At 67.1% G+C, this 56,972-nt stretch carries 52 protein-coding genes and 1 other RNA gene (1 of these 53 running past the window's edge); 12 read left to right on the forward strand and 41 right to left on the reverse strand.

Features of this window, described 5'->3' with window-relative positions:
• Positions 1-189: 189 nt before the first annotated feature.
• The 4 genes from phaC to U4Z31_RS00020 all read right to left on the reverse strand — a co-directional run bounded on the left by phaC (position 190) and on the right by U4Z31_RS00020 (position 4,508).
• A complete protein-coding gene (gene phaC / locus U4Z31_RS00005) occupies positions 190-2,064 on the reverse strand; it encodes a class I poly(R)-hydroxyalkanoic acid synthase (protein ID WP_044848892.1) in 1,875 nt (624 codons plus the stop codon).
• A gap of 132 nt (positions 2,065-2,196) precedes the next feature.
• Complete coding sequence (locus tag U4Z31_RS00010; RefSeq protein WP_321809138.1) at positions 2,197-2,445, reverse strand: hypothetical protein; 249 nt, start codon at positions 2,443-2,445, stop codon at positions 2,197-2,199.
• Positions 2,442-3,281 (reverse strand): peptidoglycan editing factor PgeF, encoded by an 840-nt coding sequence (pgeF, locus tag U4Z31_RS00015; protein WP_321809139.1) that lies wholly within the window; start codon positions 3,279-3,281, stop codon positions 2,442-2,444. Before pgeF ends, U4Z31_RS00010 begins: the two co-directional genes overlap by 4 nt.
• 6 nt (positions 3,282-3,287) lie before the next feature.
• Positions 3,288-4,508, reverse strand: coding sequence for an RluA family pseudouridine synthase (locus U4Z31_RS00020; RefSeq protein WP_321809140.1), 1,221 nt, complete (start codon positions 4,506-4,508; stop codon positions 3,288-3,290).
• A 41-nt stretch (positions 4,509-4,549) separates the two neighbouring features.
• Between U4Z31_RS00020 and U4Z31_RS00025 the strand changes: the two genes are divergently transcribed.
• Positions 4,550-5,374, forward strand: a complete 825-nt coding sequence (locus U4Z31_RS00025; RefSeq protein WP_044848889.1) for an outer membrane protein assembly factor BamD — start codon at positions 4,550-4,552, stop codon at positions 5,372-5,374.
• A gap of 82 nt (positions 5,375-5,456) precedes the next feature.
• On the opposite strand, the gene U4Z31_RS00030 is transcribed toward U4Z31_RS00025, so the two are convergent.
• From U4Z31_RS00030 to U4Z31_RS00040, 3 genes are all read right to left on the reverse strand, one after another.
• On the reverse strand, positions 5,457-7,694 hold the full coding sequence (locus tag U4Z31_RS00030; RefSeq protein ID WP_321809141.1) for an ATP-dependent DNA helicase: 2,238 nt from the start codon (positions 7,692-7,694) through the stop codon (positions 5,457-5,459).
• Positions 7,695-7,749: 55 nt separating this feature from the next.
• The gene (locus tag U4Z31_RS00035; RefSeq protein WP_006755091.1) at positions 7,750-7,965 is read right to left on the reverse strand and encodes a YdcH family protein; all 216 of its coding nucleotides are present in this window, start codon (positions 7,963-7,965) and stop codon (positions 7,750-7,752) included.
• A 77-nt stretch (positions 7,966-8,042) separates the two neighbouring features.
• Positions 8,043-8,795, reverse strand: coding sequence for a hypothetical protein (locus U4Z31_RS00040; protein WP_044848887.1), 753 nt, complete (start codon positions 8,793-8,795; stop codon positions 8,043-8,045).
• A 158-nt stretch (positions 8,796-8,953) separates the two neighbouring features.
• Here U4Z31_RS00040 and U4Z31_RS00045 point away from each other — a divergent pair, with 158 nt between their 5' ends.
• Positions 8,954-11,281, forward strand: a complete 2,328-nt coding sequence (locus U4Z31_RS00045) for a Tex family protein (protein ID WP_321809142.1) — start codon at positions 8,954-8,956, stop codon at positions 11,279-11,281.
• Between the two features lie 116 nt (positions 11,282-11,397).
• Here U4Z31_RS00045 and U4Z31_RS00050 read toward each other — a convergent pair whose 3' ends face one another.
• The 17 genes from U4Z31_RS00050 to ndk form a co-directional block, all read right to left on the reverse strand.
• Positions 11,398-13,311: a potassium transporter Kup gene (locus U4Z31_RS00050; protein ID WP_321809143.1), complete on the reverse strand. Its 1,914-nt coding sequence runs from the start codon at positions 13,309-13,311 to the stop codon at positions 11,398-11,400.
• Positions 13,312-13,584: 273 nt separating this feature from the next.
• On the reverse strand, positions 13,585-14,181 hold the full coding sequence (locus tag U4Z31_RS00055; RefSeq protein ID WP_044848884.1) for a phosphoribosyltransferase: 597 nt from the start codon (positions 14,179-14,181) through the stop codon (positions 13,585-13,587).
• Between the two features lie 8 nt (positions 14,182-14,189).
• Positions 14,190-15,536: an adenylosuccinate synthase gene (locus U4Z31_RS00060; protein ID WP_044848883.1), complete on the reverse strand. Its 1,347-nt coding sequence runs from the start codon at positions 15,534-15,536 to the stop codon at positions 14,190-14,192.
• A gap of 113 nt (positions 15,537-15,649) precedes the next feature.
• On the reverse strand, positions 15,650-16,798 hold the full coding sequence (locus tag U4Z31_RS00065) for an ATP phosphoribosyltransferase regulatory subunit (RefSeq protein ID WP_044848882.1): 1,149 nt from the start codon (positions 16,796-16,798) through the stop codon (positions 15,650-15,652).
• 101 nt (positions 16,799-16,899) lie between these two features.
• The gene (locus U4Z31_RS00070; protein ID WP_009687995.1) at positions 16,900-17,091 is read right to left on the reverse strand and encodes a DUF2065 domain-containing protein; all 192 of its coding nucleotides are present in this window, start codon (positions 17,089-17,091) and stop codon (positions 16,900-16,902) included.
• Positions 17,092-17,127: 36 nt separating this feature from the next.
• Entirely contained in the window at positions 17,128-18,027 is a 900-nt protein-coding gene (locus U4Z31_RS00075) for a protease modulator HflC (RefSeq protein ID WP_321809144.1), read from the reverse strand.
• Between the two features lie 15 nt (positions 18,028-18,042).
• Complete coding sequence (hflK, locus tag U4Z31_RS00080) at positions 18,043-19,410, reverse strand: FtsH protease activity modulator HflK (protein ID WP_321809145.1); 1,368 nt, start codon at positions 19,408-19,410, stop codon at positions 18,043-18,045.
• Positions 19,411-19,457: 47 nt separating this feature from the next.
• On the reverse strand, positions 19,458-20,633 hold the full coding sequence (gene hflX / locus U4Z31_RS00085) for a GTPase HflX (protein WP_321809290.1): 1,176 nt from the start codon (positions 20,631-20,633) through the stop codon (positions 19,458-19,460).
• A gap of 72 nt (positions 20,634-20,705) precedes the next feature.
• Positions 20,706-20,945: an RNA chaperone Hfq gene (gene hfq / locus U4Z31_RS00090; RefSeq protein WP_006399927.1), complete on the reverse strand. Its 240-nt coding sequence runs from the start codon at positions 20,943-20,945 to the stop codon at positions 20,706-20,708.
• Between the two features lie 141 nt (positions 20,946-21,086).
• Positions 21,087-22,424, reverse strand: coding sequence for a ribosome biogenesis GTPase Der (gene der, locus U4Z31_RS00095; protein ID WP_044848985.1), 1,338 nt, complete (start codon positions 22,422-22,424; stop codon positions 21,087-21,089).
• 247 nt (positions 22,425-22,671) lie between these two features.
• On the reverse strand, positions 22,672-23,817 hold the full coding sequence (gene bamB, locus U4Z31_RS00100) for an outer membrane protein assembly factor BamB (RefSeq protein ID WP_044848984.1): 1,146 nt from the start codon (positions 23,815-23,817) through the stop codon (positions 22,672-22,674).
• A gap of 40 nt (positions 23,818-23,857) precedes the next feature.
• Positions 23,858-24,487: a tetratricopeptide repeat protein gene (locus U4Z31_RS00105; RefSeq protein WP_044848983.1), complete on the reverse strand. Its 630-nt coding sequence runs from the start codon at positions 24,485-24,487 to the stop codon at positions 23,858-23,860.
• A 55-nt stretch (positions 24,488-24,542) separates the two neighbouring features.
• Positions 24,543-25,883 (reverse strand): histidine--tRNA ligase, encoded by a 1,341-nt coding sequence (hisS, locus tag U4Z31_RS00110; RefSeq protein WP_044848982.1) that lies wholly within the window; start codon positions 25,881-25,883, stop codon positions 24,543-24,545.
• Between the two features lie 21 nt (positions 25,884-25,904).
• Entirely contained in the window at positions 25,905-27,209 is a 1,305-nt protein-coding gene (ispG, locus tag U4Z31_RS00115) for a flavodoxin-dependent (E)-4-hydroxy-3-methylbut-2-enyl-diphosphate synthase (protein ID WP_006483314.1), read from the reverse strand.
• 106 nt (positions 27,210-27,315) lie between these two features.
• Complete coding sequence (locus tag U4Z31_RS00120; protein WP_321809146.1) at positions 27,316-28,341, reverse strand: helix-turn-helix domain-containing protein; 1,026 nt, start codon at positions 28,339-28,341, stop codon at positions 27,316-27,318.
• A gap of 163 nt (positions 28,342-28,504) precedes the next feature.
• Positions 28,505-29,644: a 23S rRNA (adenine(2503)-C(2))-methyltransferase RlmN gene (gene rlmN, locus U4Z31_RS00125; protein ID WP_044848980.1), complete on the reverse strand. Its 1,140-nt coding sequence runs from the start codon at positions 29,642-29,644 to the stop codon at positions 28,505-28,507.
• A gap of 55 nt (positions 29,645-29,699) precedes the next feature.
• Positions 29,700-30,125 carry a nucleoside-diphosphate kinase gene (gene ndk / locus U4Z31_RS00130; RefSeq protein WP_006478674.1) on the reverse strand — a complete coding sequence of 142 codons (426 nt, stop codon included), beginning with the start codon at positions 30,123-30,125 and terminating at the stop codon, positions 29,700-29,702.
• Between the two features lie 251 nt (positions 30,126-30,376).
• Here ndk and U4Z31_RS00135 point away from each other — a divergent pair, with 251 nt between their 5' ends.
• A complete protein-coding gene (locus U4Z31_RS00135; protein ID WP_006761414.1) occupies positions 30,377-31,075 on the forward strand; it encodes a Bax inhibitor-1/YccA family protein in 699 nt (232 codons plus the stop codon).
• A gap of 62 nt (positions 31,076-31,137) precedes the next feature.
• Here U4Z31_RS00135 and rlmD read toward each other — a convergent pair whose 3' ends face one another.
• Positions 31,138-32,535 carry a 23S rRNA (uracil(1939)-C(5))-methyltransferase RlmD gene (gene rlmD / locus U4Z31_RS00140; RefSeq protein ID WP_321809147.1) on the reverse strand — a complete coding sequence of 466 codons (1,398 nt, stop codon included), beginning with the start codon at positions 32,533-32,535 and terminating at the stop codon, positions 31,138-31,140.
• Positions 32,536-32,763: 228 nt separating this feature from the next.
• Here rlmD and U4Z31_RS00145 point away from each other — a divergent pair, with 228 nt between their 5' ends.
• On the forward strand, positions 32,764-33,624 hold the full coding sequence (locus U4Z31_RS00145; RefSeq protein WP_321809148.1) for an endonuclease/exonuclease/phosphatase family protein: 861 nt from the start codon (positions 32,764-32,766) through the stop codon (positions 33,622-33,624).
• A gap of 27 nt (positions 33,625-33,651) precedes the next feature.
• Here the strand turns inward: U4Z31_RS00145 and U4Z31_RS00150 are convergent, their stop codons facing one another.
• The 10 genes from U4Z31_RS00150 to ffs form a co-directional block, all read right to left on the reverse strand.
• Positions 33,652-34,428, reverse strand: coding sequence for a 3'-5' exonuclease (locus U4Z31_RS00150; protein ID WP_044848977.1), 777 nt, complete (start codon positions 34,426-34,428; stop codon positions 33,652-33,654).
• 3 nt (positions 34,429-34,431) lie between these two features.
• Positions 34,432-35,517: an RNA polymerase sigma factor RpoS gene (gene rpoS / locus U4Z31_RS00155; protein WP_040144287.1), complete on the reverse strand. Its 1,086-nt coding sequence runs from the start codon at positions 35,515-35,517 to the stop codon at positions 34,432-34,434.
• Positions 35,518-35,528: 11 nt separating this feature from the next.
• Positions 35,529-36,410: a peptidoglycan DD-metalloendopeptidase family protein gene (locus tag U4Z31_RS00160; protein WP_044848976.1), complete on the reverse strand. Its 882-nt coding sequence runs from the start codon at positions 36,408-36,410 to the stop codon at positions 35,529-35,531.
• Positions 36,411-36,415: 5 nt separating this feature from the next.
• A complete protein-coding gene (locus U4Z31_RS00165; protein ID WP_321809149.1) occupies positions 36,416-37,345 on the reverse strand; it encodes a protein-L-isoaspartate(D-aspartate) O-methyltransferase in 930 nt (309 codons plus the stop codon).
• Complete coding sequence (surE, locus tag U4Z31_RS00170) at positions 37,342-38,103, reverse strand: 5'/3'-nucleotidase SurE (RefSeq protein ID WP_321809150.1); 762 nt, start codon at positions 38,101-38,103, stop codon at positions 37,342-37,344. The genes U4Z31_RS00165 and surE overlap by 4 nt, the downstream gene beginning before the upstream one ends.
• A 217-nt stretch (positions 38,104-38,320) precedes the next feature.
• A complete protein-coding gene (locus tag U4Z31_RS00175; protein WP_044847272.1) occupies positions 38,321-39,526 on the reverse strand; it encodes a CaiB/BaiF CoA transferase family protein in 1,206 nt (401 codons plus the stop codon).
• A 48-nt stretch (positions 39,527-39,574) separates the two neighbouring features.
• Complete coding sequence (gene recR, locus U4Z31_RS00180) at positions 39,575-40,171, reverse strand: recombination mediator RecR (RefSeq protein ID WP_044847271.1); 597 nt, start codon at positions 40,169-40,171, stop codon at positions 39,575-39,577.
• A 31-nt stretch (positions 40,172-40,202) separates the two neighbouring features.
• Positions 40,203-40,529 (reverse strand): YbaB/EbfC family nucleoid-associated protein, encoded by a 327-nt coding sequence (locus U4Z31_RS00185; protein ID WP_006755698.1) that lies wholly within the window; start codon positions 40,527-40,529, stop codon positions 40,203-40,205.
• Between the two features lie 94 nt (positions 40,530-40,623).
• A complete protein-coding gene (locus U4Z31_RS00190) occupies positions 40,624-42,999 on the reverse strand; it encodes a DNA polymerase III subunit gamma/tau (RefSeq protein WP_321809151.1) in 2,376 nt (791 codons plus the stop codon).
• Between the two features lie 127 nt (positions 43,000-43,126).
• Positions 43,127-43,225: signal recognition particle sRNA small type (gene ffs / locus U4Z31_RS00195), an RNA gene on the reverse strand.
• 425 nt (positions 43,226-43,650) lie between these two features.
• Here ffs and trxA point away from each other — a divergent pair.
• The 8 genes from trxA to U4Z31_RS00235 all read left to right on the forward strand — a co-directional run bounded on the left by trxA (position 43,651) and on the right by U4Z31_RS00235 (position 52,274).
• Positions 43,651-43,977: a thioredoxin TrxA gene (trxA, locus tag U4Z31_RS00200; RefSeq protein WP_006402348.1), complete on the forward strand. Its 327-nt coding sequence runs from the start codon at positions 43,651-43,653 to the stop codon at positions 43,975-43,977.
• A 195-nt stretch (positions 43,978-44,172) separates the two neighbouring features.
• On the forward strand, positions 44,173-45,435 hold the full coding sequence (gene rho, locus U4Z31_RS00205) for a transcription termination factor Rho (RefSeq protein WP_006478662.1): 1,263 nt from the start codon (positions 44,173-44,175) through the stop codon (positions 45,433-45,435).
• A gap of 133 nt (positions 45,436-45,568) precedes the next feature.
• Positions 45,569-46,069 (forward strand): MerR family transcriptional regulator, encoded by a 501-nt coding sequence (locus U4Z31_RS00210; protein ID WP_044847269.1) that lies wholly within the window; start codon positions 45,569-45,571, stop codon positions 46,067-46,069.
• Entirely contained in the window at positions 46,066-47,622 is a 1,557-nt protein-coding gene (locus U4Z31_RS00215) for an MFS transporter (RefSeq protein ID WP_321809152.1), read from the forward strand. Before U4Z31_RS00210 ends, U4Z31_RS00215 begins: the two co-directional genes overlap by 4 nt.
• A gap of 38 nt (positions 47,623-47,660) precedes the next feature.
• On the forward strand, positions 47,661-48,491 hold the full coding sequence (locus U4Z31_RS00220; protein WP_321809153.1) for a M90 family metallopeptidase: 831 nt from the start codon (positions 47,661-47,663) through the stop codon (positions 48,489-48,491).
• Between the two features lie 161 nt (positions 48,492-48,652).
• Positions 48,653-48,913, forward strand: a complete 261-nt coding sequence (locus tag U4Z31_RS00225; RefSeq protein WP_044847266.1) for a type B 50S ribosomal protein L31 — start codon at positions 48,653-48,655, stop codon at positions 48,911-48,913.
• Between the two features lie 236 nt (positions 48,914-49,149).
• Positions 49,150-50,907, forward strand: coding sequence for a glycosyltransferase family 39 protein (locus U4Z31_RS00230; RefSeq protein ID WP_321809154.1), 1,758 nt, complete (start codon positions 49,150-49,152; stop codon positions 50,905-50,907).
• Between the two features lie 2 nt (positions 50,908-50,909).
• A complete protein-coding gene (locus tag U4Z31_RS00235) occupies positions 50,910-52,274 on the forward strand; it encodes an MATE family efflux transporter (RefSeq protein WP_321809155.1) in 1,365 nt (454 codons plus the stop codon).
• A 15-nt stretch (positions 52,275-52,289) separates the two neighbouring features.
• Here the strand turns inward: U4Z31_RS00235 and lipA are convergent, their stop codons facing one another.
• The 6 genes from lipA to U4Z31_RS00265 all read right to left on the reverse strand — a co-directional run.
• A complete protein-coding gene (gene lipA / locus U4Z31_RS00240; protein WP_321809156.1) occupies positions 52,290-53,255 on the reverse strand; it encodes a lipoyl synthase in 966 nt (321 codons plus the stop codon).
• A 2-nt stretch (positions 53,256-53,257) separates the two neighbouring features.
• Positions 53,258-54,373 carry an acetoin dehydrogenase dihydrolipoyllysine-residue acetyltransferase subunit gene (locus tag U4Z31_RS00245; RefSeq protein WP_044847262.1) on the reverse strand — a complete coding sequence of 372 codons (1,116 nt, stop codon included), beginning with the start codon at positions 54,371-54,373 and terminating at the stop codon, positions 53,258-53,260.
• 4 nt (positions 54,374-54,377) lie between these two features.
• Positions 54,378-55,382 (reverse strand): alpha-ketoacid dehydrogenase subunit beta, encoded by a 1,005-nt coding sequence (locus U4Z31_RS00250; protein WP_044847261.1) that lies wholly within the window; start codon positions 55,380-55,382, stop codon positions 54,378-54,380.
• Positions 55,383-55,452: 70 nt separating this feature from the next.
• Positions 55,453-56,436 (reverse strand): thiamine pyrophosphate-dependent dehydrogenase E1 component subunit alpha, encoded by a 984-nt coding sequence (locus tag U4Z31_RS00255; protein ID WP_044847260.1) that lies wholly within the window; start codon positions 56,434-56,436, stop codon positions 55,453-55,455.
• A gap of 81 nt (positions 56,437-56,517) precedes the next feature.
• On the reverse strand, positions 56,518-56,670 hold the full coding sequence (locus tag U4Z31_RS00260) for a hypothetical protein (protein WP_321809157.1): 153 nt from the start codon (positions 56,668-56,670) through the stop codon (positions 56,518-56,520).
• Positions 56,658-56,972: the final stretch of an ATP-NAD kinase family protein gene (locus tag U4Z31_RS00265; protein ID WP_257771347.1), read on the reverse strand. The gene runs 744 nt beyond the window's last position; the window shows 315 of its 1,059 coding nt (coding positions 745-1,059); its start codon lies off the right edge, out of view; its stop codon occupies positions 56,658-56,660. The genes U4Z31_RS00260 and U4Z31_RS00265 overlap by 13 nt, the downstream gene beginning before the upstream one ends.

Raw genomic sequence — 56,972 nt, forward strand, 5'->3', positions numbered from 1 at the left:
ACCCAGCTCCGGTGCCGCGATCTTCGCGAGCGAGCCGCCGAATTTGCCGACCGCGGTCCGCGCGGCCGATACGATCACTACGTCCGTCATTTCCGTTTCCTCCGGGCCCGCACGACACGGCGCATCGCTACCGGCCCTGTTAAAAAAACTGCGGTGCATCGGACAGCGTGCGCCGCTGTCCGGTTTTCGTCAATCGCGCTGCAATACGTAGCGACCCGGCGCCGGCTCGATCACCGGGAACTGCTCGCTCCCGGGCTTGGCGGGCGGCGCGACCTTGCGGCCGCCGTACTGGTCGAGCCACTCGACCCAGGTCGTCCACCAGCTGCCGGGCTGCTCGGTCGCACCGGCAAACCAGTCGTCCGCCGATGCGGGCAGGTCGCTGTCGTTGACCCAGTAGCTGCGCTTCTTCTTCGCCGGCGGATTGATCACGCCCGCGATGTGACCCGACGCGCCGAGCACGAACTTCAGCGGGCCCGTCAGGATCGACGTCGATGCGTAGGCCGTCTGCCACGGCACGATGTGATCCTCGCGCGACCCGTAGATGAAAGTCGGCACGTCGATGCGCGACAGGTCGACGGATTCGCCGCACACCGTCAGCGCGCCCGGCACGCGGAGCTTGTTCTCGAGGTAGGTATTGCGCAGGTACCACGCGTACATCGGCCCCGGCAGACTCGTCGAGTCGCTGTTCCAGTACAGCAAGTCGAACGCGGCGGGCGTGCGGCCCTTCAGGTAGTTGTCGACGACGTAGTTCCACACGAGGTCGTTCGGCCGCAGGAACGAGAACGTGTTCGCGAACTCGACGCCGCGCATCAGCCCCGGCGCGGCGCCGTTCTTGCCGCCGATGGTCTGCTCGCGCATCTGCACGTGCGCCTCGTCGACGAACACGTCGAGGATGCCGGTGTCGGTGAAGTCGAGCATCGCGGTCAGCAGCGTCATCGACGCGGCCGGATGTTCGCCGCGCGCGGCGAGCACCGACAGCGCGGTCGCGAGCATCGTGCCGCCGACGCAGAAGCCGAGCGTGTTGATCTGCTCGCGGCCGCTGACCTGCTGCACGGCGTCGATCGCCGCGAGCAGCCCTTCGTTCATGTAGTCGTCCCACGTCTTGTGCGCGACCGACGCATCGGCGTTGCGCCACGACACGAGGAACACCTGATGACCGCTCGACAGCGCATGCGCGACGAGCGAATTCTCGGGCTGCAGGTCGAGGATGTAGAACTTGTTGATGCACGGCGGCACGATCAGGAGCGGTCGTTCGAACACCTTGTCCGTCTTCGGCGCGTACTGGATCAGCTGGATCAGGTCGTTCTCGTAGACGACCGCGCCTTCGGTACACCCGAGGTTTTTGCCGACCACGAACTGCGATTCGTCGGTCTGCGAAATTTTGCCGCGCTGCAGGTCGCCGAGCAGGTTCATCATCCCCTGTCGCAGGCTTTCGCCCTGCGTCTCGAGGATTGATTTCTGTGCATCGGGATTGAGCGCGAGGAAGTTGCTCGGCGCCGCGGCGGCCGTCCATTGCTGAACGGAGAAACGGATGCGTTCGCGCGTCTTCGGGTCGGTCTCGAGCGCGTCGGCCAGCTCCTGCAGGTAGCGCGCGTTGAGCAGGTACCACGCGGCCGCGAATGCATGCGCGGGCGACGCCTTCCAGGCATCCCCGCTGAAGCGGCGGTCCTTCAGTTCAGGCGACTCGAGCTTCGCGGCGGCGGCCTGCTGCATCAGCGTCATGCAGTCGCGCGCATAGTCGGCCTGCAACTTCTGGAGCCGTTCGGGCGGGATCGCGGCTACCGGCAGCTTCAGCCCCGCGAACGGCGACGCCAGGCCGCCGAAGGCGCCCAGATCGGGCATCGACGGCATCTGGAACGGAACCGATGTCGGGAACTGGAATGCAGCGAATGGATTCGCGCTGGTCGACGCCGTTGCGGCGCGCGCCGGATCAGCGAAACCGCGCCACGCGTTCAGCCATGCCTCGAACATCTGCTGCATCGGCTGGGCAGCCTGGCCGAATCCGGTGCTGCCCGTGGAAGTGCCCGCCTGAGCGGACGTCGACGAATTTTTCGATGCTGTCATTACCTGCCTTACCGGTGATTCGTGAGCGTCAATCGTGAAATCCTGCTCGCGCGCGGCGTGCCGGTTGCGAGCCGGGCCGTCATGCTCTGGAGAGGCGTCTCCAGATTCTGCCGCAGTGCGGTATTTTTATCATTATCGTTTTCCCCATGTGAAGCGCTGCATCAAACCGCTGAACATTTCTGCTCGAAGATAATCCGCGCGCAACAGGCGGGACAAGGCTTCCGGCGAAACATAAAACATTTTGATTGACTTGACTTCGCGATTATTCATTCGGTTGTCCATGCAACGCTGCATTGCCACGCCAATATCAAGATAACCCGATTTTGCAACGCAGCAAACCGCGGACGCAAGCACGCGCGGCGGGCCGCGGTCAATCGTCAATCGGCCAGCCAGATCGCCGCCGCCATGCGGCCCGTCACGCGATCGCGCCGGTACGAATAGAAGCGCGCGGGTTCAGTGACCGTGCACGCGCGCCGGCCGCTCACGTGCGCCACGCCTGCGCGCGCGAGGCGCAGGCGCGCGAGCGCATGGAGATCGGCGAGGTACTTGCCGGGCACACCGTCGATCGCGACGAACGCTCGCCGCGTCTCATCATGCTCCGACTGCGGAGCGGTGTCGAGAAACGCCTCGCGCACGTCGGCGCCGACTTCGAACGCCTGCGGGCCGATCGCGGGCCCGAGGTACGCATGCAGCGCATCCGTCGCGCCGCCGGCGAGCGCCGCGACGCGCGCCGCGGTCTGCTCGACGATGCCGGCCGCGAGCCCGCGCCAGCCTGCGTGCGCGGCGCCCACCGCCCGGCCCTGCGCATCGCACAGCAGCACCGGCAGGCAATCCGCGACCATCACGACGCAGACCGCCCCCGTGCGGTCGGTCACGCTCGCGTCGGCCTGCACGGGCGCCGAGGCAGCCGGCGCGGCCTCGATCACTTCGTCCGCACGCACGACCTGCGCGCCGTGAACCTGCTCGAGCCATGCCGCGCGCGACTGCCCCGCCAGCGCGAGCAGGCGCGCGCGATTCGCCGCGACATGGGCCGGATCGTCGCCGGTATGCAGGCCGAGGTTCATCCCGCCCGGCAACGCGGCGCCGTCCTGCCAGCGCCCGTACGGGCCTTCGCTCACGCCGCCGTCGCGCGTCGTGATCAGCGCACGCACGCGCGGCGCCACCTGCCAGTCGGGCTGCACGCAGTCCTGCCACGTCAACGGCGCCAGGTTCGTCATCGACACTCACTCCTCCTCATCGTCGTAATCGTCGTCGTGATCCTCGTCGTGATCCCGATAATCGCCGGCGAAATCGTCATCGTCGTAGACACCGTCTTCATCGTCGAATTCCTCGTCGCCCTGCCCGAAGCCCAGCGCCGCGACGAGCGCGTTCATGTCGTCCGGCAACGGACAACGCCACTGCATCGTCTTGCCCGTGACCGGATGCACGAGGCCGAGCCGCCATGCGTGCAGCGCCTGCCGCGCGAACCCGTCCGGCAGCGGCGCGACCGAGCGCTTGCCGCGCGCGCGCCCGTACACCGGATCGCCGAGCAGCGGATGCCCGACATGCGAGCAGTGCACGCGGATCTGGTGCGTGCGGCCGGTTTCGAGGTCGCACTGGATCGCGGACACCGGCTGACGTTGCCACATGCATGTGTCAACCGTGCGGAAATGCGTGCGCGCGGGCTTGCCCGACGCGCCGGTGACGACGGCCATGCGCGTGCGCTCGCGCGGATCGCGGCCGATCGGCGCGTCGATCGTGCCGTCCTCGGGCATCGTGCCCCACACGAGCGCGAAATAGCGGCGCTTCACCGTGCGCGCCTGCAGCTGGCGCACGAGGTCGGTCTGCGCGGCGAGTGTGCGCGCAACCACCATCAGGCCGGACGTCTCCTTGTCGAGCCGGTGCACGATGCCCGCGCGCGGCAGGCCGGCCGCCGCGTCGCCGTAGCGGTGCAGCAGGCCGTTGAGGATCGTGCCGCTCCAGTTGCCGGCGGCCGGGTGGACGACGAGGCCCGCCGGCTTGTTGATGACGACGAGCGCGTCGTCCTCGTAGATCACGTCGAGCGGCACCGGCTCCGGCGTGAACGCCAGCTGCTCCGGCAGCAGGTCGGGCACGAGCTCGATCCTGGCGCCGAGCGGCACCGGCTGGCGGATCTTCGCCGGCGCGCCGTCGACCAGCACGCGTTGCGCCTCGATCCAGCTCTGCAGGCGGCTGCGGGAGAATTCGGGGAACAGTTGGGCGAGCGCCTTGTCGAGACGTTCACCCGCCAGCGACAGCGGCACTTCGACGACGCGCGGCGCCTCGTCGGCCGCCGCGGACGGCACCACAGGCGGCTGCATCGCGCCTGCAGCCAGATCGTCATCGGGGGAATCCCCCGAGGCAGCGTCGGCGGGCCGATCGCTTGGGCTATAATCTTCGCGATTTGGCTTGCCCCGCGGGGCATTCTGCGAACTTGAACGGGTCATTTAGACTGGGTCACCGAGACTTGAAGCTAGGACATGCGAGCATGATGAATTCGACCAAACGTACGGCCAAAACCGTCGCCGCCCGAGCTGCGGTGGTAGCGGCCGCGGCCCTCATCGCCGGCTGCCACGGCTTGCCGCAGAAGCAGGACGAGACGGCTACCTGGTCGAACAACAAATTATACTCAGAGGCCCAGGACGCACTGTCCGGCGGCGACTGGGGCAAGTGCGCGAAATATTTCGAATCGCTGCAAGGCCGCGATCCGTTCGGCCATTTCGCGCAACAGGCGCAGATCAACGTCGCGTACTGCAACTGGAAGGACAACGAAGCGGCAGCCGCCGACCAGGCCGTCGACCGCTTCATCCAGCTGCACCCGGATCACCCGGATATCCCGTACGCGTACTACCTGAAGGGGATGATCCACTTCAACGACGATCTCGGCCTGTTCGGCCGCTTCTCCGGCCAGGACATGAGCGAGCGCGATCCGCAGGCACTGCGCGAATCGTACGACGCGTTCAAGGTCGTCGTCGACCGCTACCCGAAGAGCAAGTACGCGCCGGACGCCGCCGCCCGGATGCGCTACATCGTCAACGCGCTCGCGTCGCACGAAGTGCACGCGGCCGACTACTACTATCGGCGCGGCGCCTATGTCGCGGCGATCAACCGCGCGCAGCTCGCGATCAAGGACTACAAGGGCGCGCCGGCGATCGAGGACGCGCTGCACATCATGATCCTGTCGTACGGCAAGCTGAACCAGCCGGAGCTCGCGGAAGACACGAAGCGCGTGCTCGCGGGGACTTTCCCGGACAGCCCGTACATCACCGGCCACTCGCGCCCCGGCACGAAGAAGTCGTGGTGGCAGTTCTGAGCGACGCCCGTGCATCAACAAAAAAACCCGGCCATCGAGCCGGGTTTTTTATTGGTGCCGCCCGTAGCAGGCGGCGGTGCGGTCATGCGCGTTTTTCCGCGCGGTGCTCGTCGAAAAAGTCCTGCACGACCGCGATCTCGCGGGTGCGCTTGAACGGCGGCAGGCTCTGCCAGATCCGGCGGCCGTAAGGCTTGTCGACGAGCCGCGTGTCGCAGATCATCAGCACGCCGCGATCGGTCTCCGCGCGAATCAGGCGCCCCGCGCCCTGCTTCAGCGTGATCACGGCCTGCGGCAGCTGGTGAACCGCGAACGGGCTCAAGCCTTTCTTGGTCAGCGCGTCGAGCCGCGCGGCCAGCACCGGATCGTCGGGCGGCGCGAACGGCAGCTTGTCGATCACGACGAGCGACAGCGCGTCGCCGCGCACGTCCACGCCTTCCCAGAAGCTCTGGCTGCCGACGAGGATCGCATTGCCGTACGAACGGAAGCGGTCGAGCAGCTCGGTGCGGCTGGCGTCGCCCTGCACCAGCAGCGGCATGTTCCAGCCACGCGACTCGATCACGTCGCGCAGCTTCGACGCGATCCGGTCGACCGCGCGCAGTGTCGTGCACAGCATGAAGACGCCACCGCCCGACGCCTCGATCGCCGGCAGCGCGGCGTCGAACACGGCGTCGGTAAACGCCGGCGACGACGGCTGCGGCAGGTTGCGCGGCACGTACAGCAGGCCCTGCGTCTGATAGTCGAACGGGCTCGCGAGCGTCATCGAGCGCCGCGAGCTGAGCCCCATCTGGGCCGCGTAGTGCGTGAAGTCGCCGCGCACCGACAACGTCGCCGACGTAAAGACCCACGCGCGCGGCACGCCGGCGCGCTGCTTCGCGAAAATCGGCGCGACCGACAGCGGCGTTTCGTGCAGCTGGACGGTATGCGCGAACACCTCGACCCAGCGCACCTTCTCGTTCGGGTCGTCGGCGCCCGCCTTGTCGCCTGCTGCGGCGGCGTCGGCCTTCGCGGCCGCTTCCGCCGCACCGGGCGCGACCCAACCCGCGAGCAGGTCCTGCAGCTCGCGGGCGCGCCGCAGGCACGCGCCGAGCGATTCCGCCCGTTCGGCCTGGCTCGCGAGCGCCGAGGCAAGCGCATCGAGCGCCACGTCGAGCGCATCGAGCGCGCCGAACATCGGATGATCGTCGCCCAGTTGCGCGAGCGACATGCGCACGATCTGGTCGTTCGCGAACGCGAGGCGCAGGTCGCGCGCCGCACGTTCGAGATCGCCGCCGAGCTTCACCCACTCGACCGCATCGCGCGCATGGCTCAGGCCCTCGGCGACCGTGTCGCGCGCGAGTTCGAGGATTTGCGTGGTCGACAGCGTCTCGCCGAAGAACAGCGTGGCCGTTTCCGGCAGCTGGTGCGCTTCGTCGAAGATCACCGTGTTCGCGTTCGGCAGCAGTTCGGCCATCCCGGTGTCGCGCAGCATGATGTCCGCGAAGAACAGGTGATGGTTGACGACGACGACGTCGGCCTGCTGCGCCTCGCGCCGCGCCTGCATCACGAAGCATTCCTTGTAATGCGGGCACTCCTGGCCGAGGCAGTTGTCGCGCGTCGACGTAACCATCGACCACACGGGCGCAGTCTCCGGCACGCTCGCGAGCTCGGCCTTGTCGCCGCTCTTCGTGATCTTCGCGAAGCGGACGATTTCCTGCAGGTACGCGGTGTCCTGCCGCGACGGCAGGCGGCCGTTGTCGGCCGTGCGCTGCAGGTAGTAATGGCACAGATAGTTCGAGCGGCCCTTGAGCATCGCGACCGTCACCGGCACCGCGAGCGCGTTGCGCACCGTCGGGATGTCGCGCTGGAACAGCTGGTCCTGCAGGTGCTTCGTGCCGGTCGACACGATCACCTTGCCGCCCCACAGCATCGCGGGCACCAGGTATGCATAGGTCTTGCCGGTACCGGTGCCGGCCTCGACGATCAGCGTGTTGTCGCCGGCGTCGGTGTCGGCGGCTGCGCGGTCCGCGGCGGACTCGGCCGCCTGGTCGCCTTCGCCGAGGCAGCGCGCCGGCCGCTTGCGGGTCTCGAAGATTTCCGGCTCGGGCATCCGGCGCGCGGACGCCTCCATCGCGGACGCGACCGCGCGCGCCATTTCGATCTGCGACTGGCGCGGGTGATAGCCGTCCAGCGCGCGCGCAAGCAGTCCGCCTTCGCCGAAAATCGTGTCGAGTTCGTCGACGCGCTTGCGGCTCAGCTCGAAGGTGCCTTCGGGCGCACGAACGCGCCCGGCGGACGACGCGTCACGCCGGGCATCTGGGTTGGCTTCAAGCGGTGAATTCAAGGCAAGCGTTCCTGTGTCCAGCGCCCAGGCGGCGCCGGCGCTTGCCAGGCCGCGCTCAGGCGCGCTTATCCGGTTCCAGCTGCGATTGCAGCAAAATGATTTTGTCCTTGGCCGCCAGCTTTTCCTTCTTCAGCCGGTGCAGCGTGATGTCGTCGATGTCGGAGTGTCCTTCCTTCAGCTCGATCTCCCGAGCGAGCTGCTGGTGCTGCTCCTGCAATGCTGCCAAACGGTTGTGCAATTCCTGCTGCTGTTCCGTGGGACGGTTTTGCATATGCGCCTCCTCATCGAAGCAGCGCGCCGACTGGCGTGCCGGCACGCACGAGACTGACTCCGGATCAATCCAACACGTTACTGCCCCTGCTGTTGCTGCTGCTTGGCCTTGTCGGCCGCTTCCTGCTGACGCCGTTCGACATCGGCCTTGTGCTGGGCGGCTTCCTTCTGCTTCTGCTCGTAGCGCGCGGCGTTGTCCGCCCGCTCCTGCGCCTTCTGCGCGCCCTGCTGGCGCGCCTGGTCGAGCTTGTGCTGGAAATCCGCCTGCTTCTGGTCGTATGCCTGCTTGTTCGCGGCGCGCTGCGGCCCTTCCGCGCCACGCTGCGCCCGCTTCAGTGCATTCTGCTCCTGCTTGTCGCGGAACGCAGCCGCGTTCGCCGCATCGTTCGCCGCGCGCTGCGGCGCTTCCGCCGCATTCTGCGCCTGCTTCAACGCCTGCTGCTGGTCGCGTTGCTGCGCCCGCACCGCGCGCTGCTCGTCGTCGAGCGCGAGCTGCTCCTGACGGATGCTCGCCCGCTCCTCGCGCATCCGGTCGCGCGCCACGCCGAGACAGTGATTGACGAAGAACTTGCTGTAGCAATCGTGCTCCGCCACGGCATAACGATAATCGTTTTCCGCGGAACGTTGATTGAGCACTTTTTGACGGGCGTCGAAATCCTGCGTGGCGGAGGCTGCAACGGGCGCGGCGACAGCGGCGTCCGGCGCGGTTGCGCCCGATGCCTGTGCGTACGCGACGGTGGACCCGGCGGACAAAGCCGCGGCAAGCGCTGCGCCGAGCGCGACGAGAGAAATGCGGGAAGTTGGCAACGTCGTAGGAAAGCTGCGGGACATGTGTCAAATTCTATCACCCCCGGCTGGACGCTCCGCCATTTATGGCAAAATGCCCCGCTTCACTCACCCGCGGCATCTGGTCCGGCGGGCCCGTCTCGCAGCCCGCCGCGCGGTCTGCCGGCCCGCGCCGCGATTTCAGCAGGCAGATCATCCACGACATGACGGAAACCGTAGCACTCAAGATCGTACAGCGCATCGCCACCGAACTGTCCGTCCAGCCGCGCCAGGTCGCGGCGGCAGTGCAACTCCTCGACGAAGGCTCGACCGTTCCGTTCATTGCCCGGTACCGCAAGGAAGTGACCGGCAACCTGGACGACACGCAGCTGCGCCAGCTCGAGGAACGGCTCCTGTATCTGCGCGAGCTCGAGGATCGCCGCGCGGCGATCCTGTCGAGCATCGACGAACAGGGCAAGCTGACCGACGAACTGCGCGCCGCGATCGACGCGGCCGACAGCAAGCAGGTGCTCGAAGACCTTTATCTGCCGTACAAGCCGAAGCGCCGCACGCGCGCGCAGATCGCCCGCGAAGCCGGCCTCGAGCCGCTCGCGCAGGCGCTGCTCGCGAATCCGCTGCTCGACCCGCAGACGGAAGCCGCCGCCTACGTCGATGCCGACAAGGGCGTCGCCGACGTGAAGGCCGCGCTCGACGGCGCGCGCGACATCCTGTCGGAACAATTCGGCGAAACCGCCGAACTGCTCGGCAAGCTGCGCGACTACCTGCACAGCCAGGGCGTCGTGTCGTCGGCGGTCGTCGAAGGCAAGGAAAACGAGGAAGGCGAGAAGTTCCGCGACTACTACGACTATGCGGAAACGATCCGGACCGTGCCGTCGCACCGCGCGCTCGCGCTGTTCCGCGGCCGCAACGCCGGCGTGCTGACCGTCAAGCTCGGCCTCGGCGAGGAACTCGACGCGCAGGTCCCGCATCCCGGCGAAGCGATGATCGCGCGCCATTTCGGGATCGCGAACCAGGGCCGCCCGGCCGACAAGTGGCTGTCCGACGTGTGCCGCTGGTGCTGGCGCGTGAAGGTGCAGCCGCACATCGAGAACGAACTGCTCACGCAACTGCGCGAAACGGCGGAAGCCGAAGCGATCCGCGTGTTCGCCCGCAACCTGAAGGACCTGCTGCTGGCCGCGCCGGCCGGCCCGAAGGCCGTGATCGGTCTCGACCCCGGCCTGCGCACGGGCGTGAAGGTCGCCGTGGTCGACCGCACCGGCAAGCTGCTCGCGACCGATACGATCTACCCGCACGAGCCGCGCCGTGACTGGGACGGCTCGCTCGCGAAGCTCGCGCGCATCGCCGCGCAGACGCAGGCCGAGCTGATCAGCATCGGCAACGGCACCGCATCGCGCGAAACCGACAAGCTCGCGAGCGAGCTGATCTCGAAGCATCCCGAACTGCGGCTGCAGAAGATCGTCGTGTCGGAGGCCGGCGCGTCGGTCTACTCGGCGTCCGAGCTGGCCGCGAAGGAATTCCCGGAACTCGACGTGTCGCTGCGCGGCGCCGTGTCGATCGCCCGCCGCCTGCAGGATCCGCTCGCCGAGCTCGTGAAGATCGAGCCGAAAGCGATCGGCGTCGGCCAGTACCAGCACGACGTGAACCAGCGCGAACTCGCCCGCTCGCTCGACGCGGTGGTCGAGGATTGCGTGAACGCGGTCGGCGTCGACGCGAACACCGCGTCGGTCGCGCTGCTCGCGCGCGTCTCGGGCCTGAACGCCACGCTCGCACGCAACATCGTCGACTATCGCGACGCGAACGGGCCGTTCCCGTCGCGCGACCACCTGCGCAAGGTCCCGCGCCTCGGCGACAAGACCTTCGAACAGGCAGCCGGCTTCCTGCGCATCAACGGCGGCGAGAATCCGCTCGATCGCTCGTCGGTCCACCCGGAAGCCTACCCGGTCGTCGAACGCATCCTCGCGAAGATCAGCAAGCGGATCGACGACGTGCTCGGCAGCCGCGACGCGCTGGCCGGCCTGTCGCCGGCCGAATTTGTTGACGAACGTTTCGGCCTGCCGACCGTGCGCGACATCCTGTCCGAACTCGAAAAACCGGGTCGTGACCCGCGCCCCGAATTCAAGACGGCAACGTTCCGCGACGGCGTCGAGAAGGTGTCCGACCTGATGCCCGGCATGCTGCTCGAAGGGGTCGTGACGAATGTCGCGGCATTCGGCGCGTTCGTGGATGTCGGCGTGCATCAGGACGGCCTCGTCCATGTGTCCGCGATGTCGACGAAGTTCATCAAGGATCCGCACGAAGTCGTGAAGGCCGGCCAGGTCGTCAAGGTCAAGGTGCTCGACGTCGACGTGAAGCGTCAGCGCATTGCGCTGACGATGCGCCTCGACGACGAAGCGGCCGCGCCCGGCATGGCGCCGCGCGGCGGCCAGGATCGCGGCAACGCCGGCCGCGGCGGCAGCGCCCGTCCGCAGCGTTCGCGCGAACCGGAACCGGCCGGCGCGATGGCCGCGGCGTTCGCGAAGCTGAAGCGCTGAGCACGCAAAGGCTGTTGACGTATAAAAAAACCCGCCGAAAGGCGGGTTTTTTATTGCTTCAGCGAGCGCGCAGCCAGATCGGCATGGGCCGCATGCGCGGCCACTGCGCGCACCGGTCAGATCTCGATCTTGGTACCGAGCTCGACGACGCGGTTCGCCGGGATCGAGAAGAAGTCGGTCGGCTTCGCCGCGTTCTGGTGCATCCATGCGAACACGCGTTCGCGCCAGATCGACATGCCGGGCAGATGCGTCGGCACGACCGTTTCGCGCGCGAGGAAGAACGACGTGTCCATTAGCTCGAACGTCATGTCGTGCGTGCGGCCGAATTCCTCGAGCACGGCCTTCACGTCCGGCGTCTCGTTGAAGCCGTACTGGGCCTTGACGATGTACAGGCCGCCGCCCGCGTCGCGCGAGCTCAGGCGCTTGTCGTCGCGCACGTACGGAATGTCGCGTGTGACGAACGTCAGGAAAATGGTCCGCTCGTGCAGCACCTTGTTGTGCTTCAGGTTGTGCAGCAGGCTGACGGGCACGAGCCTGTCGTTGCCGGTCAGGTAGATCGCGGTACCCGACACGCGGTGCGGCGGATGCGCGAGCAGCCCCTGCAGGAACGGCTCGAGCGGGATACCGTCGGCGGCCGTGCGCTCCTTGACGATATGGCGGCCCTTGTACCAGGTCATCAGCAGGAAGAACAGCAGCGCGCCGATGCCGAGCGGCAGCCAGCCGCCCTGCGCGACCTTCAGCAGGTTCGCGCCGAAAAAGCCCAGGTCGACCGCGAGGAACACGGCGATGATCGCGCCGACGAGCAGCCGGTTCCAGTTCCACACCTTCACCATCACGACGGCAGCGAGCACGGTCGTGATCACCATCGTCGCCGTCACCGCGATGCCGTACGCGGCGGCGAGGTTGTCGGAACTCTTGAAGCCGATCACGATGCAGAGGATCACGAACAGCAGCAGCCAGTTCACGACCGGCACGTAGATCTGGCCGATCGCCAGCTCGGACGTATGCAGCACCTTCATGCGCGGCACGTAGCCGAGCTGGATCGCCTGCGACGTCAGCGAATACGCGCCGGAAATCACGGCCTGCGAAGCGATCACGGTCGCGACCGTCGACAGCACGACGAGCGGCAGCAGCGCCCACTCCGGCGCCAGCAGGAAGAACGGGTTCTCGATCGCCTTCGGATTCTGGATCAGCAGCGCGCCCTGGCCGAAATAGTTCAGCACGAGCGACGGCATCACGAGCCCGTACGCGGCGAGGCGGATCGGCTTCGCGCCGAAATGGCCCATGTCCGCGTAGAGCGCTTCCGCACCGGTCAGCACCAGCACGACCGAACCCAGCACGACGTAGGCCTGCAGCAGGTGCTCCGACATGAACGACGCAGCGTAATACGGGTTGATCGCCGCGATGATGCCCGGCACGCGCACGATGTGATACACGCCGAGTGCCGCGATCACGACGAACCACAGCACCATGATCGGCCCGAACAGCTTGCCGACCAGCGCGGTGCCGTGACGCTGGATCCAGAACAGCGCGATCAGGATCACGATCGTGATCGGCATCACGAGATGGGACAGGTGCGGCGTCGCGATCTCGAGGCCTTCCACCGCCGACATCACGGAAATCGCCGGCGTGATCACGGCGTCGCCATAGAACATGCAGGCGCCGAAGATCCCGAGCGCCATCAGCGCGCCCGCGACGCGGGTTTTCGAGTCGAGCGGCCGCAGCGACAGCGCCATCAGCGCGAGCACGCCACCCTCGCCGTTGTTGTCGGCCCGCATCACGAACAGCAGGTACTTGATGCCGACCACCAGGATGATCGCCCAGAACAGCAGCGAGATCACACCGAGAATCGAGCCTTCCGTGAGCGGAATGCCGTGTGCGGGGCTGAACGCCTCCTTCAGCGAATACAGCGGGCTCGTGCCGATGTCGCCGAACACGACGCCGATGGCCGCTATCGCAAGCGCCCGCATCGAGTGTTGGTGCGTCGAATGCGCATGGGCTGCGTCGGTCGCCTGGATCGTGTCGTTCATATGAAGCGTAATAATCGGGTCCGGTCGGACAAAACGAGCGCTATTCTACTCGCGCCCCCCTGAAAAACCGTCCTGCCTTGTTGCCCTTAAACCACGTGATCCACGCTGCGCATGCAATCCTGCGCAAGCTGTGGCAGGGCTGCCATCATAGCCGGGGCCGCGCCATCTGCCTACCATGCCCGCCGATCGCCGTGCCCGCCGGCCACGGCGCGCCAATAAAAAACGGCGCCGCAAGCGGCGCCGTACAAGGCTTTCCTTCGATCGGCCGGCCGCTTACGCGCCCGAGCCGTCGCGCTGCGCGCGACCGCGCTTGATCCATGCCTCGAGGTTGTGCGGACGAACCGTGTCCCACTCTTCGAACGGCTGATGAATCCACGGATTCGTCGGCAGATACTGTGCGTGATAGTCCGGCTTGACCTTCGAGCAGCCCTTGTACCAGAGCACGGCCGAACGCACGGCCGTGACCGACGGATAACGCTCCTTCAGGTGCTCCTGCACGCGTGCGAGCGTGACGCCCGAATCGACGAGATCGTCGACCAGCAGCACGTTGCCCGCGAGACTGCCGCGCGTCATCGTGATGTACTGCGCGATGTCGAGCTCGCCCTGCTCGGTGCCGGCCGCTTCGCGGTACGAACTCGTCGCGAGGATCGCGAGCGGGACGTCGTAGATGCGCGACAGCTGGTCGCCGACGCGCAGACCGCCGCGCGCAAGGCACAGGATCTGGTCGAATTTCCAGCCCGATTCATGCACCTGCAGCGCGAGCAGCTCGATCAGACGATGGTATTCGTCCCAGCCTACCCACAGGTTCTTGTCGTCGTTGCGCGGATCGGTCATCAAGTCTGCCGCCGTCATCGTGATTTGCTGCGTCATGCTGAGAATTACACCTTGAACGGATGGCGAAGCAGGATCGTCTCGTCGCGATCCGGCCCCGTCGAAACCATGTCGACCGGCACGCCGGCCACTTCCTGGACGCGGGTCAGGTAGGCCTGCGCATTCGCCGGCAGCGCGTCCCACGTCTTGATGCCCACGGTGCTTTCCTTCCAGCCGGCGAACGTTTCGTACACGGGCTCGCAACGCGCGACGTCGGCCGCACCGCGCGGCAGGATGTCCACGTCCTTGCCGTCGATCTTGTAGCCGACGCACAGCTTGACTTCATCGAGGCCGTCGAGCACGTCGAGCTTCGTCATGCACAGGCCCGACACGCCGTTGATCTGGATCGAGCGGCGCAGTGCCGCTGCGTCGAGCCAGCCGGTGCGGCGCGGACGGCCGGTGACCGAGCCGAATTCCTTGCCGACGTTCGCGAGCGTGACGCCGACCTGGTCCTGGCGCTGCGGGTTGTCCGCGTCGTACAGCTCGCTCGGGAACGGGCCCGAGCCGACGCGCGTGCAATATGCCTTCGTGATGCCGAGGATGTAGTTCAGCTTCTGCGGACCGACGCCGGCGCCGGCCGATGCCGCACCCGCGACGCAGTTGCTCGACGTGACGAACGGATAGGTGCCGTGGTCGATGTCGAGCAGCGTGCCTTGCGCGCCTTCGAACAGCAGGTTCTGACCGGCATTGTTCGCGTCGTACAGACGGCGCGACACGTCGGCGACCATCGGCTTCAGGCGATCGGCATAGCCGAGCATCGTGTCGAGCGTGGCCTGGAAATCGACGGCCGCGCCACCCAGGTACTGGGTCAGCACGAAGTTGTGGAAATCGAGGTTTTCGCGCAGGCGGTCGGCGAAGGTCTTCGCGTCGAACAGGTCCTGCACGCGCAGCGCGCGGCGGCCGACCTTGTCCTCGTACGCCGGGCCGATGCCGCGGCCGGTCGTACCGATCTTGCCCGCGCCCTTGCGCGCTTCGCGCGCCTGGTCGATCGCGATGTGGTACGGCAGGATCAGCGTCGTGGCTTCGGAGATGAACAGGCGATCGCGCACGTTCACGCCGGCCTCTTCCAGCTCGCCGATTTCCTTGAACAGTGCCTCGGGGGACAGGACGACGCCGTTGCCGATGTAGCAGGCGACGCCTTCACGCATGATGCCCGACGGAATCAGGCGCAAGATGGTTTTCTTGCCGCCGATGATGAGGGTGTGGCCGGCGTTGTGACCGCCCTGGAAACGCACGACGCCCTGAGCGTGGTCCGTCAGCCAGTCGACGATCTTGCCCTTGCCTTCATCACCCCATTGCGTTCCCACGACGACGACATTGCGCCCGGGAGTCACGTTCACTGCGCTGGCAGACATGTTGATTCGTTAGCTGGTTAAAAACGTATTCTACCTATGTTCGCGGGCGATTCCGAATTTTTCCGTTTCGCTTCAACGATATGCATGCCGAACGACGGCCCGCGAACGCCTGTTTAACGGGGTTCGACCACCCACGCGCCGTCACGCTCGACGAGCGAACGGTCGCAGGCGAACTCGTCGAGCACGTGGTCGTGTCCCGGCAAGGCCTGGATCACGACCTCGCCCGCGTCGCGCAGCGCCGCCACCGCCGCGCTCAGCGCGTCGTCCTGCGCCCACGGCGCGAGAATCGCGGTGCCGCGCGCCTCGACCGGCGAAATCCGCGCGAGCTCGCGCAGGTCGAGCGAGAAGCCCGTCGCCGGACGGGCGCGGCCGTAGGCCTGGCCCACGTGGTCGTACCGGCCGCCGCGCGCGATCGCGTTCGGCACGCCGTCGATGTACGCCGTAAACATCGCGCCGCTGTGGTACGCGTAGCCGCGCAGGTCGGCGAGATCGATCGCCACCTCGACGCCCCTTGCCTGCGCCGCAAGCTGCGCGAGATCGTCGAGCGCACGCGTGATCTCGGGCAGCACCGGCAGGCGCACACGCGCCTCGTCGAGCACGCTCGCGTCGCCGTACAGATGCGGCAGCGCACGCAGCGCCGCGCGCGTGTCGGCGCCGAGATCGTCGGTGAGTTCGTTCAGCAGCGGCACGTCCTTGCCCGACAGCGCGTCGTACAGCGCCTCGCCGCGCTCGGCAGCCTGTGCATCGCGCGCGAGCAGCGCCGCGAGCACGCCCGCGTGGCACAGGTCCAGGCGGATGCGCGACAACCCCGCGAGGTGTAGCGCGTCGAGCATCAGCTGCTGGATCTCGAGATCGGCTTCCAGCCCGGCGTGCCCGTAGATTTCGGCGCCGATCTGGATCTGTTCGCGCGTCGCGTGCAGCCCGCGAGGACGCGTATGCATCACGTGGCCGGCATAGCAGAGGCGCGTCACGCCCTGGCGGTTCAGCAGGTGCGCGTCGATGCGCGCGACTTGCGGCGTGATGTCCGCGCGCAGGCCGAGCGTGCGGCCCGACAGCTGGTCGACCAGCTTGAAGGTGCGCAGGCGCAGGTCGTTGCCGCCGCTCGTCAGCAGCGATTCGAGGTATTCGAGCAACGGCGGCATCACCATTTCGTAGCCGTACGAACGGAAGCGGTCGAGCAGCCTGCGGCGCAGCTCCTCGATCTTGCGCGCTTCCGACGGCAGCACGTCGGCGATATTCTCGGGAAGTAACCAGGTCGACATCGGTACGGTCCTACGACGGGAAACAGGGCGCGACATGCGCGCCGCGAAATGAATCGGAAATCGGCAATCGGGCGGAACGAACGGCGGGTGCGCCGTCCGGATCAGGTGGCGAGCAGCAGCAGGACGAGCCCGAGCGCCATCACGATGAGCCCGCCGATCCGGATATGATGCGGCGGCCGCTCCGCTATTCTACGAAACGTGTCGCGCCAGGCGACGGGAAACACGAAGGGGAACGCCCCCTCGATGATCAGCATCAGTGCTACCGCGAGCAACAACGAGCCAGCCAGGTCCATGCGAGCGACGGCGCCGCTCGACGCGGCGCCCCAAGGTCAGTGTTTGCGGGGAGCGGGTGCCGCCGGTGCGGCACCGCCCGTCGGGCTGCGCATGAAACGGAAAAACTCGCTGTCGGGGTCGACGACGATGATGTCGTTGCGCTTGAAGGTATTCCGGTAAGCCTGCAGGCTCGCGTAGAACTGGTAGAACTGCGGATCGCGGCCGAACGCATCGGCGGCGATCGACGCGGCCTTCGCGTCGCCCTCGCCCTTGATCGTCTGCGCGGACTTGTACGCGTTCGCGAGCACCGCCTGCTGCTCGCGTTCCGCGTCAGCCTTGATCTGCTCGACCTCGGCGGCGCCATCCGCGCGCACCTGTGCGGCCTGGTCGCGCAGCGCGGCAATCATCCGCTGATAGACGGCATCCGTCTGCGCAGCCGGCAAGTCGACGCGCGTCAACTGCACGTCGACCACGTCGACGCCGAAGCCCGATGCCGTCGCGCGCACCGCGTCGCGCGCCGCATTGGCGATCTCGCGCTGCCCGCCGAGCGCGTCGTCGAGCGCGCGCTTGCCGAACGCGTCGCCGAGTGCGCTCTTCAGCGCGCCGGCCAGGCGGTCGGCGGCCGCCGCCGGGTCACCGCCCGTCGCCGCGAAATACTTCATCGGATCGCTGATCCGATACTTGACCGCATACGCGACGAGCAGGTCGTGCTTGTCTTCGGTCGCCAGTTGCAGCGGATCCGACGACTCGAGCGATTGCAGGCGCGTGTCGATCAGCGTCGCCGTCTGCAGCGGCGGCGGCAGCTTGAAATGGATGCCGGGGCCCGCGAGTTCGGGTTGCGCGCCGTCGCGGCCCGACAGCACGGCCGCATGGCGCGGATCGACGGTCAGGACGGTCGACGACGCCGCGAAAGCGGCGATCACGATTGCGACGACGAGCGCAATGATTCGGTTCATGTTCTGCGCTCCCCGTTACTTCGTATCGTCTTCACGCGAGCGGCTGCGGAACGCTTCGCGCGACCGCAGCACGTCGCTGCCCGGTGCGGGCGCCGCCGCGGCCGAAGCCGCGCTCGCGGGTGCGCTCGCCGCGGCGGCGGCCGGCGCCGACATCGCGTCGGGCGCGGATGCGCCGGCGGGCGTCGCGGCATTCGTCGCATTCGTCGCATTTGCGGCGTTTTGTCGCCCCTGCTCGACGAGCTTGTCGAGCGGCAGGTACACGACGCTGTTGCCGCCCTTGTTGCCGACGAACACCTTCGTCGCGTTCGAATAGATTTCCTGCATCGTCTCGAGGTACATCCGCTCACGGATCACCGCGGGCGCCTTCGAATACTGTGCATAGACCTGCTTGAACCGGTCGGCGTCGCCTTCGGCCTGCGTGACCACGCGATCGGCATACGCCTTCGCTTCATCGGCAAGTTTCGCGGCGTCGCCCTGCGCCTTCGGCAGCAGATCGTTCGCGTAGGCCTGCGCGGCACGCTTCGCGGCTTCGCGATCGTCGCGCGCCTTCGCGACTTCGGCGTACGCAGCCTGCGTCTGCTCGGGCGCCGCGACGCTCTGCATCGTGACGGCCGTCACCTCGAGCCCCGACTGGTAGCGATCGAGATCGCGCTGGATCGCGGCGGACAGCTGCGCGCGCAGCGCGTCGCGGTCCTGGTTCAGCATGTCGGCCGCGCTGCGCGTGCCGACGATCGCGCGCACCGCGGCCTGGGCGGCCTGCGACACGCTGCGCTCGGGATCGACGCTGCGGAACAGGTAATCGGTTGCCGAACGGATCCGGTACTGGACGACGAAACGCACGTCGACGATGTCGGCATCACGCGTCAGCATCGCCGCTTCCTTCACGTTCGCGAGACGCACGACGTTGTTGCGGCCGATCTCGATCGAACGGACCTGCGACGTATCGACGATCTCGTGCGACGCGAACGGATACGGCGCGCGCCAGTGCACGCCCTGGCCGACCGTGCCCGACAGCTTGCCGAACTGCAGCACGACGCCCGTCTGGCCTTCCTGCACGACGAACAGCCCGCTGCCCGCGTAGACCGCGACCAGCACGCCGATCACGATGCCGACGCCGACACGCGCGGCCCGGCCGTTGTCGGGCCGGAAGCCGTTGCCGCCCTTGCCGCCGAACAGGCCGCTCAGACGCCGGTTGAAGTTGCGCCACATCTCGTCGAGATCGGGCGGACCGTCACCGTCGCCACCGGGCGGACGCTTCGATTCGTTCACACGCGGACGGGATCCGTCGTTGCCCTTGCCTTCGCCGCGTCCCCAGCGGGGATCGTTGATCGACAGCAAGGCGCGCATCCGCCGCCAGGTACTCCGCTCGTTGTATTCGTTCACCAGAGTTTGTTCACCAGATTAGACGCCGGCGAACCGGCCGGGACCGGTTAGCGCCCGTGTTCGGAAATCGTGTGGTCTTCGTGCGGTTCAGCGGGTGCGCCGTCGAGCGCGGCGTTGGGTAACGTCGCGCCGGTAAGGTGTTCCGCGGAGGCGATCTCGGCGATGGCGGCACGCAACGCGTCAAGACCCTGACCGGTGCGTGCGCTCAAAAAGACGCGCGAAATATTACCATACTCGTCCCGCTCGACCGCGTCGCCGCGGGCCGCCAGCTCGGGCACCGCATCGATCTTGTTGAACACCAGCACCTGCCGGATCGTGTCCGCGCCGATCTCGTGCAGCACGCCGTTCACCTGCTCGATCTGTTCGAGCCGCACCGCGCTCGATGCGTCGACCACGTGCAGCAGCAGATCCGCATGGATCGTTTCCTCGAGGGTCGCGCGGAACGCGGCAACCAGCTGGTGAGGCAGTTCGCGAATGAACCCGACCGTATCGGACACGACGATCTGACCGGCCTCGTCGCCGAGGTACACGCGTCGCGACGTCGTATCGAGCGTGGCGAACAGCTGGTCGGCCGCATAAGCCTGCGCTTTCGTCAGCGCATTGAACAGCGTCGACTTGCCCGCGTTCGTATAGCCGACGAGCGACACCGACATCGTGCCGCTGCGTGCGCGCTGGCGACGCTGCGTGCTGTGCTGCCGGCGCAGCCGGTCGAGCCGCGACTTCAGCATCTTGATGCGCTCGCCGATCAGCCGGCGGTCGGTTTCGAGCTGGGTTTCGCCGGGGCCGCGCAGGCCGATACCGCCCTTTTGCCGCTCCAGGTGGGTCCACGCGCGAATCAGCCGGGTCGACAGGTATTGCAGCTGCGCGAGCTCGACCTGCAGCTTGCCTTCGTGACTGCGGGCGCGCTGCGCAAAGATGTCGAGGATGAGGCTCGTGCGGTCGACCACCCGCCTGTTAAGCGCCTGCTCCAGATTACGTTGCTGGGCCGGTGCCAGTGCGTGATTGAAGATGACGATTTCGACGTTGTGCGCGTCGCAGGCAAGCCGCAATTCTTCGGCTTTGCCGCTGCCGATGAACATCTTGGCATCGGGGCTGGCGCGACGACCTGTGAGGGTGACGGCGGAACGGGCCCCCGCACTGGAGGCGAGAAGACTGAGTTCTTCGAGGCTGGCTTCGAAATCGGTCTTGCCGAAGTCGATGCCGACGAGCGCTGCGTTGATCAAATTATCGGGTGTCAAGATGAGGCGGCTGGCATCGGTCGCTCGCGGCGACCGGATGCCGGCCGCTGCAATGGGTTAGGACGAGGCTTCCGCGTCCGGGTGGAAGTTCACCGGGCGCGCCGGCACGACCGTCGAGATGGCGTGCTTGTAGACCATCTGGGTCACCGTATTACGGAGCAACACGACGTACTGGTCGAACGATTCAATGTTCCCTTGCAGCTTGATGCCGTTGACGAGATAGATCGAAACGGGAACGTGCTCTTTGCGCAGTGCGTTCAAAAACGGGTCTTGTAACAATTGCCCTTTGTTGCTCATGGCGTACTCCATCTTTTTTTGCAGGTTGATCTGGATTGGCGACGAAGAAAAAGAGATCCGGCGCCAATCGCTACACTATAGCTGATTTTGCCTGCCCCGCCCGGGCGTAGGCCATGCGGCCTATCCCTTGCAGGACCTGCTTCAGCCCTTGTCCGCGTACGGGTTGTTCGACGAACGGAACTCTATGCGCAATGGAGTCCCGGTCAGTGAGAAAGTTTCGCGGAATCGGTTTTCGAGGTAACGCTTGTAGGTTTCCGTCACCGCGTCGAGCGCGTTGCCGTGGATGACGATCAGCGGCGGATTCTGGCCGCCCTGGTGCGCGTAGCGCAGCTTCGGACGCACCGGGCCGCGACGACGCGGCTGCTGGAACTCGACGGCCTCGATCAGCGCGCGCGTGAGCTTCGGCGTCGGCAGCTTCGCCATCGCCGCCGCGTACGCGTCGTCGACCGAACGCATCAGCGCGCCGATGCCGGTCTTCTTCGCGGCCGAAATGTAGTGCGACTTCGCGAAGTCGAGGAATTTCAGCTTGCGGGTCAAATCTGCTTTCGCGCGATCGCGCGCGTGGTCGTCGAGACCGTCCCACTTGTTGACGCCGATCACGAGCGCGCGGCCCTGCTCGACGACGAAGCCGGCGATGTGCGCGTCCTGGTCGGAAATGTCCTGCTGCGCATCCAGCAGAAGAATGACGACGTTCGCGTCGGAGATCGACTGCAGCGTCTTCACGACCGAGAACTTCTCGATCGCCTCGAACACCTTGCCGCGGCGGCGCAGGCCCGCGGTATCGATCAGCGTGTATTTCTTGCCGTTACGCTCGAAGTCGACGTAGATCGAATCGCGCGTCGTGCCCGGCATGTCGAACGCGATCACGCGGTCCTCGCCGATCAGCGCGTTCACGAGCGTCGACTTGCCGACGTTCGGGCGGCCCACGATCGCGATCTTGATGCCGCGCGACGGGTCGTCCTCGTCCGCTTCCTCGGGCTGGCCCGCGTACGCGACTTCCAGCGCCTCGTTGATCATGTCGGTCACGCCGTCGCCGTGCGCGGCCGAGATCGCGCGCGGATCGCCGAGGCCGAGCTCGTAGAAGTCGGTCGCGACCGCCGTGTACTTCATCCCCTCGGCCTTGTTGACGACCAGGAAAATCGGCCGGCCGGTCTTGCGCAGGTAGTCGGCGATCGACTTGTCCTGCGGCGCGAGCCCGTTACGACCGTCGACGATGAACACGACGACGTCGGCTTCCTCGACGGCCTGCCGCGTCTGGCGCGCCATCTCGTGGAGGATGCCGTCCTTCGCGACGGGCTCGAAGCCGCCGGTATCGACGACCAGGTACGGCCGTGCGCCGACGCGCCCTTCGCCGTAATGGCGATCGCGCGTCAGGCCCGGCAAGTCGGCGACCAGCGCATCGCGCGAGCGCGTGAGCCGGTTGAACAGCGTGGATTTCCCCACATTGGGGCGCCCAACGAGGGCAATGACCGGTTTCATCTGTGTTTTCTACGGTGATGCGCAGCAGCGGGAGGCCCGCTGCTGCGGGCGGCTGCGCTGAATGAAAATATCACGAATTCGCGCCGCGCCGGATGCGCGCGCCGGGCGCGCGGTGCGCGCCGTCGTCTTTCGTTGCGAACTGCCTTTCAAATACCGAGCGGCCGGGGACACCGGCCGCCTTCATGTCGCGCGACCGCAGCGCGCGGGACAGGCCCGCCGCGCCGCGATTGCGCCTGTTGCGTGCGCGTCAGCGCGGACGGAATCCGTACAGGCCACCGTCCTTGGTCTGCACGACGAGCGTATTGCCCGCCAGGACCGGCGCCGCGGTAATCGCGCTGCCGTCCGTCTTCATCCGGGCGATGAAGCTGCCGTCCTCGCGCGACAGGAAGTGCACGAAGCCCTTGTAGTCGCCCATCACGACCGCATGGCCGAGCAGGTACGGCACGCCGACGTCGCGGCTCTTCAGCTTGTCGTTGCGCCAGAGCGGGTTGCCGCTCGCCGCGTCGTAGGCCGTCACGACCGACCAGTCGTCGCCGCCGGCGACGACCGAATCGTCCTGCGCGAGACCGCTGCGGCTCGAGAACGCCTTTTCCCACAGCGGACGGCCCGAGTTCGCGTCGAAGCAGCCGAGCTGGCCCTGGAACGTGACCGCGCACGCCTGGGCACCGACGAGCGTCGGCGGACCGCTGACGTCGTTGATGCGCTCGACTTCGGTCACGCCCTTCGGGAACGACACGGGCGTCTGCCAGAACGGCTCGCCCGTCTGCAGGTTGATCGCGACCAGACCGCCGCCGGGGAAGCCCGCCAGCACGGCCGCATCGCCCGCGAACGTCATGCCGGCCGACACGCGCAGGTTCAGCGGCACCGCGCGGTTGCGGTAGTTCCACTTCTGCTCGCCCGTCTGCCCGTTGAACGCGATCACCTGACCGTCGATCGTGCGCACGATCACGAGGCCGTTGCCGACCAGCGGCGGCGAGAAGATCTCGCCCTGCACGCTCGTCTTCCACAGCTGCTTGCCGTCCGGGCCGAGCACGAACACACCGCCCTTGAGCGCGCCGACGGCGGTCAGGTTGCCGTCGCTGCCGACCCCGGCCGACAGGTCCGAACCGACCTTCGAGCGCCACAGCGTCTGGCCCGTCTTCGCGTCGATCTTCTCGACCGAACCGTTCTCGCCCGCCGCGTAGACGGCGTCGCCCACGGCCACCGGCGAGAACAGGTAGCGCCCGCCCTTGCCGACGCTCGCCTTCCAGACCTGTTGCACGTCCAAGACGGGCTTGAACTCGGTGAGCGGCGTCGGCACGCGGCGCGCGTCCTTCGACGACGAGCAGGCCGCCAATGCCAGGACAGCCGCCGCGCAGGCTACGGGCACAGCGTAACGTTTCAGCAAATTCATCGGTTAGCGAAGCAGAGTTAAGAGGTTGAGGGGGCCGCGATCAGCCGCCGAGCGCATCGAGCTTGAACTGCACGAGCTGGCGCGCGGACTGGTCGTCCTGCGACAGGCCGGCGAGCGCGAGCTTGTACGCGGCGCGCGCATCGTCGGTCTTGCCTTGCGCCGCGAGCAGATCGCCGCGGCGATCGGCCACGAGGCCCTTGAATGCATCCACCGGCGTGCCGGACAGCAGCGCGAGGCCCGCGTCGTACGCCTTCTCGTCGAGCAGCAGCGACGCGAGACGCAGCTTCGCGATCTGCTTGTACTCGTCGTCCTTGGCGTGATCGGCGGCCCATTGCAGCTGCGCCTTCGCGCCGGCGGCATCGCCGGCCGCGTACAACGTCTTCGCCGCCGTGAGCGCGGTCATCTGCGCATACGGCGTGCTGCCGAACTTGTCTTCCATGTCGGCGGCCGCACGGGCCATCGTCGCCTTGTCGTTCGCGGCAGCGGCCTTCTGCACCTGCTCGTACAACCCGGAAGCCTCGGCGGCCTGACGGCGCTGCCAGTAATTCCAGCCGTTGAAACCGGCCGCGACGACCAGCGCCGCGAGCACGATCCACGTCGTGAGGTTGCCCCAGCGGGCCCACCACGCCTTCAGACTTTCAATCGATTCTTGTTCGTCGTGATAACTCATCGGCGAGCGATTCCTTCCATTTCAGGCTTTTCTTGTCGAGCGAATGCCAGCGCGATCAGTCGTCGCCGTCTTCGGCGGATGCAACCATCGCATTGATTAGGAATTCGGTCAAGCTTTCGACCGGTACGGTCTGCTGAACGTTCTTTTCCCCGTCCTCGCCCGCGCCGCGCAGCGCTTTCACGCCCACCGTGCCGTTCGCGACCTCTTCTTCGCCGAAGATCACCGCGAACGCGGCACCGCTCGCATCGGCCCGCTTCATCTGCGACTTGAAGCTTGCCGGGCCGCCGTCGGCGCTGCAGTGGAAAATCACGTCGAGGCCCGTATCGCGCAGACGCTCGGCCGCGATGAACGCCTGTTCGCGCGCCGTCTCGCCCTGGTGCACCACGTACACGTCGACACCTTCCTGCTCGGGCGCGAGATCCTCCTCCTTCAGCAGTTCGAGAATGCGCTCGATGCCCATCGCCCAGCCGCACGCGGCGGTCGGCTTGCCGCCGAGCTGCTCGATCAGCGGATCGTAGCGGCCGCCGGCCGCGACCGTGCCCTGCGCGCCGAGCTTGTCGGTCACCCACTCGAACACGGTCAGGTTGTAGTAGTCGAGGCCGCGCACGAGACGCGGGTTGATCTTGAACGGGATGTTGTTCGCGAGCAGCAGGCGCTGCAGCCCTTCGAAGTGGGCACGCGACTCGTCGCCGAGGAAGTCGATCAGCTTCGGCGCGTTCTGCGCGATTTCCTGCAGCGCCGGGTTCTTCGTGTCGAGCACGCGCAGCGGGTTCGTATACAGGCGACGCTTCGCGTCCTCATCCAGCACGTCGGCGAACTGCTCGAGATACTTGATCAGTTCGACGCGGTGCGCGGCACGCTCTTCGGCGAGGCCGAGCGAGTTGATCTCGAGCTTGATGCCGGTCAGGCCGAGGTCGTCCCACAGGCGCTGGCACATCATGATGATCTCGGCATCCGCATCCGGGCCCGCGAAGCCGAGCGCCTCGACGCCGACCTGATGGAACTGGCGGTAGCGGCCGCGCTGCGGACGCTCGTGACGGAACATCGGGCCGATGTACCACAGGCGCTTCGGGCCGTCGTACAGCATGTTGTGCTCGATCGACGCGCGCACGACCGCCGCGGTGTTCTCCGGGCGCATCGTCAGGTTCTCGCCGTTCAGCGCATCGGTGAAGCTGTACATCTCCTTCTCGACGATGTCCGTGACTTCGCCGATGCCGCGCGTGAAGAGCTGCGTGTGTTCGACGATCGGCGTGCGGATGTTCTGGTAGCCGTACGCGCGCAGCAGCGATTTCACGGTAGCTTCGAAGAACTCCCAGAGGCCGGCATCCTGCGGGAGGATGTCGTTCATGCCCTTGACGCCGGTGAGCTTCTCGATCTTGCGTTTCTGTTCAGTCATCGTTCGTGTGTGTGGACGAATTTAGTTCAGGGCCTCGGTACGGCCGTAATTGCGTGCGACGTAGTCGCTGACGATCTGCTGGAATTCCTCGGCGATCCGCTCGCCGCGCAGCGTCTTGACCTTCTCGCCGTCGATGAAGACGGGCGCGGCCGGGTTCTCGCCCGAACCCGGCAGGCTGATGCCGATGTTCGCGTGCTTCGATTCGCCCGGGCCGTTGACGATGCAGCCCATCACCGCGACGTTCATCTTCTCGACGCCCGGATATTCCTTGCGCCAGACCGGCATCTGCTCGCGCAGGTAGGTCTGGATCTGCATCGCGAGTTCCTGGAACAGCGTGCTCGTGGTGCGTCCGCAACCCGGGCACGCGATCACCATCGGCGCGAACGAGCGCAGGCCCATCGTCTGCAGGATTTCCTGGCCGACGATCACTTCGCCCGTGCGCGACGCGCCCGGTTCCGGCGTCAGCGAAATGCGGATCGTGTCGCCGATCCCTTCCTGCAGCAGCACGCCGAGCGCGGCCGTCGACGCGACGATGCCCTTCGAGCCCATGCCGGCCTCGGTCAGCCCGAGATGCAGCGCGAAGCCGCAGCGGCGGCCGAGTTCGCGGTACACGGCGATCAGGTCCTGCACGCCGCTGACCTTGCACGACAGCACGATGCGATCGCGGCCGAGGCCCAGCTCGACCGCGCGCTCGGCCGAGCCGATCGCCGACTGGATCAGCGCTTCGTACATCACGCTCTGCGCATCCCACGGCTGCGCGCGCGCGCCGTTCTCGTCCATCATGCGCGCGAGCAGATCCTGGTCGAGGCTGCCCCAGTTCACGCCGATCCGCACCGGCTTGTCGTACTTCGCCGCGGCTTCGATCATCTGCGCGAACTGCGTGTCGCGCTTCGCGCCCTGGCCGACGTTGCCCGGGTTGATCCGGTACTTCGACAGCGACTCCGCGCAGCCCGGGTAGTCGCGCAGCAGCAGGTGGCCGTTGTAGTGGAAATCGCCGACGAGCGGGACGGTCACGCCCATCCGGTCGAGCTGCTCGCGGATCGCCGGCACGGCGGCCGCGGCCTCCGGCGTATTGACCGTGATGCGCACCAGTTCGGAGCCCGCGTTCGCGAGTTCCTTGATCTGGATCGCCGTGCCGATCGCGTCGGCCGTGTCGGTATTCGTCATCGACTGCACGCGCACCGGCGCATCACCGCCGATCGTCACGAGCTGCCCGCCCCAACGAACATCCACCGCATGCGACACGCGACGCGGCTGATGCCCGCCGAACACCGGCTCGGTTGAACAAATCTGACTGCTGCGTGGGGATTGAGCTTCGGATTGCATCGATAGATCCATTTACGCGGAATGCGCCGCGAGGCGGCGCATGAATTGAAAAAGCGCCGTGCCCTCGCGGCCTGTCCAGGACAGGCCTGCGCCACGGCGCTTGACGTCAGGGCAGCGTGAACCGCGCCACGTTACCCCGCGCTGCCGAATATTTTGCCGGATCGACCGGCTTTCCGTCGAACGCGACCGTATCAAGGCCTGCCTTGTTGCCGATCGTGACCTTGAACGGACCGTCGCCGGCGACCTGCTTCGTCTCGCCGGCCCGCACCAGCGCCGAGAACAGTTCCTTGCCGCTCTTGTCGCGCACGCTGAACCAGCAATCCTGCTTGACCTTCAGTTCGACCATCGACTGGCCTGCCGCGACCACGACGCTCGCGGGCTGGGCCGGCACGGCCGCGCTGCTCGCCGCGGCCGGCGCGACGACCGGTTGCGACGCGGGCGCGGCGGCCGTCGGGGTCGAGGCCGGAGCCGGAGCCGGAGCAGCCGACGCAACGGCCTGCGGCGCCACGGCGGATGCCGCAACCTGCGCCGGGGCTTCGTTGACGGCTGCCGCCGACGCGCCGCCCGCGGCTGCCGCTTCGACGGAAGACGCCGCCGGCGCGCTGGCCGCCGATGCGTGTTCCGTGGCGCCGCCCTTGAAGCGCGCGAGCCAGCTCGACGAATCGCCGCCAGTGTGCCACATGAGTACCGCGATCACCGCGACGACGACGATCGCCGTCCCCCACAGCCACGGATGATGGTGCGACGACCCGCCAAGCGGAATCGACACGCGGCCGCGCGGCAGATCCGTCCCCGACGACGCGGGCATCGACAGATCGACTTCCTGCACGCCACGCTCGCGGCGCAATGCATGGGCGAACGGCTCCGGATCGACGCCGAGCATCTTCGCGTAGCTGCGCACGACGCCGAGCGCGAACGTCACACCGGGCAAATGGCTGATGTCGCCAGCCTCGAGCGCACGCAGCTTCTGCGGAGCGACCTTGAGCCGCGCCGACACGTCGTCGACCGTCCAGCCCTTCGCCTCCCGGAGCTGCGCCAGCCGGCTGCCGACGGCCGCCAGCGTTTCAAGCCCCGCCGGTGCCGGCTTCGCGGCATTCGTCTCTGCGCCGTTGGTCGGCTGCGGCTCACTCATCCTTGTCCTCGCGTCGATTCTTCTTCACTGGCGGGCGCCGCCGGCTCCCGCAACTGTCCACATCATGCGCGGCGCCGAGGCGCCGCGACCGATCGCTATTCGCGTGTTGTACCGCAAGAAGTCCAGGCATCCGCACCCATGCGGCCCCGACCAGGCGTCCCCGTCAGATCGCCCGAACTTCGATGATTTTTGCTGCTGCGCCCGTTCGCTCCGCCAGGCGCGTGCGGTCCTTCACGGCGCCGGCCAGCTGGCCGCACGCGGCGTCGATGTCGTCGCCGCGCGTCTTGCGCACGGTCGTGACGACACCCGCGTCGATGAGGACCTGTGCAAAGCGCTTGATCTGCTCCGGCTTCGAGCGGATGAGGCCCGATTCCGGAAACGGATTGAACGGGATCAGGTTGAACTTGCAGGGCACGTCACGCGTGACGGCCAGCAGTTCGCGCGCATGTGCTTCGGTGTCGTTGACGCCGTCGAGCATGCAGTATTCGAAAGTAATGAAGTCGCGTGGTGCGACTTTCAGATAGCGCTGGCACGCGGCCATCAGCTCGCGAAGCGGATGCTTCTTGTTGAGCGGCACCAGTTCGTCGCGCAGCGCATCGTTCGGCGCGTGCAGCGAAACGGCGAGCGCGACCGGCAATTCGGCGCCGAGGCGGTCCATCATCGGCACCACGCCGGACGTCGACAACGTGACGCGGCGGCGCGACAGGCCGTACGCGTTGTCGTCGAGCATCAGCCGCATCGCGGGCACGACCGCGCTGTAATTCAGCAGCGGCTCGCCCATGCCCATCATCACCACGTTGGTGACGACCCGTTCGGCCTTGCCGTTCGGACCGGGTGCGCGACCCAGCGACGCACGCAGCGCAAACTCGGCCATCCGGAGCTGACCGATGATTTCGGCTGTCGACAGGTTGCGGGAGAAGCCCTGCTTGCCCGTCGAGCAGAAGCGGCAGTTGACCGCGCACCCGGCCTGCGACGACACGCACAGCGTGCCGCGCGTCTCTTCCGGGATGAAAACGGTTTCGACCGCATTGCCGTTTCCGACGTCGATCAGCCACTTGCGCGTGCCGTCGGTCGAAACGTGATCGCTGACGATATCGGGCATCACGATCGACGCGCGGCCCTTGAGCTTTTCTCTCAGGGACTTCGCGAGATCGGTCATGCCGTCGAAATCGCCGGCGTTGTACTGATGGATCCAGCGCTGCAACTGCTTGGCGCGGAACGGCTTCTCGCCGAGGCTGCCGCAGTACGCGACAAGACCCTCGGCATCGAAGTCGAGAAGATTGACGGAAGTTTCGCTCGTCATGATGTGCTGCCTTGCCGCGTGCGCTGAATCCTGCCTACTTGTTGCCAGCCAGGGCTTAGCGCGAGTAGACGTTCATTTCCGGGAAGAAGAACGCGATTTCGACCGCGGCCGTTTCGGCTGCGTCCGAGCCGTGCACGGCGTTCGCGTCGATGCTGTCGGCGAAGTCGGCGCGGATCGTGCCCTTTTCCGCCTTCTTCGGATCCGTCGCGCCCATCAGGTCGCGGTTCTTCAGGATCGCGCCTTCACCTTCCAGAACCTGGATCATCACCGGGCCCGAGATCATGAAATCGACGAGGTCCTTGAAGAACGGACGTGCTGCGTGAACTGCGTAGAACTTCTCTGCGTCCGCACGCGACAGGTGTGCCATGCGCGATGCGACGATCTTCAGGCCGGCGCCTTCGAAACGGCTGTAGATCTGGCCGATCACGTTCTTTGCCACCGCATCCGGCTTGATGATCGACAGGGTGCGCTCGATTGCCATAAAAACTCCAAGAAATTAAGAAGTTACAGGTTCAAATGAATCCGCTATTGTAGCACGATCCCGTGTATCATTGCGATTGAACCCTTACACGAGTGAAAGGTTCCAAATCCATATGTTTTTTGCGCCGCCCGGCCATTGAAACCTCGCGGCACGGAACGTATCTTAGCCATAGCTGCTCCGGTTTGCTGCGCCGCACACCGCGCGCGCCGAACCGGCCCCGGACGCCCACGCGTTCAATGTTAGGAGAAACCATGAACGACTATCCGTACAATTTCGGCCGCGGCGGCTCCGTCAGCACCGCGGAGGTTCGCAATCGCGTGCTGCGGAACACGTACTGGCTGCTCGCGCTGTCGATGGTGCCGACGGTGCTCGGGGCATGGGTCGGCGTCGCGACGGGATTCTCGCTGTTCGCGGCCACGAGCCCGATGATGAGCCTGCTCGCGTTCTTCGCAATCGCGTTCGGCTTCATGTTCGCGATCGAGCGGACGAAAAACAGCGCAGCTGGCGTGTTCGTGCTGCTCGGCTTCACGTTCTTCATGGGCCTGATGCTGTCGCGCCTGCTGAGCTTCATCCTCGGCTTCTCGAATGGACCGTCGCTGATCATGCTCGCGTTCGGCGGCACCGGCATCATCTTCGCCGCGATGGCGACGATCGCCACGGTCAGTAAGCGCGACTTCTCCGGGCTCGGCAAATGGCTGTTCATGGGCGTGATCGTGATCCTGCTGGCGTCGGTCGCGAACATCTTCCTGCAACTGCCGGCGCTGATGCTCACCGTGTCGGTGCTCGCGATCGCGATCTTCTCGGCCTACATGCTGTTCGACGTCCAGCGCGTCGTGAACGGCGGCGAGACGAACTACATCTCGGCCACGCTCGCGATCTACCTCGACCTGTACAACGTGTTCACGAACCTGCTCGCGCTGCTCGGCATCTTCGGCGGCAACCGCAACTGACGTTCGCCGTACCCGATGAAAAAACCGGCCCGAGGGCCGGTTTTTTTACGTCCGCCGCCCGCTCAGTCGCGCTCGAACAGCGCGATCGATTCGACGTGCGACGTATTCGGGAACATGTTCACGACGCCGGCGCCCTTCAGCCGGTAGCCGGCCTCGTGCACGAGCAGGCCTGCGTCGCGTGCGAGCGTCGACGGGTTGCACGACACGTAGACGATGCGCTTCGGCAGCGGGCCTGCGCCGCTCTGCGCGATTTCGGCCAGCGCCTTCGACACCGCGAGCGCGCCTTCGCGCGGCGGGTCGATCAGGAACTTGTCGAAGGCGCCGAGCGCACGCAGGTCGTCGCCCGTCACCTCGAACAGGTTCCGGCACGCGAACGTCGTGTGGCCGTCGACGCCGTTCTCGCGCGCATTCGCGAGCGCGCGAGTCGTCAACGTCTCGCTGCCTTCGATGCCCATCACCTCGCGCGACAGCCGCGCGAGCGGCAGCGTGAAGTTGCCGATCCCGCAGAACAGGTCGAGCACGCGATCGTCGCGCGACGGCGCGAGCAGGCGCAGCGCGCGACCCACCAGCACGCGGTTGATCTGATGGTTGACCTGCGTGAAGTCGGTCGGCTTGAACGGCATGCGGATGCCGAACTCCGGCAGCGTATAGTCGAGCGGCACGTCGAGCGGATAGAACGGCGTCACCGTGTCCGGGCCCTTCGGCTGCAGCCAGAACTGCACCTTGTGCTCGTCGGCGAACGCGCGCAGCAGCGCCTCGTCGTCCGCATTGATCGGCTCCAGCACGCGCAGCACCAGTGCCGTGACTTGCGAACCGACCGCGAGCTCGATCTGCGGCATCCGGTCACGGATCGACAGCCCCTCGACCAGCCGGCGCAGCGGCACGAGCATCGCCGACACGTGCGGCGGCAGCACTTCGCAGCTCGTCATGTCGGCGACATAGCTGCTCTTCTTTTCATGGAACCCGACCAGCACGCCGCCCTTCTTCGCGACGTTGCGCACGGTCAGGCGCGCACGATAACGGTAGCCCCACGACGGGCCGTGGATCGGCGCGAACATCGTCTCGGCGCGCAGCTTCGACAGGTGCCACAGGTTGTCCTCGAGCACGCGCTGCTTGATCGCGACCTGCGCGCGCATGTCGAGGTGCTGCATCGAGCAGCCGCCGCAGGTGCCGAAGAATTTGCATTTCGGCTCCGTGCGCAGCACGCTCGGGCGCAGAATGTCGACAACGGTCGCCTGCTCGTAGCTCGGCTTGCGACGGTAGCTCGAATAGGTCACGCGCTCGCCGGGCAGCGCACCCTCGACGAAGATCACCTTGCCCGGCGTGCCGTCCTCGGTCGCCGTGCGGCCGACACCGCGCGCTTCCATGTCGAGCGATTCGATCTCGAGAACCGGGGCAGGCCCGGGCGCGACGGGCGCATTTTTCGATTTGCGCGCAGAAGTGGGGACGGCTTCGGACACCAGCTTTTCCTGACAAAACGTTGAAGAAGGCGAGATTGTAGACGACGAAAGCCCGCGTCGCCCGCTTTCGTGGCGCAAGCGTCAATACTGACGCCTCTGCCGCGCCGCGTCATGCGGGAACGACCTGCAGGCCGCCCGCCGCCGGCCCGCATGCGCGGCCTCTCGCGAGCTCAGCCGGCGGCACACGTTCTGCTCGCAACAGACTCAGGAGATTCGGGAGACTCGACCATGCGACTGATCGACTGGAACATCCAATGGGGTCGGGACGCGGACGGCGTCGTCGACCTGCCGCGCACGATCGCCGCCGCTCGCCGGCTCGGCGACTTCGACGTGCTGTGCCTGCAGGAAGTCACGCGCGGTTTCGGCGCACTGCCCGGCCAGCCCGGCCCCGACCAGTTCGCCGAACTGGCGGCGTTGCTGCCCGGTTATACGATCGTCGAAGCGGTCGGCGCCGACCTGCCGCCGCTCGAACCCGGCGCACCGCGCCGCCAGTTCGGCAATGCGGTCGCGACCCGGCTGCCGATCGGGCGCGTGCTGCGCCAATTGCTGCCGTGGCCGGCAGACGCCGACGCGCCTTCCATGCCGCGCGTCGCGCTCGACGTCGAACTGGTGTTACCGTCGGGTCGGCTGCGGGTCGTCACGACGCATCTGGAATTCTATTCGGCGCGCCAGCGACTCGCGCAGGTCGACGCATTGCACGCCCGGCACCGCGAAGCGTGTGCGCATGCGGACCAGCCTGCGCCGGCCGAAAATGCCACGGGGCCGTTCAGCGAGACCGTCCAGCCGCGTGATGCCATCCTCTGCGGCGACTTCAACAGCGCGTTCGGCAGCGACGCGTACCGGCGCATGCTCGAGCCGATCGCCGACGCACCGTCGTTCGTCGATGCGTGGATCGCCCGGCACCCGGGCCACACGCCGCCGCCGACCGCCGGCGTCTACGACACGGCGCAATGGTCCGACGGGCCGCTCGCATGCGACTTCGTGTTCGTGACCGATACGCTGCTGGCACGCGTCACGCGCTGCGAAATCGACGGCGACGCGCGCGAATCGGATCACCAGCCGGTCGTGCTCGAACTCGATCGAAATTGATCGCGGCCGCCATGCGGGCCGCCCGCGTCACGCGTCGAAACCGGCCAGGTATTCGGCCCAGTGCGACGCGGGCTCCTGCGCGAGCGAATTCTTCACGAGCAGGATCTCGTCCGCATATTCGCTCGGCGTCAGGCCGCCGCGCATCAGCTGGAACCGGCAATACAGCAGGTAGGTATTGACGACGTCCGTTTCGCAATAGTTGCGGATTTCCTCGATCCGGCCATCCTGGAACGCCGGCCACACCTGGCTGCCGTCCATTCCGAGCTTGCCCGGGAAGCCGCACAGCTTCGCGAGCGCGTCGAGCGGCGCATTCGCGCGCGCCTGATACATCGCGAGCACGTCCATCAGATCGGTGTGCCGCGAGTGATAACGCGAGATGTAGTTGTTCCACTTGAACTCGCGGTCGTCCTCGCCCAGATCCCAGTAGCGCGTCGCGGGGATCCCGTGTACGAGCGCACGGTAATGGAGCACCGGCAGATCGAAGCCGCCGCCGTTCCACGACACGAGCTGCGGCGTGTATTTCTCGATCACGCGATAGAACGACTGGACCAGCGTCGCCTCATTGTCCTGGGGTGTGCCCAGCGACCGAACGCGGAAACCGTTGTTGTCGCGGAACACGCAGGAGATCGCCGCGATGCGCTGCAGGTGATGCGGCAGGAAATCGCTGCCGGTCTTCTCGCGGCGCGCGGCGAACGCATGTTCGGCCACCGCGGCATCGTCCAGCGTCGCGGGCAGGTCTTCAAGACGGCGAATGCCGTCGACATCGGGAATGGTCTCGATGTCAAAAACGAGAATCGGTGTCATCAGTTACAGAACGGCGTCCTTGCGCACGCCATTGGAGGCAAAGAACCGCTTGAGGCGCACCAGCGCTTCCTGCTGGATCTGCCGCACGCGCTCGCGCGTGAGCCCCATCTCGTCGGCCAGCTCCTCGAGCGTGGCCGGTTCGATGTGATTCAGGCCGAAGCGGCGCTCGATCACGTGCCGATGCTTGTCGGACAGCCGCGACAGCCATGCGCGCGTGAGCGTCTCGAGTTCGCGGTGCTGCACCTCCGCGTCGGGCGACTGGCTCTGGTCGTCGGGCAGCAGGTCGAGCAGGCTGCTCGCGGGATCGAGATCGAGCGGTGCGTCGAGCGACGCGGTGTGCTCGTTGAGCGCGAGGATGTCGGTGACTTCCTCGGCGGTCTTGCCGGTGAGATAGGCGATGTCGTCGATGCTGGCTTCACGGCGCTCGGCCGCCTCGCCCGTCGACATCGAATTCTTTTCGAGGTGGCGCTTCGCGCGCAGCACCTGGTTCAGTTCGCGGATCACGTGCACGGGCAGACGCACGGTGCGAGCCTGGTTCATGATCGCCCGTTCGATGCTCTGCCGGATCCACCACGTCGCGTAGGTCGAGAACCGAAAGCCACGCGTCGGATCGAATTTCTCGATCGCGTGCATCAGGCCGAGGTTGCCCTCCTCGATCAGGTCAAGCAGCGGCACGCCGCGGTTCAGGTAACCCTTCGCGATACTGACGACGAGACGCAGGTTGCGCTCGATCATCACCTGCCGCGCCTCGAATTCGCCGGCCTTCGCAAGACGCGAATAGCGCTGCTCCTCCTCGACGGTCAGGAGCGGCTTCACGCTGATACGGTTCAGGTAATGCTGGATCGTGTCGGCCGTGAGTTCGGCCTGCAGCAATGCGCGGAAATCGTCGACGTCGGGCGCGGCTTCCGCCCGGCCTTCGTGCTCGTCGTCGCCGTCCGCTTCGGCGTCACGTGCCTCGAGATCACGTTCGTTTTCCGCGACGTCGTCTTCGTCGTCCGTCGAAGCGCCAGCTCGCTCCACCGATGCTTGCGTGGCACGACTGATCTTCTCAGATTCGGCTTGCGGCTCGTGGCGCTTCGATTTCGGCATGGTCGTCTCGGTTATTGAGGCGGCAAATACTTCAGCGGATCGACAGGTTTACCCTGCCGGCGAACCTCGAAATGCAGCATCACGCGGTCGGCATCGCTATTACCCATCTCGGCGATCTTCTGCCCCTTCGTTACCGCGTCCCCCTCTTTTACCATCAAAGCGCGATTGTGTGCATACGCCGTGAGGTAAGTTGCATCGTGTTTGATGATAATGAGGTTGCCATAGCCACGCAGGCCGTTGCCCGAGTAGACGACGCGGCCGTCGGCCGCCGCCTTCACGGCCTCGCCGGACGTGCCGCCGATATTGACGCCCTTGTTCTTCGCGTCGTCGAAACCGTTCAGCACCGGACCGCGCACGGGCCATGCGAACGTCACGGGGCCGCTCGGCGCGGCTGCCGTATCGCTCGATGCGGCGGCAGCCGGCGGCGTGCTCGCGGACGACGAGCCCGCGGCCGGCGTCGCGGGACCGCTGCTGAGCGGCGCGGTCGCGACGGCGGCGCCGGTGATCGGTGCGGCAGCCGGCGAGCCGGCAAGCGCGGCACCGCCCGGCGGCGCGACACGCAGCAGCTGGTCGACTTCGATCTGATTCGGGTTCGCCAGGTTGTTCCAGGTGGCGATGTCGCGATAGTTCTGCCCGTTCTCGAGCGCGATCCGGTACAGCGTATCGCCCGGTTTCACACGGTAGAAGCCGGGCGGCGGCGGGCCGAGCGGCACTGCGGGCTGCGCGGCGGCGGTCGTGCCGAGCGATCCGGAGCGGTCGACGACGGGCGCGTTGTCGAGCCGCGTCGCACAGGCGGCCAGCAGCGTGGAGAACGCAGCCACACAGATCGCGCGCTGGGCGAACGTGAGCGGTTCCCTGGTTCGGTTGTTTTGCATCGCGCGCAACATACTCATCGGTTTCAAATCACTCCGGATTTTAAAGGGACAAAGAAAACGCGATCAAGCCGGGACTCCCGCCATTGCGCGTGCGCGACGCGCTCGACGAGCGTGAGCACCTGAGGCTGCCCGCTCTGCGCGCCGACCGGCGCGACGAGCCGCCCGCCGATCGCGAGCTGCTCGAGCAGCGCCTGCGGCACGTCGAGCCCCGCCGCCGCGATCACGATCGCGTCGAACGGGCCCGCGGACGGCAGGCCGACACGCCCGTCGCCGTAATGCAGACGGATGTTCGGCACGCGCAGCGGCCGCAGGTTCAGCTTCGCGCGCTCGTAGAGCGGCTTGATGCGTTCAATCGAATACACGTCGCGTGCCACGTGACTCAGCACCGCGGCCTGGTAGCCGCAACCGGTGCCGATCTCGAGGACGCGCTCGAGCGTGCGGCCGGCCATCGCGAGCTCGATCATGCGCGCGACGACCGACGGCTTTGAAATCGTTTGCTGGTGGCCGATAGGCAACGCGGCATCCTCGTACGCCTGCGTCGCGAGCCCGGGATCCACGAACAGGTGGCGCGGCACCGCGGCCATCGCATCCAGCACGCGCGCGTCGGTCACGCCGTTCGCGCGCAGGCGTTCGACCATGCGCTCGCGCACACGTTCCGACGTCAACGCGAATGCACCGGCCGGCGCGACGCTCGGCGCCGCCGGCTTCGGCATCGCGGGCTTCAGCGCGGTCGGCTTCGGTGCGCTCGCCGGCTTCGCGGCGACCGCACCGGGCACCGTGCGCGCGACGCCCGCCTTCACCGCCACCGGCTTCAGCACGGCAGCGGGCTTGTCGACGGCCTTCGGCACCGCGCTCGCCGCATGGCGTTCACCGGCCCGGCCCTCCGATTTGCGTGGCGCTCGCTTGAGATCTTCGAGCGCGAGCGGGAACCGCTTCGCGCGCTCGCCGCTCATGAAGTCCGCCCTCCTGCGCGCGCCCATTCGCGCGTTGCAGGCAGCATTTGCGTATGCGTGAGATCGAGCTGCAGCGGCGTGATCGAGACGAAACCGTTTGCGACGGCGTGGAAATCGGTGCCTTCGCTCGCGTCCAGCGCCGCACCCGCGGCGCCGATCCAGTAGACCGGCTCGCCGCGCGGGTCGGTCTGGCGAATCACCGGCTGGGACGGGTGACGCTTACCGAGGCGCGTGACCTGCCAGCCTTTCAGTTCGTCGTACGGCAGATTCGGAATATTGACGTTCAGCAGCGGCTGACCGGGCAGCGGATGCGCGAGAAAGTGCTCGACGATTTCCGCGGCGACGCGCGCCGCATCCGCCAGATGCGCCCAGCCCTTGTCGGCCAGCGAAAACGCGATGGCCGGCACGCCGAACATGATGCCTTCGGTGGCGGCCGCAACTGTCCCTGAATAGAGCGTGTCTTCGCCCATGTTCTGGCCGTTGTTGATCCCGGACACGACGAGGTCGGGCCGCGCGTCGGCCATCCCGGTCAGCGCGACGTGCACCGAATCGGTCGGTGTGCCGTTCACGTAGAAGAAACCCGTATTCGTCGCGCGCTGCACCGACAGCGGCCGCGACAGCGTCAGGGAATTCGACGCGCCGCTGCAATTCTGCTCGGGCGCGATCACCGTGAGGTCGGCAAGCGGCTGCAGCGCGTCGCTGAGCGCGGCGAGACCGGGGGCGAGATAGCCGTCGTCGTTGCTGAGTAGGATTCGCATCCGGCGATTGTAACCGAGGAAAGATGGCGCGAGAGCGACAGTCCGGCGGGTGCGGACAGGCCCGCACGCACGACGCGCGCGCGGTGCGCCGTCGCATCGCGCGGCGGCGTTTGCAGGTTCGGGAAAACGCGGTGCCGCCCGGGTTTTCCCCTCGAAGGGCCGCCGTGACGAGATGCCCGTTCGGCAAACCTGACGCGCAGCGCCGAGTGCGCGGCGCTCAGATCGCGCCGGCCTCGCGCAGCGCGGCGATCGCCTGCGCGTCGTAGCCGAGACTGTGCAGCACCTCGTCCGTATGCTCGCCGAGTTCCGGCCCGAGCCAGCGTGTTTCGCCCGGCGTGCCGGACAGCTTCGGCGTGATGTTCGGCAGCGGAATGTCGGTGCCGTCGGCCAGCTTGAAACGCTGGATCATCTGCCGCGCGATGAACTGCGGATCGGTGAACATGTCGGCGGCGCTGTAGATGCGCCCGGCCGGCACGTCGGCCGCGTTGAGCACCGCCAGCGCGTCGTCGATCGTGCGCGGCGCGAGCCACGCGGCGATCGCGTCGTCGATCTCCTGCGTGCGCGGCACGCGTCCGTCGTTGCGAGCGAGCGCGGGATCGTCGGCGAGGTCGTCGCGTTCGATCGCCTTCATCAGCCGCTTGAAGATCGGGTCGCTGTTGCCGCCGATCACGATGCTGCCGTCGCGGCACGCGTAGGTGTTCGACGGCACGATGCCCGGCAGCGACGCGCCGGTACGCTCGCGCACCATCCCGTACACGCCGTACTCGGGCACCACGCTTTCCATCATGTTGAACACCGCTTCGTACAGCGCAACGTCGACCACCTGCCCCGCGCCGCCGTTCACGTTGCGGTGGTGGAGCGCCATCATCGCGCCGATCACGCCGTGCAGCGCGGCGATCGAGTCGCCGATCGAGATGCCGATGCGCGGCGGCGGCAAATCGGGATAGCCGGTGATGTGGCGCAAGCCGCCCATCGATTCGGCGATCGCGCCGAAGCCGGGCCGGTCGCGGTACGGGCCGGTCTGCCCGTAACCGGACAGACGCACCATCACGAGCCCGGGGTTGTCGGCCGACAGCACGTCGTAGCCGAGTCCGAGCTTCTCGAGCAGGCCCGGGCGGAAGTTTTCGATCACGATGTCGGCCTCGCGCGCGAGTTGCCGCGCGATCGCCTTGCCGGCATCGGATTTCAGGTTGAGGGTGACCGATTTCTTATTGCGTGCCTGGACCGACCACCACAGCGACGTGCCGCCCTGCTCCGGATGCAGCTTGCGCCACTTGCGCAGCGGGTCGCCGCCGTTCGGATCCTCGATCTTGATGACTTCCGCGCCGAATTCGGCAAAGAGGCGCGATGCGAACGGCCCCGCGATCAGCGTCCCGAATTCGAGCACTTTGACGCCCGCGAGCGGGCCCTGGCTGGTGCTCATGTGTCTCCCTGGCATGAGGAACGGCGCCGCCGGCCGGCGGCGCCCGGCTTACATCGTGCGGCGGTCGAGCATCGCGCGGGCGATGGTGCCCGCGTCGACGTATTCGAGTTCGCCGCCCACCGGCACGCCGCGCGCGAGGCGCGTGACCGCGAGCCCGCGCGCCTTCAGCGTCTGGCCGAGGTAGTGCGCGGTGGCTTCGCCCTCGTTCGTGAAGTTGGTCGCGAGCACGACCTCCTTGACGACACCGTCGGACGCACGCCGCACGAGGCGGTCGAAATGGATTTCCTTCGGGCCGATCCCGTCGAGCGGGCTCAGCCGCCCCATCAGCACGAAATACAGCCCGCGGTACGTCATCGTCTGCTCGAGCATGATCTGGTCGGCCGGCGTCTCGACGACGCACAGCAGCGTCGGATCACGCTCCTCGTCGCTGCACACCTCGCAGATCTGCGCCTCCGTGAAGGTATTGCACTTCTCGCAGTGCTGCAGGTGCTCGGTCGCGAACAGCAACGACCGGCCGAGCCGTTCCGCGCCCTCCCGATCGTGCTGCATCAGGTGGTACGCCATGCGTTGCGCGGATTTCGGCCCGACGCCGGGCAATACGCGCAACGCTTCGACGAGCGCGGACAGGGCGGACGGCTGTTTCATACGGCGGCTGAAAGCTGAACGGAGGCTGCGCTCAGAACGGCAGCTTGAAACCCGGGGGCAGCGGCAGGCCCGACGTCATGCCGCTCATCTTTTCCTGCGACGTCGCCTCGGCCTTGCGCACCGCATCGTTGAACGCGGCCGCGACCAGATCCTCGAGCATGTCCTTGTCGTCCGCGAGCAGGCTCGGGTCGATCGCCACGCGACGCACTTCGTTGCGGCAGGTCATCGTCACCTTGACGAGGCCGGCACCCGACTGCCCTTCGACTTCGATCTGCGCAAGCTGCTCCTGCATCTTCTTCATGTTTTCCTGCATTTGCTGCGCTTGCTTCATCAGTCCGGCGAGGTTGCCTTTCAACATGGGAATACTCCTTCTTGATCGTGTGAAAACCGGCACGCGGCGCGTGCCGGTCAATGTGTGCGGGCGTGATTGTGCCTGTCGCAGTGCGATTCGTTCAATGCAGCGTCGGCGGCGTGCCGTCCGGCGCCGGATCGGCGAGCGGCCGCACCGAGCCTTCGACGATACGCGCGCCGAAGTCACGCACGAGCTGCTGGACGAACGGATCGCCATGGATGTCCTGCTCTGCCTCGCGCTGGCGTGCCGCACGTGCAGCCGCATCGAGTGCCGCCGCGGTGCGCCGCGCGGGCCCGACCTCGACCGCGACCTCGACGGCCTTGCCGAGCGCATCGGCCAGGGCCGCCTTCAGTTTCGCGACCTGGGCGGCATCCGCATACTGCGGCACCGGCACGGACAGTTTCAACGTCGTCGCGTCGACGGCCGTCAGCTCGCTGTTGAATGCAAGCTGATACGCGACGCCCTTCAGCGGCAACCGCGCGGCCAGCGCCGGCCATTCGCCGTCGAAGCCGACCGGGTCGAGCGCGATCGCGGGCGGCAGCGGGCGCGTGTCGACCGGCGCGGACGGACGGGACTCCACTGCCTTCGGCGCAATGCGCACGTCGTCGGGGCCGCTGTCGAACACGGGCACGAAGCCGTCGTCCGCCGCACCGCCGAACATCTCGTCGGCGCTGAGCGGCACATATTCGTCCGGCGGAATGTCTTCCCACGGCGGCGGGGCCTGGCGCGTGTCGGCAGCCTGCGGCGCGCGGGCCGCCGCGCGCGGCGTCGGTACCTGCACGGCAGGACGTGATGCCGCCGGCTTTTCGACGGCCGGCTGGGCCGCCGCCGGCTTGGGCGCGGCGCCCGCACGCGCGCGGTCGGACGACACGCGCATGCCGGCGTTGCGCAGCACGTCGAGTGCGGCAGCCGCACCGCCGCGGGCAGACGGGCGCGCGGCGGGTTCGGCCGGCGCAGCACGCGGCGCCGGTTCGGCAGGCAGCGCAGGTTCGTCGTTGCGCTTGGCGGCGGCAACCGGCTGTTCAGGTTCGTTGCGGACAGCCGGCGGTGCATCGCTCGGCGGTACCGCCTGAGGTGCCGGGATCGCTTGCGGCTGCGGTGCGGCCGGCGCTGCGGTCGCAGCCGATGTTGCCGCGGATGCAGATTCGGATGCCGGTGTCGAAACAGCCTTCACTGCCGGCGCAATCGCCGCATCGTCGGACTGGACCGCTGCCGGACGCGCAGCGGGCGCAGCCGCTTGCGGACGTGCGGCCGCCACGGCTGCCGGCTGCGGCGCCGACGACTTGGGTGCCGCAGCCGACGCAACGGCAGCGGCCGCACGCGGCGCGGATGCTGGTGCAGGCACGGCACGCGGCACGGCCGGCTGACCTCCCGGCGCACTGCCGGCGCCGACGGCCGGCTCGAATGCGAGCATCCGCAGCAACGTCATCGTGAAGCCGGCGTATTCGTCCGGCGCAAGGCCGAGCTCCGCGCGCCCGACCGTCGCGATCTGATAGAACAGCTGAACCTGCTCTGGGCTCAACGTCTCCGCGAAGCGGCGCAGATCGGCCGCTTCCGGCCATTCGTCGAGCACCGAGCCCGGCGCGAACTGCGCCCAGGCGATCCGGTGCAGCAGGCTGGCGAGATCCTGCAGCGCGGTGGAAAAGGACAGGCTGCGCAGCGACATCTCGTCGGCGATCGCGAGGATCTCCGGGCCGGCGCCGGCCGCGAGTGCATCGAGCAGGCGCACCATGTATGTCTGGTCGAGCGCGCCGAGCATGCCCGACACCGCCGATTCGGTCACTTCGTTCGCCGAGTACGCGATCGCCTGGTCGGTCAGCGACAGCGCATCGCGCATGCTGCCCTGCGCGGCGCGCGCGAGCAGACGCAGCGCCTGCTGCTCGAACGAGATCTGCTCTTCGCCGAGGATCCGTTCGAGGTGCGACACGATGTGCCCGGCCGGCATCTGCTTCAGGTTGAACTGCAGGCAGCGCGACAGCACGGTGACGGGAATCTTTTGCGGATCGGTGGTCGCGAGGATGAACTTGACGTGCGGCGGCGGCTCCTCGAGCGTCTTCAGCATCGCGTTGAACGCGTGGTTCGTCAGCATGTGCACTTCGTCGATCATGTAGACCTTGAAGCGCGCATCGACGGGCGCGTACACCGCGCGCTCGAGCAGCGCGGCCATTTCGTCGACGCCGCGGTTGCTCGCGGCATCCATTTCGACGTAGTCGACGAAGCGGCCTTCGTCGATCTCGCGGCACGCGCGGCACACGCCGCACGGCTGCGACGTGACGCCGGTTTCACAGTTGAGCGCCTTCGCGAAGATCCGCGACAGCGTCGTCTTGCCGACGCCGCGGGTTCCGGTAAACAGATAGGCGTGATGGAGACGCCCGCCGTCGAGCGCGTGCGTGAGCGCCCTGACGACGTGCTCCTGGCCGACGAGCGAAGCGAAATCCTTCGGACGCCACTTGCGTGCGAGAACTTGATAGGTCATCGGGAAATTGTATCAGTAACGCTGCGTCGCGCCGACACGCGAAACGGTGCGGAAAACGAGCAAGACGCAGGTAAAACGGAGAATGACGCAGAAATAAAAAACGCCCGGCGAACGGGGCGAGAGGAAAGGTGACGAGCCCGACCCTCGGCACTGGCAGAAAACGATTGTGGCTGCTTCGTTCCCGACCTGACCAGGTTCACCGCCCCACCATGCGAGGAGGCCCGTCACGGCATATTCTATCACCGCTTCCGGCCAAATGCGACCGTTTGTTCGCAACAATGCGCACGATCGAGCGAACCGGCGCGCGTACGGGCCCGTCGATCCGGCGCGAACAGGCGCGAACAGGTGGACAGATTCCGCGATAGAGACCGTGACTCTTGTATTTTGCGAGGCGGCCTCCACGTTCGGATCACAACGGTCGAACGGCGCGTCGTACCCCTACTCGCGTAGCGGCTACTATCGCCGCCCGCAGCGGATAGCAATTTAGGCTAATATGACGCCCGAACGACCCGCGAGCCGCGCCAAGCAGCGCTTACGCCCCTCCTTCCGGGGAGCGGAGTGACCTGCCGCAGCGGCCGGCAGCCGACAGGCCGCCGGAGCGCCGCAACGCGCCAAGCAGGCAGTCCCCGAACCGTAAGAGGTATTGACCCAATGAGCGAACAGATCAAACACATCAGCGACGCATCGTTCGAACAGGACGTCGTCAAATCCGACAAGCCCGTGCTCGTCGACTTCTGGGCCGAATGGTGCGGCCCGTGCAAGATGATCGCCCCGATCCTCGACGAAGTCGCGAAGGACTACGGCGACAAGCTGCAGATCGCCAAGATCAACGTCGACGACAACCAGGCAACGCCTGCGAAGTTCGGCGTGCGCGGCATCCCGACGCTGATCCTGTTCAAGAACGGCGCGGCCGCCGCACAGAAGGTCGGTGCGCTGTCGAAGTCGCAACTCACCGCATTCCTGGACAGCCACCTGTAATACCGGCCGTTCCGCGGACGTGTTGTCAACCGACAACACGTCCGCCGTCAAGCCGCCGATCGGCCGCTCAGGCGCGAATCGGCGTATGCTAGAATCAAAAAACGTCTACAAGACGCATTAAGTCTCAGAGCGCCTCCGCTCGCCCCTCCTCCCTTATTTCTTTTCGTCGCTTCTCCTCCCTGGCGGGTTCTCCGTATGCATTTATCCGAGCTCAAGTCTCTGCACGTGTCCGAACTGATCGAAATGGCCAATGGCCTGGAGATCGAAAACGCGAACCGCCTGCGCAAGCAGGAGCTGATGTTCGCCATTCTCAAAAAGCGCGCCAAGACGGGAGAGACGATCTTCGGCGACGGTACGCTCGAAGTGCTGCCGGACGGCTTCGGCTTCCTGCGCTCGCCGGAAATGTCGTACCTCGCGAGCACCGACGACATCTACATCAGCCCGTCGCAGATCCGCCGCTTCAACCTGCACACCGGCGACACCATCGAAGGTGAAGTCCGCACGCCGAAGGACGGCGAGCGCTACTTCGCGCTGGTGAAGGTCGACAAAGTCAACGGGCAGCCGCCCGAGGCCTCGAAACACAAGATCATGTTCGAGAACCTCACGCCGCTGCACCCGAACAAGCCGCTGTCGCTCGAACGCGAAATGCGCGGCGAAGAAAACGTCACGGGCCGCATCATCGACATGATCGCGCCGATCGGCAAGGGCCAGCGCGGCCTGCTCGTCGCGTCGCCGAAGTCGGGCAAGACCGTGATGCTCCAGCACATCGCACACGCGATCAAGCAGAACCATCCGGACGTCATCCTGTTCGTGCTGCTGATCGACGAGCGCCCCGAAGAAGTGACCGAAATGCAGCGCTCGGTCGCCGGCGAAGTGATCGCATCGACCTTCGACGAACCGGCCACGCGTCACGTGCAGGTCGCCGAAATGGTGATCGAGAAGGCCAAGCGCCTCGTCGAAATGAAGCACGACGTCGTGATCCTGCTCGACTCGATCACGCGTCTCGCACGCGCCTACAACACCGTGATCCCGGCGTCAGGCAAGGTGCTGACGGGCGGTGTCGACGCGAACGCGCTGCAGCGTCCGAAGCGCTTCTTCGGTGCCGCGCGCAACATCGAGGAAGGTGGCTCGCTGACGATCATCGGCACCGCGCTGATCGAGACCGGCAGCCGCATGGACGACGTGATCTACGAAGAGTTCAAGGGCACCGGCAACATGGAAGTGCACCTCGAGCGCCGTCTCGCGGAAAAGCGCGTCTATCCGTCGATCAACCTGAACAAGTCGGGCACGCGCCGCGAAGAAATGCTGATCAAGCCCGAGATCCTGCAAAAGATCTGGGTGCTGCGCAAGTTCATCCACGACATGGACGAAGTCGAGGCGATGGAGTTCCTGCTCGACAAGATCCGCCAGACGAAGAGCAATTCCGAGTTCTTCGACCTGATGCGCCGCGGCGGCTGATCGCCGTCGCCCCGCACCGAACGGCCGCCCGCGCGTTTCGCCCGGCGGCCGTTTTTTCGCATCAACCTGTACGTGAACGTACAGGTTGATCTATAATCGCGCCATCGTCCCGACCGAAGCCCCTGCCACCCCGATGCCGAACGACGCCTCCCCCTCGTTGCTGACCGTGAGCGACGCCGCGTCGCGGCTCGGCGTCACGCCGCGCACGCTGAAGTACTACGAAGAGCGCGGACTCGTCACGCCGTCGCGCAGCGGCGGCCGCTATCGCCTGTACGACGAAGCCGATCTCGAACGCTTCGCCCGCATCCTGCGGCTGCGCGCGCTCGGCTTTTCGCTGCACGGCATCACCGAGATGCTCAAGCGCCCGCTGGAAGAAACGGGAGACGGCCGGCGCCGCTATTCGGACGCATCGTTGCGCGAGATCCGCTCGGGGCTCGCCGAACAGATCGACACGCTCGATGAGCGGATCGCGGCCGTCCAGCGCGAGTTGAAGGAAGCGGTCGCGCTGCGCAAGGAACTGCAGCACGACATCGACTACGTCGAACGGCGCCTCGCCGGCGAAAACCCCGACGCGCTGATCGCGCAACGGCAGGCCGAGGCCGGCGCGCGGCGTACGCGCAAGGACCGGGAATGAACGTCGCGCCGGGTCGCTCGCCGCTCTGGAGCCGCGCGAACCTGCGCGCGGACCTGTTCCCGTGGGCGCTCGCGCTCGTCACCGGCATCGACTATTTCGACAACGCGGCCTTCTCGTTCTTCGCGAGCTACATCGCGGGCGGCGTCAACGCATCGCCCGACGAACTCGTGTGGTCGTCGAGCGCGTATGCGGTCACGGCCGTGCTCGGCATCCTGCAGCAGCAATGGTGGGTCGACCGGCTCGGGCATCGCCGCTACGTCGCCGGCTGCATGCTGATGTTCTCGTTCGGCGCGATCGCGGCCGCGCTCGCCGACACGTCGCTCGAACTCGCGTTCGCGCGCGGCTTCCAGGGCTATTTCATCGGCCCGATGATGGGTGCCTGCCGGATCCTGATCCAGGTCAGCTTCAAGCCGCAGGAGCGGCCGCCCGCCACGCGCGCGTTCCTGATCATGATCCTGCTCGGCAGCGCGCTCGCGCCGATCGTCGGCGGGCTGCTCGTCGCACATTCGACGTGGCGCGCGCTGTTCGCCTGCACCGCGCCCGCGGGCATCGCGTTCGCGATCCTCGCGCTGCTCACGCTCCCCGATTCCGGCAGGACGCCCGACGACGAACGCGGCTCCGGGCATTTCTGGCCATACGTCGTGTTCGCGCTCGCGCAAGGCGCGCTGCAAATCGTGCTGCAGCAGGTGCACTACCAGCTCTACAGCGGCTCGCCGATGCTGTTCCTGCTGACGATCGCCGGCCTCGGCGCGCTCGCGTGGTTCGCCTATCACCAGTGGAACCATCCGACGCCGCTCGTGCGGCTGCACGCGTTTCGCGAACGCACGTTCCAGGTCGGGCTGCTGCTGTACATGTTCTATTACTACGAGTCGACGGGCTTCAGCTACCTGACGTCCCGCCTGCTCGAAGGCGGGCTCGGCTACCCGGTCGAGAACGCCGGGCGCCTGGTCGGCACGATGTCGCTGATCTCGGCCACCGCGCTGTTCGCCTACCTGCGCCATGCGAAGCGCGTCACGCACAAGAAGTGGTTCGTCGTGCCGGGGTTCGCGATCGCGGTCACGGCCGCGCTGTGGATGACGCGGATGACGCCCCAGGTCGGCGAGGCCGCGCTGATCGTCCCGCTGCTGCTGCGCGGGCTGTTGCTGCTGTTCATCGTGCTGCCGGTCGCGAACCTGACGTTCCGCATCTTCGCGATCGACGAATACACGCACGGCTATCGGCTGAAGAACATCGTGCGGCAATTGACGATCTCGTTCGCGACGTCGTCGGTGATCATCGTCGAGCAACACCGGCTGGCCCTGCACCAGACGCGGCTCGTCGAGCGCGCGAACGTGTTCGATCCGCTGTTCCAGCAGACCGTCGACGCCCTCACGCGCGGTTATGCGGCCGCCGGCCATGCACTGAACGACGCGCACGCCCTCGCGATCGCATCGATCGCGCGGATGGTTGCGCAACAGGCGTCGTTCCTCGCGTCGCTCGACGGTTTCTATTTCCTCGCGGGCGTCGCGCTGGTCGGCGGCCTGTTCGCGGCATGGCAAAAAGAGATCGATTGAGTTAAAAGTCAGGCTTTGGATTTCCCCGCGCTGCTTCCATGCTCTCGAAACTGACCCGCTGGTTCGACGACCGCCGCCGCGACCGCGCGCTGCGCAGCCATCCGATTCCCGATGCGCTGTGGCAGGACACCGTCGCACGCCTGCCGTTCCTCGCTGCGCTGACGCCCGCCGACCTGGGCCGCCTGCGCGAGCTGACGAGCCTGTTCATCGCGAAGAAATCGTTTTCGACCGCGCACGGGCTCGAGCTGACCGACGAGATGATCGTCGCGATCGCCGCGCAGGCGTGCCTGCCCGTGCTGAATCTCGATCTGTCGCTGTACGACGGCTGGGTCGGCGTCGTGGTGTATCCGGGCGAATTCGTGATCCGCAAGACCGTGCAGGACGAGGACGGCGTCGTCCATGAAGTCGAGCAGGACGCGAGCGGCGAAGCGTGGGAAGGCGGGCCGGTGATCCTGTCGTGGGAAGACGCGCAGATGACGGACGGCCGCGACGCGTACAACGTCGTGATCCACGAGTTCGCGCACAAGATCGACATGATCAACGGCGCGGCCGACGGCTATCCGCCCCTCTTTCGCCGCTGGCACGCGCCGCACCTCGACGCGCAGGCTTGGGCCGACGTGTTCGAGCACGCGTACGACCAGTTCTGCGCGCGCGTCGATGCGGTGCCGGATCGCGCGTGGACGCGCTTCGAGCGCGACTCGCTGATCGATCCCTATGCGGCCGATCACCCGTCGGAGTTCTTCGCGGTGTGCAGCGAGGCGCTGTTCGTGCGACCGCGCGCGTTCGAGTCCGAATTTCCGGAGCTCTACCGGCTGCTCGCCCGCTATTACCGGCAGGATCCGGCCCGCACCGGCGCCCTCGACGCGTGACGAAAATTATTCGTCAACCGTCTGATTTTCTGGCATAATCGCCGTTTTTCGACCTTAGGCAAGTGGCTCGCGCCGGGCTTGACGTCGGCTGAAATCGCGCAAATGTGTGCGGTCCGGCACGGCAAGCGGCGGGTTGGCTACCGCTCTCACCAAGGAACATCATGAAACCTGGCATTCACCCGGACTACCGCGAAGTCGTCTTCCAAGACATGTCGAACGGCTTCAAGTTCATCACGCGCTCGACGATCCAGACGCGTGAAACCATCGAACACGAAGGCAAGACCTACCCGCTCGCCAAGATCGAAGTGTCGTCGGAATCGCACTCGTTCTACACGGGTCAGCAAAAGATCATGGACACGGCAGGCCGTGTCGAGAAGTTCAAGAACAAGTTCGGCGTTCGCGCCAACGGCAAGGCGAAGTAAGCTTCGCACCGTTCCGGTGGTTGCAACGCACCGGTACCGCACGAAAGGGCAGCCCAGGCTGCCCTTTTTTGTCGCCGCTCGCCGGGACAACGCCGCACGGCGGCCGGGGCCGGGGCCGGGGCCGGGCAATCGTCTGACGCGCAACGGCCGGCGCGTCTACAATGCCGGATGCTCGAATCCGCGCCGTCGGCGCATGACCGCACCGGCCGCCCGCTCATAACAAATCGCTCATCTGCATGAAGCCTGTCGTTCGCCTCACCGCCTCCGCCACGCGCGCGCTGCCGCGCTGGCTGCTGCTCACGCTCTGCCTCGTCTACGCGGCGTTCGGCCTGTTCGGCCGCGATCCGTGGAAGAACGAGGACGCGGCGGGCTTCGGCGTGATGTGGACGATGGCCACCGGCGGCTGGCACGACTGGCTGCTGCCGAATCTCGTCGGCAAGTTCATCACGACCGACGGGCCGCTCGCCTACTGGCTCGGCGCGCTGTCGATCCGCGCGCTGGCGCCGTGGGTCGACGCGAGCAACGCGTCGCGCGTCGACACGGGCGTGCTGTTCTGCGTCGCGTGCGCGTTCGTCTGGTACGCGGCCTATCTGCTCGGCCGGCGTGCGGAGGTCCAACCGTTCAAGTACGCATTCGGCGGCGAGCCGGAGCCGCGCGACTACGGCCGCACGCTCGCCGACGGCGCGCTGCTGGTCCTCGTCGCATGCTTCGGGCTCGCGGAGCGCGGCCACGAAACGACGCCGCAGCTCGCGCAGTTCGCGTGGATCGCGATGTTCGTGTACGGCATCGTGCGCGGCATCGACAAGCCGCTGCAGGGTGCTCTGTGGTGGGGCGCCGCGATCGGCCTCGTCGCGCTGTCCGGCAACCCGGTGCTGGTCATCGCGCTGCTCGCCGGCACGGCCGCGCTGTGGCTCGTCACGCCGGAGATGCGCAACCTGCGCCTGCCGCTGATCGGCCTGCCGCTCGCGGCCGCGATCTTCGCGCTGTGGCCGCTCGCCGCCTTCCAGGCAGCGCCGGACGACGCCGCATGGTTCTTCAACCAGTGGATCCACGGCAGCCTGATGCGCTTCTCGGGCCCGCCGACCGCGGTGCTCGCGTATGCGGCGAAGAACCTGCCGCTGTTCACGTGGCCCGCGTGGCCGCTCGCGATCTGGGCCTGGTGGAGCTGGGCCGGCATGCGCCGCCGCGCGCACATTGCGATTCCACTGTCGGTCGTGGTGCCGCTCGTCGCGCTCGTGATCCTGCAGAGCCAGCAGTCGAACCGCATGTACATGCTGTTGCTGCCGCCGCTCGCGGTGCTCGCCACCTTCGCGCTGCCGACCCTCAAGCGCGGCGCGATCAACGCGTTCGACTGGTTCGCGGTGCTGAGCTTCACGATCCTCGGCACCTTCGTGTGGCTCGTGTGGCTCGCGTCGCTCACCGGCTTCCCGCATCCGCTCGCGCGCAACCTCGCGCGCCTCGTGCCGGGCTACGAACCGCACTTCAAGATCCTGTCGTTCGTCTGCGCGGTGATCGTCACCGTGTGCTGGTGCCTGCTCGCGCGCTGGCGCGTGTCGCGCCAGCCGAAGGTGCTGTGGCGCAGCGTCGTGCTGTCGGGTGCGGGCACCACGCTGATGTGGGTGCTGCTGATGACGCTGTGGCTGCCGATCGTCAACTACGGCCGGACCTACAGCGACGTCGCGCAACAGATCGCGTCGCACCTGCCGAAAGACTATGAGTGCATCTCGCCCGTGCGGCTCGGCGATGCGCAGATCGCGACCTTCGCTTATTTCGGCGACATGCACTTCGAATTCTCGGGCGACTGCGACGTGATCCTGCGCCAGGACCGCTCCGACTTCGGCGAGCCGAGCGCGATGTCGCAATACGTGTGGCGCCTCGTATGGGAAGGCCGCCGCGTGGCCGACCGCGACGAGCGCTTCCGCCTGTACGAGCGCATCGAGCGGCCGGCGGCGCCCGTCAAGCGCCGTGGCCCACGCCACCGGGCGGTCGATTGACGATGTTCGCCGACATCCGACGGATCGTCGGCCTCGCGTGGCCGGTGCTCGTCGGCCAGCTCGCGATCATCGCGTTCGGCGTGATCGACACGGCGATGGTCGGCCGCTACTCGGCCATCGACCTCGCCGCGCTCGGGCTCGGTTCGTCGATCTACGTGTCGGTCTACATCGGGTTGACGGGCATCCTGTCCGCGCTGCAGCCGATCACCGGGCAGCTGTACGGCGCGCGGCGCTACGCCGAGATCGGCGAGGAAGTCCGCCAGGCGCTGTGGCTCGCGCTGATGCTCGCGGTGCCCGGCTTCCTGCTGCTGCATTTTCCCGAACCGCTGCTGCACATCGCCCACGCGCCGCCCGCGTTGCACGACCGCACGGTCGATTACCTGCGAATCCTGTCGTACGGCCTGCCGGCGAGCCTCGTGTTCCGGATCTACAACGCGCTGACCAACGCGGCCGGCAAGCCGCGCCTCGCGATGATCCTGCAGGTCGGCGCGCTGCTGCTCAAGTTTCCGCTCAACGTATGGTTCATCTTCGGCGGGCTCGGCGTGCCGGCCCTCGGCGGCCCCGGTTGCGGGCTCGCCAGTACGCTGATCAACTGGGCGCTCGCGCTGATCGGCTTCACGCTGCTCGCGAAGCTCGACGTGTTCTCGCCGCTTTCGATCTTCTCGCGCTTTTGCTGGCCCGTCTGGGCGCGCCAGAAGGCGATCCTGAAGCTCGGTGTGCCGATGGGCCTGTCGTACCTGATCGAGGTCACGTCGTACACGTGCATGGCGCTCTTCATCGCGCAGTTCGGCACGACGACGCTCGCCGGCCACCAGATCGCCGGCAACATCGGCGCGGTGCTGTACATGACGCCACTGTCGATCGGGGTCGCGGCGTCGACGCTGGTGGCCCGCGCGCTCGGCGCCGGCCGCCCGGACGAGGCGCGGCTGCTCGGCCGGCACAGCGTGATGCTCGCGTGCGGGATCGCGGCCGCGTACGGCGTGCTCGTGTTCACGCTGCGTCCGCTGATCGTCAGCGGTTACACGCCGAATCCGGCCGTGGCCGCCGCCGCGCTGCCGCTGGTCGCGATCGTCACCTGCTACCACTTCTTCGACGCGCTGCAGATCACGTCCGCCTTCGTGCTGCGCGCGTACAAGGTCGCGGTCGTGCCGACCGTGATCTATGCGGTCGCGCTGTGGGGCGTCGGACTCGGCGGCGGCTACGTGCTCGGCTTCGATGTCGGCGGCCTCGCCCCCGCCTGGCTGACCGGCGCGCGCGGCTTCTGGTTCGCGAACACGATCAGCCTGATGCTGGCGGGCGCGGGCCTCGCGCTCTACCTGCGCCACGTCAGCCGCGCGCAACCGGCCGTCGGCGCATACGGCGCATGACGCACGGCGTGCGGCCTACGCGTCCTCCAGCACGTCGGCCGCGTGGTACGAGGACCGCACGAGCGGTCCGGCAACGACTTCCCTGAAACCGAGCGCCAGCCCCTCGTCGCGCCACGCGACGAACGCCTCGGGGCTCACGTAGCGTCGCACCGGCAGATGGTGCGCGGACGGCGCGAGATACTGGCCGAGCGTCAGCACGTCGACCTCGTGCGCGCGCAGGTCGCGCAGCGTGTCCCGCACCTCGTCGTCGCACTCGCCGAGCCCGAGCATCAAGCCCGATTTCGTCACGAGCGTCGGCCGCGCGGCCTTCGCATGCGCGAGCAGTTCGAGCGAGCCGCGATAGTCGGCGCCCGGCCGCGCCGCCCGATACAGCGACGGCACCGTCTCGATGTTGTGATTGAACACGTCCGGCCACGCCGACGACAACGCATCGAGCGCACGCGCGACGCGGCCGCGGAAATCGGGCGTCAGCACCTCGACGCCGATGCCCGGCACGCTCGCGCGCACCGCCGCGATGCAGGCGGCAAAATGCGCGGCGCCGCCGTCGCGCAGGTCGTCGCGATCGACCGACGTGATCACGACGTAACGCAGCCCGAGCGCCGCGACCGCGGCCGCGAGCCGCGCGGGCTCGTCGGCATCGAGCGGCTCGGGACGGCCGTGCGCGACGTCGCAGAACGGGCAGCGCCGCGTGCACAGCCCGCCCATGATCATGAAGGTCGCGGTGCGCTGCGCGAAGCATTCGCCGATGTTCGGGCACATCGCCTCCTCGCAGACGGAATGCAGCCGATGCTCGCGCAGCACGGCCGCCATGTCGGCGACCGCCCCGCTCATCATCGGCCGCGCCCGCAGCCACGGCGGCTTCGGCAGCGCCGCGCCGCCCGCGGGCTCGACGCGCACCGGAATGCGCGCGAGCTTGTCGCGGCTGCGCGCGCCCGGCTGGCCGAGCGCGGTGAGGCTGGGTCGTTCGAGCGCGGCGGTCATCGTCAGTCTCCGAGAAATGCGACGATCAGGCGGTTCACGTCGGCAGCCGCCTCCATCTGCACCATGTGGCCGCTGCCGGCAATCACCTCGGCACGCACGCCGTCCGGCAAGCCCTGCGCGTGCCGCGCCGGAATCACCTGGTCGTGCTCGCCCCAGATCACAAGCGTGCGCGGCGCGAGCGACCCGACGCGGTCGCGGAACACGCGCCGCTGGGCCGCACCGTCGAACGCGGCGCTCGCGATCTTCTCCAGCGCGGCCTGCACGCCTTCGAGCCGCTTGTACTTGACGAGATCCTCGACCAGTTGCCGCGTGACGAGCGCGTGGTCCGCGAACAGCGCGCCGAGGTGCGGCTTCAGCGTGTTGCGGCTGTTGCCGGCGACGAAGCCATCGATGTAATCGCGGTTGATGTCGGCGCCGAGCCCAGCACTCGCGATCAGCGTCAGCGATGCGACGCGCTCCGGCGCGCTGTCGGCCAACGTCATCGCCACCGCGCCGCCCATCGAATGGCCGATCAGGTGCGCGCGCTCGATGTGCTGCGCATCGAGCAGCGCGAGCACCGCATCGGCCAGTTCGTCGAGGCTGCCGGTGTCGACTGCCTTGCCCGACTCGCCATGCCCCGGCAGATCGAGCGCCCAGACGGGCCGGTGCGCGGCGAGCTCCGCGTGGTTGAACAGCCAGTTGTTGAGGTCACCGCCGAAGCCGTGGATCAGCACGGCGGGCGTGCCCGAGCCGTCGCCGAGCTTCAGGAACCGGACCGTGCGTCCGCCGATCTGCGCCTTCTCGGGCTGCGGGCCCGCCGCGTCGTCGGCGGCCGCGGCCGGCACGAAATCGCGCTGGAATTCGGCGATCGCCGCGTCGATGTCGGCATCGCTCGCCTCGGCCGCGGCCACCACGCCGAGCAGCGCGCCGACGGGCAGCGTCTCGCCCTCCTGCGCGACCTGCCGGCGCAGCGTGCCGTCGAACGCGCACTCGACGCCCGACGAAATCTTGTCGGTCTCGACGTCGAGCACTTCGTCGCCCTTCGTCACGCGCTCGCCGATCGCCTTCAGCCAGCCGTTGACCTGCCCCTGCTCCATCGACAGCCCCCACTTGGGCATCGTGATCATGTGAATCGACATCGTGTCAGCTCCTGGTCTTGAGTACCGCCTGCGCGATCGCGTCGGCGGACGGGATGTAAAGGTCTTCCAGCACGCCGGCGAACGGCGCGGGCGTATGCGGCGCGGTGACCAGCTCGATCGGCGCCTTGAGCGTCCGGAACGCGCGCTGTGCGACGAGCGCGGCGATGTCGGTCGCGATCGAGCAGCGCGGGTTCGCTTCATCGACCACCACCACGCGCCCGGTGCGCGCCGCGCTTTCGAGGATCGTTTCCTCGTCGAGCGGCGACGTCGTACGCAGGTCGATCACGTCGACGTGAATGCCGTCCTTCGCGAGCTTCGCGGCCGCGTCGGTCGCGAGATGCACCATCCGGCCGTACGTGACGATCGTAGCGTCGTCGCCTTCGCGCACGACGTTCGCCTCGCCGAACGGAATCGCATAGGATTCCTCAGGTACGTCGCCTTCGCGCGTGTAGAGCAGCTTGTGTTCGAGGAAGATCACGGGATCGTTGTCGCGGATCGACTGGATCAGCAGCCCCTTCGCGTCGTAAGGCGTCGACGGGCACACGACCTTCAGCCCCGGAATGTGCGTAAACAGCGACGTGAGCATCTGCGAATGCTGCGCGGCCGCGCGCAGGCCCGCGCCGTACATCGCGCGGATCACGACCGGCGTCACGGCCTTGCCGCCGAACATGTAGCGGAATTTCGCGGCCTGGTTGAAGATCTGGTCGAAGCACACGCCCATGAAATCGATGAACATCAACTCCGCGACGGGCCGCATCCCGCACGCGGCCGCGCCGACCGCCGCGCCGATGTAGCCGCCTTCCGACAGCGGCGTATCGAGCACGCGGCCCGGAAACTTGTGAAACAGCCCCTTCGTCACGCCGAGCACGCCACCCCATGCGTCGTCCTCGCCCGGCGCACCCGCGCCGCCCGCGTTGTCCTCGCCCATCACGATCACGCTGTCGTCGCGCGCCATTTCCTGCGCGAGCGCCTCGTTGATCGCCTGCGAATAAGTGATCTTCCTTGCCATGTCTGTCTCCTGGGATATTCGGTTCGCCGTGCCGGCCGCGCCGGCCGCTGGCGGCTATGTCAGAGCGCGCTCACGGGTACGACACGTACACGTCGGTCAGCAGGTCGGCCGCGTCGGGCAGCGGCGCGGCCTTCGCCTGCGCGACCGCATCGTCGATCAGCGCCTTCACCTGCGCATCGACCGCGCGCAGATCGTCGGTCGTCAGCACCTCGGCACGCACGACGCGCGCTTCGAAATGCTTCAGGCAATCCTTCTCGTCGCGCAGCTTCTGCACTTCGCCCGGCGCGCGGTAGGTCTGCGCATCGCCTTCGAAATGGCCGAAGTAGCGCGTGAACTTCACCTCGACGAGCGTCGGGCCGCCGCCGTTGCGCGCGCGCGCGACGGCTTCGCCGAGCGCCTCGTGCACCGCGAAGAAGTCGAAGCCGTCGACGATCACACCCGGCATCCCGAAGCCGTTCGCGCGGTCGGCGATGTTGTCGGTCGCGACCGACCAGCTCGACGATGTCGCTTCCGCATAGCCGTTGTTCTCGGCCACGAAGATCGCCGGCAGGCGCCACACCGACGCGAGGTTCATCGATTCGAAGATCACGCCCTGGTTCGACGCGCCGTCGCCGAAGAAGCACACGCCGACGCCGCCGGTCTTCTTGTGCTTGGCCGCGAGCGCCGCGCCGCACACGAGCGGGCCGCCCGCGCCGACGATCCCGTTCGCGCCGAGCATCCCCATCGCCAGGTCGGCGATGTGCATCGAGCCGCCCTTGCCGTGGCAGACGCCCGTCTTCTTGCCGTAGATCTCGGCCATCATCCCGTGCACGTCGACGCCTTTCGCGATGCAGTGGCCATGCCCGCGGTGCGTGGTGGCGACGTAGTCTGCAAGTCCGAGATGCAGCATCGTGCCGACCGCGGAAGCCTCCTCGCCCGCATACAGGTGAACGAAGCCGGGGATTTCGCCGGTCGCGAACTCGACGTGCAGGCGCTCCTCGAATTCGCGGATCGTGCGCATCAGCCGGTAGGCGTCCAGCAGCGTGTCCCTGCTGAGCTGTGTCGAAACGGTCATGTGTGTCTCCTGGATAGGTCTGACTGCGAATGCCGCCGCGGCAACGCTGCGGCGACGGATTGCATGGCGGCCCTGCGGCCGTCAGTGAAACGTGAAGCGCCCGTCGACGCGCGCGGCCCGCATGCGCGCGATGGCGACCGGTTCGTCGAAACGGGCTGTCATGGTGAAGTCTCCTTGCAGAAGGTTCGGAATCCGATCGAGATGTCGTCGCGAAGCCGCGATCAGAAGCGCCACGCGCCGGCATCGCGCAACAGCTGCCGCGACGACGCGTAACGCAGCGTGCGGCCGACATCGACCGTCAACGGCCCGCGCCAGTCGAGCGCGATCTCGTAGCGCTCGCCGCGCGCGACCTCGATCTCGCGCTCGCCGTCGAACGCGAGCGTGCCGTGCTCGAACGGGATCGTCTGCCACGCATTCGGCTCGAGCCGCTCGCAGCTGCGCATCACGACACGATCGACGCGGCCGGGTGCGATCGGCGCGACGAGCGGCGTGCCGGCGGTCTTGCCGTCGGCGGCGAAGCGCATCGCGAGCCCGTG

It is taken from the genome of Burkholderia sp. BCC1985 (genome assembly GCF_905339915.1).
Taxonomy (GTDB): Bacteria; Pseudomonadota; Gammaproteobacteria; order Burkholderiales; family Burkholderiaceae; genus Burkholderia.

Coding starts and splice junctions, on each gene's coding strand:
- U4Z31_RS00250 (WP_044847261.1), bottom strand. CDS start 55,382: ATGGCAAGGAAGATCACTTATTCGCAGGCGATCAACGAGGCGCTCGCG.
- U4Z31_RS00070 (WP_009687995.1), bottom strand. CDS start 17,091: ATGGACCTGGCTGGCTCGTTGTTGCTCGCGGTAGCACTGATGCTGATC.
- hfq (WP_006399927.1), bottom strand. CDS start 20,945: ATGAGCAACAAAGGGCAATTGTTACAAGACCCGTTTTTGAACGCACTG.
- U4Z31_RS00225 (WP_044847266.1), top strand. CDS start 48,653: ATGAAACCTGGCATTCACCCGGACTACCGCGAAGTCGTCTTCCAAGAC.
- U4Z31_RS00105 (WP_044848983.1), bottom strand. CDS start 24,487: ATGAGTTATCACGACGAACAAGAATCGATTGAAAGTCTGAAGGCGTGG.
- trxA (WP_006402348.1), top strand. CDS start 43,651: ATGAGCGAACAGATCAAACACATCAGCGACGCATCGTTCGAACAGGAC.
- U4Z31_RS00120 (WP_321809146.1), bottom strand. CDS start 28,341: ATGAGTGAGCCGCAGCCGACCAACGGCGCAGAGACGAATGCCGCGAAG.
- U4Z31_RS00145 (WP_321809148.1), top strand. CDS start 32,764: ATGCGACTGATCGACTGGAACATCCAATGGGGTCGGGACGCGGACGGC.
- hisS (WP_044848982.1), bottom strand. CDS start 25,883: ATGACTGAACAGAAACGCAAGATCGAGAAGCTCACCGGCGTCAAGGGC.
- U4Z31_RS00135 (WP_006761414.1), top strand. CDS start 30,377: ATGAACGACTATCCGTACAATTTCGGCCGCGGCGGCTCCGTCAGCACC.
- U4Z31_RS00060 (WP_044848883.1), bottom strand. CDS start 15,536: ATGTCTGCCAGCGCAGTGAACGTGACTCCCGGGCGCAATGTCGTCGTC.
- U4Z31_RS00160 (WP_044848976.1), bottom strand. CDS start 36,410: ATGAGTATGTTGCGCGCGATGCAAAACAACCGAACCAGGGAACCGCTC.
- U4Z31_RS00230 (WP_321809154.1), top strand. CDS start 49,150: ATGAAGCCTGTCGTTCGCCTCACCGCCTCCGCCACGCGCGCGCTGCCG.
- U4Z31_RS00215 (WP_321809152.1), top strand. CDS start 46,066: ATGAACGTCGCGCCGGGTCGCTCGCCGCTCTGGAGCCGCGCGAACCTG.
- lipA (WP_321809156.1), bottom strand. CDS start 53,255: ATGACCGCCGCGCTCGAACGACCCAGCCTCACCGCGCTCGGCCAGCCG.
- pgeF (WP_321809139.1), bottom strand. CDS start 3,281: ATGACGAACCTGGCGCCGTTGACGTGGCAGGACTGCGTGCAGCCCGAC.
- U4Z31_RS00050 (WP_321809143.1), bottom strand. CDS start 13,311: ATGAACGACACGATCCAGGCGACCGACGCAGCCCATGCGCATTCGACG.
- U4Z31_RS00035 (WP_006755091.1), bottom strand. CDS start 7,965: ATGCAAAACCGTCCCACGGAACAGCAGCAGGAATTGCACAACCGTTTG.
- U4Z31_RS00025 (WP_044848889.1), top strand. CDS start 4,550: ATGATGAATTCGACCAAACGTACGGCCAAAACCGTCGCCGCCCGAGCT.
- U4Z31_RS00150 (WP_044848977.1), bottom strand. CDS start 34,428: ATGACACCGATTCTCGTTTTTGACATCGAGACCATTCCCGATGTCGAC.
- U4Z31_RS00175 (WP_044847272.1), bottom strand. CDS start 39,526: ATGAGCACCAGCCAGGGCCCGCTCGCGGGCGTCAAAGTGCTCGAATTC.
- rho (WP_006478662.1), top strand. CDS start 44,173: ATGCATTTATCCGAGCTCAAGTCTCTGCACGTGTCCGAACTGATCGAA.
- U4Z31_RS00055 (WP_044848884.1), bottom strand. CDS start 14,181: ATGACGCAGCAAATCACGATGACGGCGGCAGACTTGATGACCGATCCG.
- phaC (WP_044848892.1), bottom strand. CDS start 2,064: ATGACAGCATCGAAAAATTCGTCGACGTCCGCTCAGGCGGGCACTTCC.
- U4Z31_RS00245 (WP_044847262.1), bottom strand. CDS start 54,373: ATGTCGATTCACATGATCACGATGCCCAAGTGGGGGCTGTCGATGGAG.
- U4Z31_RS00020 (WP_321809140.1), bottom strand. CDS start 4,508: ATGACCCGTTCAAGTTCGCAGAATGCCCCGCGGGGCAAGCCAAATCGC.
- U4Z31_RS00220 (WP_321809153.1), top strand. CDS start 47,661: ATGCTCTCGAAACTGACCCGCTGGTTCGACGACCGCCGCCGCGACCGC.
- rlmN (WP_044848980.1), bottom strand. CDS start 29,644: ATGACGAGCGAAACTTCCGTCAATCTTCTCGACTTCGATGCCGAGGGT.
- recR (WP_044847271.1), bottom strand. CDS start 40,171: ATGAAACAGCCGTCCGCCCTGTCCGCGCTCGTCGAAGCGTTGCGCGTA.
- U4Z31_RS00075 (WP_321809144.1), bottom strand. CDS start 18,027: ATGAACCGAATCATTGCGCTCGTCGTCGCAATCGTGATCGCCGCTTTC.
- ispG (WP_006483314.1), bottom strand. CDS start 27,209: ATGCAATCCGAAGCTCAATCCCCACGCAGCAGTCAGATTTGTTCAACC.
- U4Z31_RS00235 (WP_321809155.1), top strand. CDS start 50,910: ATGTTCGCCGACATCCGACGGATCGTCGGCCTCGCGTGGCCGGTGCTC.
- U4Z31_RS00045 (WP_321809142.1), top strand. CDS start 8,954: ATGACGGAAACCGTAGCACTCAAGATCGTACAGCGCATCGCCACCGAA.
- U4Z31_RS00185 (WP_006755698.1), bottom strand. CDS start 40,529: ATGTTGAAAGGCAACCTCGCCGGACTGATGAAGCAAGCGCAGCAAATG.
- ndk (WP_006478674.1), bottom strand. CDS start 30,125: ATGGCAATCGAGCGCACCCTGTCGATCATCAAGCCGGATGCGGTGGCA.
- U4Z31_RS00065 (WP_044848882.1), bottom strand. CDS start 16,798: ATGTCGACCTGGTTACTTCCCGAGAATATCGCCGACGTGCTGCCGTCG.
- U4Z31_RS00165 (WP_321809149.1), bottom strand. CDS start 37,345: ATGAGCGGCGAGCGCGCGAAGCGGTTCCCGCTCGCGCTCGAAGATCTC.
- U4Z31_RS00190 (WP_321809151.1), bottom strand. CDS start 42,999: ATGACCTATCAAGTTCTCGCACGCAAGTGGCGTCCGAAGGATTTCGCT.
- rpoS (WP_040144287.1), bottom strand. CDS start 35,517: ATGCCGAAATCGAAGCGCCACGAGCCGCAAGCCGAATCTGAGAAGATC.
- surE (WP_321809150.1), bottom strand. CDS start 38,103: ATGCGAATCCTACTCAGCAACGACGACGGCTATCTCGCCCCCGGTCTC.
- U4Z31_RS00255 (WP_044847260.1), bottom strand. CDS start 56,436: ATGACCGTTTCGACACAGCTCAGCAGGGACACGCTGCTGGACGCCTAC.
- der (WP_044848985.1), bottom strand. CDS start 22,424: ATGAAACCGGTCATTGCCCTCGTTGGGCGCCCCAATGTGGGGAAATCC.
- bamB (WP_044848984.1), bottom strand. CDS start 23,817: ATGAATTTGCTGAAACGTTACGCTGTGCCCGTAGCCTGCGCGGCGGCT.
- U4Z31_RS00040 (WP_044848887.1), bottom strand. CDS start 8,795: ATGTCCCGCAGCTTTCCTACGACGTTGCCAACTTCCCGCATTTCTCTC.
- U4Z31_RS00210 (WP_044847269.1), top strand. CDS start 45,569: ATGCCGAACGACGCCTCCCCCTCGTTGCTGACCGTGAGCGACGCCGCG.